General features: G+C 70.0%; 46 protein-coding genes and 1 pseudogene. 34 read left to right on the top strand and 13 right to left on the bottom strand.

What is annotated here, in order from left to right:
• The 7 genes from AC1D15_RS00895 to AC1D15_RS00865 all read left to right on the top strand — a co-directional run.
• On the top strand, positions 1–739 hold a 739-nt coding region (locus AC1D15_RS00895), incomplete at its 5' end, for a DUF2138 family protein (RefSeq protein WP_477824553.1).
• Positions 740–750: 11 nt separating this feature from the next.
• Positions 751–1,389 carry a DUF1175 family protein gene (locus AC1D15_RS00890; RefSeq protein WP_047503611.1) on the top strand — a complete coding sequence of 213 codons (639 nt, stop codon included), beginning with the start codon at positions 751–753 and terminating at the stop codon, positions 1,387–1,389.
• A complete protein-coding gene (locus AC1D15_RS00885; RefSeq protein WP_477824552.1) occupies positions 1,386–5,996 on the top strand; it encodes an MG2 domain-containing protein in 4,611 nt (1,536 codons plus the stop codon). The genes AC1D15_RS00890 and AC1D15_RS00885 overlap by 4 nt, the downstream gene beginning before the upstream one ends.
• Before the next feature lie 7 nt (positions 5,997–6,003).
• Positions 6,004–7,662: a DUF2300 domain-containing protein gene (locus AC1D15_RS00880; protein ID WP_477824551.1), complete on the top strand. Its 1,659-nt coding sequence runs from the start codon at positions 6,004–6,006 to the stop codon at positions 7,660–7,662.
• Between the two features lie 2 nt (positions 7,663–7,664).
• Entirely contained in the window at positions 7,665–8,429 is a 765-nt protein-coding gene (locus AC1D15_RS00875; RefSeq protein ID WP_477824550.1) for a YfaP family protein, read from the top strand.
• Positions 8,426–9,232, top strand: a complete 807-nt coding sequence (locus tag AC1D15_RS00870; protein ID WP_477824549.1) for a YfaP family protein — start codon at positions 8,426–8,428, stop codon at positions 9,230–9,232. The genes AC1D15_RS00875 and AC1D15_RS00870 overlap by 4 nt, the downstream gene beginning before the upstream one ends.
• A 31-nt stretch (positions 9,233–9,263) precedes the next feature.
• The gene (locus AC1D15_RS00865; protein ID WP_477824548.1) at positions 9,264–10,145 is read left to right on the top strand and encodes a LysR family transcriptional regulator; all 882 of its coding nucleotides are present in this window, start codon (positions 9,264–9,266) and stop codon (positions 10,143–10,145) included.
• Here AC1D15_RS00865 and AC1D15_RS00860 read toward each other — a convergent pair.
• From AC1D15_RS00860 to AC1D15_RS00845, 4 genes are all read right to left on the bottom strand, one after another.
• A complete protein-coding gene (locus tag AC1D15_RS00860) occupies positions 10,129–11,403 on the bottom strand; it encodes a D-amino acid dehydrogenase (RefSeq protein ID WP_477824547.1) in 1,275 nt (424 codons plus the stop codon). The two genes, AC1D15_RS00865 and AC1D15_RS00860, sit on opposite strands and share 17 nt — an antisense overlap.
• Positions 11,400–12,152 (bottom strand): cysteate racemase, encoded by a 753-nt coding sequence (gene cuyB, locus AC1D15_RS00855; protein WP_477824546.1) that lies wholly within the window; start codon positions 12,150–12,152, stop codon positions 11,400–11,402. The genes AC1D15_RS00860 and cuyB overlap by 4 nt, the downstream gene beginning before the upstream one ends.
• Positions 12,153–12,160: 8 nt before the next feature.
• Positions 12,161–13,060: a transporter substrate-binding domain-containing protein gene (locus AC1D15_RS00850; RefSeq protein ID WP_465110038.1), complete on the bottom strand. Its 900-nt coding sequence runs from the start codon at positions 13,058–13,060 to the stop codon at positions 12,161–12,163.
• Positions 13,061–13,163: 103 nt separating this feature from the next.
• Positions 13,164–13,445: a DUF427 domain-containing protein gene (locus AC1D15_RS00845; protein WP_047503591.1), complete on the bottom strand. Its 282-nt coding sequence runs from the start codon at positions 13,443–13,445 to the stop codon at positions 13,164–13,166.
• Between the two features lie 176 nt (positions 13,446–13,621).
• On the opposite strand from AC1D15_RS00845, the gene AC1D15_RS00840 reads away from it, so the two are divergent.
• The gene (locus AC1D15_RS00840; RefSeq protein WP_477824555.1) at positions 13,622–15,463 is read left to right on the top strand and encodes a sensor domain-containing diguanylate cyclase; all 1,842 of its coding nucleotides are present in this window, start codon (positions 13,622–13,624) and stop codon (positions 15,461–15,463) included.
• Here the strand turns inward: AC1D15_RS00840 and AC1D15_RS00835 are convergent.
• Positions 15,445–16,443, bottom strand: a complete 999-nt coding sequence (locus tag AC1D15_RS00835; protein ID WP_477824545.1) for a helix-turn-helix transcriptional regulator — start codon at positions 16,441–16,443, stop codon at positions 15,445–15,447. The two genes, AC1D15_RS00840 and AC1D15_RS00835, sit on opposite strands and share 19 nt — an antisense overlap.
• 171 nt (positions 16,444–16,614) lie before the next feature.
• On the opposite strand from AC1D15_RS00835, the gene AC1D15_RS00830 reads away from it, so the two are divergent.
• The 9 genes from AC1D15_RS00830 (at position 16,615) to AC1D15_RS00790 (ending at position 26,795) form a co-directional block, all read left to right on the top strand.
• Positions 16,615–17,796: a hypothetical protein gene (locus AC1D15_RS00830; protein ID WP_477824544.1), complete on the top strand. Its 1,182-nt coding sequence runs from the start codon at positions 16,615–16,617 to the stop codon at positions 17,794–17,796.
• 129 nt (positions 17,797–17,925) lie between these two features.
• On the top strand, positions 17,926–18,318 hold the full coding sequence (locus AC1D15_RS00825) for a hypothetical protein (protein WP_477824543.1): 393 nt from the start codon (positions 17,926–17,928) through the stop codon (positions 18,316–18,318).
• A gap of 45 nt (positions 18,319–18,363) precedes the next feature.
• Entirely contained in the window at positions 18,364–19,059 is a 696-nt protein-coding gene (locus AC1D15_RS00820) for a CerR family C-terminal domain-containing protein (protein WP_477824542.1), read from the top strand.
• The gene (locus tag AC1D15_RS00815; RefSeq protein ID WP_477824541.1) at positions 19,056–20,501 is read left to right on the top strand and encodes an efflux transporter outer membrane subunit; all 1,446 of its coding nucleotides are present in this window, start codon (positions 19,056–19,058) and stop codon (positions 20,499–20,501) included. The genes AC1D15_RS00820 and AC1D15_RS00815 overlap by 4 nt, the downstream gene beginning before the upstream one ends.
• A gap of 31 nt (positions 20,502–20,532) precedes the next feature.
• Positions 20,533–21,684 carry an efflux RND transporter periplasmic adaptor subunit gene (locus AC1D15_RS00810; RefSeq protein WP_477824540.1) on the top strand — a complete coding sequence of 384 codons (1,152 nt, stop codon included), beginning with the start codon at positions 20,533–20,535 and terminating at the stop codon, positions 21,682–21,684.
• 36 nt (positions 21,685–21,720) lie between these two features.
• Entirely contained in the window at positions 21,721–24,822 is a 3,102-nt protein-coding gene (locus tag AC1D15_RS00805; protein ID WP_477824539.1) for an efflux RND transporter permease subunit, read from the top strand.
• 47 nt (positions 24,823–24,869) lie between these two features.
• Positions 24,870–25,199, top strand: a complete 330-nt coding sequence (locus tag AC1D15_RS00800) for a hypothetical protein (protein WP_477824538.1) — start codon at positions 24,870–24,872, stop codon at positions 25,197–25,199.
• A gap of 115 nt (positions 25,200–25,314) precedes the next feature.
• A complete protein-coding gene (locus AC1D15_RS00795) occupies positions 25,315–26,085 on the top strand; it encodes a TerC family protein (protein ID WP_477824537.1) in 771 nt (256 codons plus the stop codon).
• A gap of 11 nt (positions 26,086–26,096) precedes the next feature.
• Positions 26,097–26,795: a Bax inhibitor-1/YccA family protein gene (locus AC1D15_RS00790; RefSeq protein ID WP_477824536.1), complete on the top strand. Its 699-nt coding sequence runs from the start codon at positions 26,097–26,099 to the stop codon at positions 26,793–26,795.
• Positions 26,796–26,810: 15 nt separating this feature from the next.
• On the opposite strand, the gene AC1D15_RS00785 is transcribed toward AC1D15_RS00790, so the two are convergent.
• A complete protein-coding gene (locus AC1D15_RS00785; protein ID WP_465110030.1) occupies positions 26,811–27,329 on the bottom strand; it encodes a LapA family protein in 519 nt (172 codons plus the stop codon).
• A gap of 85 nt (positions 27,330–27,414) precedes the next feature.
• A complete protein-coding gene (locus AC1D15_RS00780; RefSeq protein WP_477824535.1) occupies positions 27,415–28,407 on the bottom strand; it encodes a LysR family transcriptional regulator in 993 nt (330 codons plus the stop codon).
• A gap of 126 nt (positions 28,408–28,533) precedes the next feature.
• Between AC1D15_RS00780 and AC1D15_RS00775 the strand changes: the two genes are divergently transcribed.
• Genes AC1D15_RS00775 through malZ form a run of 3 tightly spaced genes read left to right on the top strand, consistent with a single transcriptional unit; the run spans position 28,534 to position 31,959 of the window.
• Positions 28,534–29,136 carry an FMN-dependent NADH-azoreductase gene (locus tag AC1D15_RS00775; RefSeq protein ID WP_477824534.1) on the top strand — a complete coding sequence of 201 codons (603 nt, stop codon included), beginning with the start codon at positions 28,534–28,536 and terminating at the stop codon, positions 29,134–29,136.
• A 52-nt stretch (positions 29,137–29,188) separates the two neighbouring features.
• Complete coding sequence (locus AC1D15_RS00770) at positions 29,189–30,088, top strand: pirin family protein (protein WP_465110027.1); 900 nt, start codon at positions 29,189–29,191, stop codon at positions 30,086–30,088.
• Between the two features lie 47 nt (positions 30,089–30,135).
• Complete coding sequence (gene malZ / locus AC1D15_RS00765) at positions 30,136–31,959, top strand: maltodextrin glucosidase (RefSeq protein WP_477824533.1); 1,824 nt, start codon at positions 30,136–30,138, stop codon at positions 31,957–31,959.
• Positions 31,960–31,962: 3 nt separating this feature from the next.
• Here malZ and AC1D15_RS00760 read toward each other — a convergent pair whose 3' ends face one another.
• Genes AC1D15_RS00760 through AC1D15_RS00750 form a run of 3 tightly spaced genes read right to left on the bottom strand, consistent with a single transcriptional unit; the run spans position 31,963 to position 33,709 of the window.
• The gene (locus AC1D15_RS00760; RefSeq protein WP_477824532.1) at positions 31,963–32,625 is read right to left on the bottom strand and encodes a DNA-3-methyladenine glycosylase I; all 663 of its coding nucleotides are present in this window, start codon (positions 32,623–32,625) and stop codon (positions 31,963–31,965) included.
• 30 nt (positions 32,626–32,655) lie between these two features.
• Positions 32,656–33,141, bottom strand: a complete 486-nt coding sequence (locus tag AC1D15_RS00755; RefSeq protein WP_465110024.1) for an SET domain-containing protein — start codon at positions 33,139–33,141, stop codon at positions 32,656–32,658.
• A 10-nt stretch (positions 33,142–33,151) separates the two neighbouring features.
• Complete coding sequence (locus tag AC1D15_RS00750) at positions 33,152–33,709, bottom strand: GNAT family N-acetyltransferase (RefSeq protein ID WP_477824531.1); 558 nt, start codon at positions 33,707–33,709, stop codon at positions 33,152–33,154.
• A 174-nt stretch (positions 33,710–33,883) separates the two neighbouring features.
• On the opposite strand from AC1D15_RS00750, the gene AC1D15_RS00745 reads away from it, so the two are divergent.
• Entirely contained in the window at positions 33,884–34,051 is a 168-nt protein-coding gene (locus AC1D15_RS00745; protein ID WP_156154777.1) for a hypothetical protein, read from the top strand.
• 15 nt (positions 34,052–34,066) lie between these two features.
• Entirely contained in the window at positions 34,067–34,333 is a 267-nt protein-coding gene (locus AC1D15_RS00740) for a hypothetical protein (protein WP_047503536.1), read from the top strand.
• An 11-nt stretch (positions 34,334–34,344) separates the two neighbouring features.
• On the opposite strand, the gene AC1D15_RS00735 is transcribed toward AC1D15_RS00740, so the two are convergent.
• Together AC1D15_RS00735 and araD are read right to left on the bottom strand one after the other, a co-directional pair.
• Positions 34,345–35,250, bottom strand: coding sequence for an SMP-30/gluconolactonase/LRE family protein (locus AC1D15_RS00735; protein WP_465110022.1), 906 nt, complete (start codon positions 35,248–35,250; stop codon positions 34,345–34,347).
• Positions 35,251–35,267: 17 nt separating this feature from the next.
• Positions 35,268–37,001, bottom strand: coding sequence for an L-arabinonate dehydratase (gene araD, locus AC1D15_RS00730; RefSeq protein WP_477824530.1), 1,734 nt, complete (start codon positions 36,999–37,001; stop codon positions 35,268–35,270).
• Positions 37,002–37,165: 164 nt separating this feature from the next.
• On the opposite strand from araD, the gene AC1D15_RS00725 reads away from it, so the two are divergent.
• Positions 37,166–37,948: an SDR family NAD(P)-dependent oxidoreductase gene (locus AC1D15_RS00725; RefSeq protein WP_477824529.1), complete on the top strand. Its 783-nt coding sequence runs from the start codon at positions 37,166–37,168 to the stop codon at positions 37,946–37,948.
• On the opposite strand, the gene AC1D15_RS00720 is transcribed toward AC1D15_RS00725, so the two are convergent.
• Positions 37,949–38,917 carry a LysR family transcriptional regulator gene (locus AC1D15_RS00720; protein ID WP_477824528.1) on the bottom strand — a complete coding sequence of 323 codons (969 nt, stop codon included), beginning with the start codon at positions 38,915–38,917 and terminating at the stop codon, positions 37,949–37,951. It lies immediately after the preceding gene.
• 159 nt (positions 38,918–39,076) lie between these two features.
• On the opposite strand from AC1D15_RS00720, the gene araD1 reads away from it, so the two are divergent.
• The 11 genes and pseudogenes from araD1 to AC1D15_RS00665 all read left to right on the top strand — a co-directional run.
• Positions 39,077–40,078, top strand: coding sequence for an AraD1 family protein (araD1, locus tag AC1D15_RS00715; protein WP_477824527.1), 1,002 nt, complete (start codon positions 39,077–39,079; stop codon positions 40,076–40,078).
• Between the two features lie 29 nt (positions 40,079–40,107).
• Complete coding sequence (locus AC1D15_RS00710) at positions 40,108–41,544, top strand: aldehyde dehydrogenase family protein (protein WP_047504046.1); 1,437 nt, start codon at positions 40,108–40,110, stop codon at positions 41,542–41,544.
• Between the two features lie 139 nt (positions 41,545–41,683).
• Positions 41,684–42,616 (top strand): annotated as a pseudogene (locus AC1D15_RS00705) (ABC transporter substrate-binding protein).
• Between the two features lie 165 nt (positions 42,617–42,781).
• The gene (gene chvE / locus AC1D15_RS00700; protein WP_465110789.1) at positions 42,782–43,804 is read left to right on the top strand and encodes a multiple monosaccharide ABC transporter substrate-binding protein; all 1,023 of its coding nucleotides are present in this window, start codon (positions 42,782–42,784) and stop codon (positions 43,802–43,804) included.
• Positions 43,805–43,883: 79 nt separating this feature from the next.
• Positions 43,884–45,485 carry a multiple monosaccharide ABC transporter ATP-binding protein gene (gene mmsA / locus AC1D15_RS00695; protein WP_477824526.1) on the top strand — a complete coding sequence of 534 codons (1,602 nt, stop codon included), beginning with the start codon at positions 43,884–43,886 and terminating at the stop codon, positions 45,483–45,485.
• Complete coding sequence (gene mmsB / locus AC1D15_RS00690) at positions 45,475–46,671, top strand: multiple monosaccharide ABC transporter permease (RefSeq protein WP_047503517.1); 1,197 nt, start codon at positions 45,475–45,477, stop codon at positions 46,669–46,671. The genes mmsA and mmsB overlap by 11 nt, the downstream gene beginning before the upstream one ends.
• Before the next feature lies 1 nt (position 46,672).
• Positions 46,673–48,184, top strand: coding sequence for a sugar ABC transporter ATP-binding protein (locus AC1D15_RS00685; protein WP_477824525.1), 1,512 nt, complete (start codon positions 46,673–46,675; stop codon positions 48,182–48,184).
• Positions 48,181–49,233 (top strand): ABC transporter permease, encoded by a 1,053-nt coding sequence (locus tag AC1D15_RS00680; RefSeq protein WP_477824524.1) that lies wholly within the window; start codon positions 48,181–48,183, stop codon positions 49,231–49,233. Before AC1D15_RS00685 ends, AC1D15_RS00680 begins: the two co-directional genes overlap by 4 nt.
• 17 nt (positions 49,234–49,250) lie before the next feature.
• On the top strand, positions 49,251–50,249 hold the full coding sequence (gene yjfF, locus AC1D15_RS00675) for a galactofuranose ABC transporter, permease protein YjfF (RefSeq protein ID WP_477824554.1): 999 nt from the start codon (positions 49,251–49,253) through the stop codon (positions 50,247–50,249).
• A 75-nt stretch (positions 50,250–50,324) separates the two neighbouring features.
• Complete coding sequence (locus AC1D15_RS00670; RefSeq protein WP_477824523.1) at positions 50,325–51,569, top strand: maltoporin; 1,245 nt, start codon at positions 50,325–50,327, stop codon at positions 51,567–51,569.
• 269 nt (positions 51,570–51,838) lie between these two features.
• A partial coding sequence (locus AC1D15_RS00665; protein WP_477824522.1) for an FG-GAP-like repeat-containing protein occupies positions 51,839–56,475 on the top strand: 4,637 nt, incomplete at its 3' end.

Below are 56,475 nucleotides of genomic sequence, written 5' to 3'. Positions count from 1 at the left end.
GCTGCCGGCCGCGCCGGCCGACCGCGCGCTGTGGTCGGCCGTGCCGGCCAACCCGGCCGCCTGCACGCTGCTGCCGGCCGACTGGGCGCGTGCCAAGGCGGTGGCTGGTTCGCCCGGCTGGACGGCGCTGGCCGACCAACTGGAGGGGCCGGCCGCGATCTGCTGGTACCCGCGGTCGCAGTTCCAGACGCCGCTGGTCGTCGCGCAGATGAAGGAAGGCGCCGCCGATCCGTCGGCCTCGCTCGACGCGCTGACCGACTGGCTGCTGCCCGCGAAGTCCACCAAGCTGACACCGGCCGCACGGGCCGGCAGCAACCGCTGGCAGCGCGAGGTCAAGGCGCCCTGGGGCCCGCATGGCGATGACGCGGCCACCACCTACCGTCCGACGCTCGCGCGCCAGGGCCGCTGGATCACGTTCTCGCCCGACGATGCGCTGGTCGACCAGGCGCTCGATGCCCAGGCCCGGCGCTTCCCGAGCGTCGCCGACAGCCTGCCGGCCGCCCGTGCGACGCTGGCCGTGATCGCGCCGCGCCAGGTGGCCGAACTGGCCCGGCGCGAGGCCTTCGAGGTGCTGCCGCCCGAGCAGGAGCTGTTCCGCCAGGCGGCCGAGCGCCAGCTGGTGCCGCGGCTCGATGCGCTCGCGAAGCTGCCGCTGTCGCGGGCGGTGGCCGATGGCCCGCCCGATGCGAACGGCTGGGTCGCGGTCGAGTGGCAGTCGCTGGCGTCGAAAGCCCGCTGATGGGCCACCCGATGGATCGCCCGATGCTGACCCGGCGCGCGCTGCTGCTCGCCGGCGCCCTGGCCGCGAGCGCCGGCCACGCCGCGCCGACGCGGCTCGACCGCGAGCAGTCGCAGCGTTTCCGCGACTGGATGACGCTGCTGATCCATGCGCAGATCGAACGCGGCCCGACGCCGCGCTGGACGCACCGCGACTGCGCCGGCCTGGTGCGCTTCGCGGTCGCCGAATCGCTGCGCGAGCACGACCTGGCGTGGAAGCGCGCCAACGGCCTGCTCGGCACGCGCCTGCCGCCCGACCTCGAGGCCGGCAGCAGCCAGGGCCTGCGCCATGCGTGGCGCCGCGCCGACGGCACGCGCGATGCCTTCGTCGGCGCGCTCGAGCTGGTGCAGGAGAACACMCGCCCGGTCGCGCGCCAGCTGACGCAGGCGGTGGCCGGCGACCTGCTGTTCTACGACTTCGGCGACGAGCAGCACCTGATGGTCTGGATGGGCCGCTACATCGCGTACCACACCGGCCGCATCGAAGCCAACGACAACGGCCTGCGCGCAGTGCGCGCGGACCAGCTCCTCGGATGGAAGGACACGCGCTGGCGGCCTTCCGACGACAACCCCAACTTCTCGGGCGTCCATCGACTGGCGTTCCTCGCATGAAGCACCTGCACAAGATCTCCTGGCCCGCACTCGCTCTGGTGGCGCTGCTCGCGCTGCCGCCCGTGGCGCCAGCGGCACCGTCGTCACCGATGCCGTTGCCGAATGCCTGGGCACCGTTCTCCGGCGAGCCCTTCTTCCTGCTGTCGGACGCGACCTTCGGCAGCACCGAGCTCGCGAAGGTGCGGCTCGAGGTGAACTCGCCGCAGATGCTGGAGCAGGCCGGCGGCGTCGACGTGCTGGTCTACCGCATCCCGCAGCCGCTCGACTTCCTGCAACGCCAGAAGCACCTGCACCGCGTGCAGGTCGATGCGCGGCCGGCCGAGCCGGGCCTGTCGAACACGCTGACGCACCTGTGGGACAACTGGTCCGTCAAGTCGCGCCTCGCGTGGCAGAAGCTGTTCTCCAGCGACGCGCGCCAGGCCGTCACCGCGCAGGCGCCGCAGCTGAAGACGCCGAAGGAACTGACGAAGCCGTCCACCTTCGAGGAGCCGCCGCAGTTCAAGCCGATCGCCGGCCTCACGGTGATCGAGCGCTTCCGCTACCCGGTGCAGGCCGCCAGGCCGATCGAGCCGCCGAAGGACCTGAAGCTGGCCGGCAGCAGCAGCGAGTTCATCAACCCGTCGCAGGGCAACGTCTGGGTGCCGATCGGCAAGCGCGCGCCCGGCCTGTACCTGGTCGAGGCGATCGCCGGCCGGCACCGCGCGACGACGCTGCTGTTCGTCAGCGACACCGTCGCGCTGACCAAGGTGTCGGGCGAGCAGATGCTGGTGTGGGCCGCACAGCGCGGCAACGGTGCCGCGGTGCCGAAGACGCGCGTGGTGTGGACCGACGGCATCGGCGTGCTGAAGAGCGGCGCGGCCGATGCGCAGGGCCTGGTGCGGCTGGACCGCAAGGCGCCCGAGCAGACCTACGTGTTCGGCGAAGACCCGGCTGGCGGCGTCTTCATCTCCGAAAACTTCTACTACGACAGCGAGATCTACGCGGCCAAGGTCTACGCCGTCACCGACCGCCCGCTGTACCGCCCCGGTGACTGGGTGCAGGTGAAGGTGAGCGGCCGCGAGTTCCGGAGTGCCCGCGAATCGGTGAGCCTGAAGGACGGGCCGCTCGCGCTGCAGGCGCTCGACCCGGCCGGCCAGATGATCGCGACGCAGTCGCTGCGCTTCAGCGGCACGCAGGGGGCCGACACCCGCTTCGCGCTGCCCGACAACGCGGCCGCCGGCGGCTACGAGCTGCGCCTCGCTATGGGCGAGGACGTCTACACCGCGGCCTTCCGCGTTGCCGACTACCAGAAGCCGCATTTCGAGATCACGCTGCTGGCCGACAAGCCCGACTTCGCGACCGGCGACCGCATCGGCGGCAAGCTGCAGCTGAACTACCCGGACGGCAAGCCGGTGGCCCATGCCCGCGTCAGCCTGACGGCGCGCGCGCAGAAGCTGACGATGGTCGAGGGCGAGCTGGACTACAGCGGCCAGTTCCCGCTCAAGCTGACGCAGGACGAGCTGCAGACCGACGGCAGCGGCGTCGCGAGCTTCTCGCTGCCGCCGGCCACCGAGCCGAGCCGCTACCTGCTGACGGCGCTCGCGACCGACGGCGCGGCCTGGCGCGTGCGCGCCTCGAAGGAGATCCTGATCGAGCGCGGCAGCGGCTCGTACAAGCTGACGCCGGAACGCCAGTTCTCGACGCCCGGCGAGGCGGTGGCCTTCAAGGTCAGCGCCGGCGCGCAGGCCGCGGCCGACGGTGCGCGCCCGGCGCGCTGGGAGTGGCTGCGGCTCGAGAACCGCGCGAAGGAATCGGGCGCGATGCCGGCCGCGGCCGGCGATGCGCTGAGCCTGCGCTTCCCGCAGCCCGGCGCCTACACCGTGACGCTGCGCGACGACAAGGGCCGCATCGTCGCGGCCACCTCCCACTGGGTCAGCGGCGACGGCCTGAAGGCACCGGCCGGCAGCGTCACGATGGTGTTCAACCGCGCCGCCTACCGCGCCGGCGACACCGCCGAGCTGCTGCTCGGCTTTCCGGAGCCGGTCGACAACGCGCTGCTGACGCTGGAGCGCGACCGCGTCGAGGCGACGGCCGTGCTCGGCCAGCCGGCCGACTGGGTCAGGAGCGAGCGGCTGGGGCCCACGCAATGGAAGCTGACGCTGCCGGTGCGCGAGGCCATGAGCCCCAACATGACCGTCTCGGTCGCCTACGTGAAGAACGGCGACTACGTGTTCCAGAACCAGGGGCTGATGGTCGAGCAGCCGCGCGTCGCGGTCGGCGTGCGCACCGACAAGCCGGTCTACGCGCCGGGCGACACCGTCACCGTCGACATCGACACGCGCCTGAACGGCCAGCCGGTGGCGGCCGAGGTGGCGGTGGGCGTGGTCGACGAGATGATCTACGTGCTGCAACCGGAGATCGCACCGGCCATCGAGGATTTCTTCTACCACCCGCGGCGCAACAACGTGCGCACCAGCGCCAGCCTGTCCTTCATCGGCTACGACCTCGCGACCAGCAAGCTCGGCGTGCTGCCGTCGTCACGCCAGGTGAACCAGCGCGCGGTCAAGGTGCTGGAGCGTCCGCGGCGCGACAACGTCGACACGGCGGCCTGGGAGCCGCGGCTCGCGACCGATGCGGACGGCCATGCACGGTTCACGTTCCGCATGCCCGATTCGCTGACGCGCTGGCGCATCACCGCGCGGGCGATGCAGGCCGGCGGCGCGGTCGGCCAGCAGGTCGGCTGGGTGCGCTCGGACAAGCCGTTCTACGCCAAGTGGACCAGCCCCGACTGGCAGCGCGAGGGCGACCGCGCGCAGGCCTCGATCGCGCTGTTCAACCAGACCGGCAAGCCGGCGCGCATCGAATGGGAGGCGCGCGGGCCGGGCGTCGAGCGCAAGGACACGCTGAGCGTGCAGCCGGGCATCAACTTCATCGCGCTGCCGATCGCGGCGGATCGCATCGGTGCGGCCGGCGTCAGCCTGCTGCTGCGCCAGGACGGCCGCGTCGTCGACCAGCTCGACACCACGCTGCAGCGGCTGCCGGTGGCCTGGCGCGCCGCGCGCGAGCAGGCGCTCGACATCAGCAGCGGCAGCGCCGCGCTGAAGCTGCCGCCGGACGCGACCCGCGTGCGGGTGGCCTTCGCGCAGGATGCGGCGGCCGGTGCCTTCAACCGCTGGATGGAGGACCTGATCGACTTCCCGTACGGCTGCGTCGAGCAGACGGCCAGCCGCATGCTGCCGCTGTCGATCGCGCTGCAGTCGCTGTCGCCAGCGCAGCAGCCGCTCGCGCCGCAGTTGACGCAGCGGCTGTCGACGGCGCGGCTGTCGCTCGCGCAGATGGCCGGCCCGCAGGCGCGCTTCGGCTGGTGGGGTCGCGGCATGAGCGACGACGCCTTCCTGACCGCGTATGCCTACTACGCCGACTGGCGTGCGACGCAGGCGCTGCGCACCAGCCTGCCCGACGAGCACTGGCAGCGGCTGCTGGACGTGTATGCGAAGGAGGGCAGCGCGCTGCCGCGGATCCAGCGGGCACTGGTGCTGTCGTGGATGCAGGAGATGGGGTTGTCGGTGGGCGCGATGAATGCGAGCCTGATCGAGGAACTGGGCGCTCAGGCGGCCGCGCCCGTGCCGGCCTCGATGCGGGATGGCAGCTGGGTGATGACGGAGGGGCCCGCCGCCGGTTCGCGCGACATCGCGCTGGTGCTGGCGCTCGACACCGCGCTGCGGGCGAAAGGCTCGGTCACGGTCGACGAGCGCGCGGCGGGCGATGCGGCCGCCGCGCGACTCGGCGACTCGCCGTCGCCGTTCGTGCAGTCGCTGCTGATGGCGACGCGCCGCAGCGGCACCGAGAAGGCCGGCGAGCTGCTGGGCCAGGTGGGCGCCGACATGCCGACCTTCGATCGCGCGCAGACCTTGCTGTGGCTGCAGCGCGCGCTCGGCCGCAAGCCGGAGGCAGCCGCCGATGGCGTGACACTGGCCGCACCGTGGCAGCGCAGCATCAGCAGCAGCGGCGACGTCACGTGGACGCTGCCGGCCGGGGCCGCCCTGCCGGCGACGCTCGCGCTGCCGGCCGGTGCCAAGGCGGCCTGGGCCTACGTCAGCTACGAGAGCCGCGAGGCGCAGGCCCCGGCGCTGCCGGTCAGCATCAAGCGCACGCTGTGGCGCGTGGTGACGGAAGCGAAGCCGGCGGCGGCGTCGCAGCCGGCCGGGCAGCAAGCCTCGCCCGACAACGCCCGCATGAACGTCACGCTGGAACGGGTCGAGCCCGGCACGCCGCTGGACACCAACGCGCTGTACCTGGACCAGGTCACGCTCGGTGCGCCGAAGGCGATGCGCTGGGCGCTGCTCGAGGTGGCGCTGCCGCCCGGCGCCGCGGTGGAGGCCAGCACCTGGGGCCTGGACCTGAGCGGCCAGCCGCTGGAACGTGCGCGGCACGAGCCAACGCCGCAGGGCTATGCCGTGCCGGTCGAGAAGCTCGAGGCCGGCGGCTCGGTGACGCTGCGCCACCTGGTGCGCTTCGCGCAGCGCGGCCAGTTCAAGCTGCCGCCGTCGCGTGTGCACCGCATGTACCAGCCGGAGGCCAAGGGCGTCGACGAGAGCGGCGCCTGGTCCACCGTCGAGGTGCGCTGAGGTCGGCATGTTCATCCGCTTCCCGATCGCCATTGCCCTGTTCGCTGCCTGCAGCGTGCAGGCGGCGCCTGCCACCCGGCTGGCGTGGCTGCAAGGCGACCAGACGAGTGCGTTGCAGCGCAGCGGGGAGGGTGCGCAGCCGCTCGCTTCGCTGCCGCGCATGCCGCTCGGCAGCACCTGGAAGCTGTTCGTGCACGGCTACCTGGTGGCGCGCGGCGAGCAGGAGCCGGCCTACCGCTGCACGGCGGCGCAGCGGCCGCCCGACGATGACTACTGCTGCGACCCTGGCGCCTCCGTCGGGCGCGACGAGGCGCTCGCGCGTTCCTGCGGTCCGTATTTCGAACCGAAGCGGCTGGCGCTGTCGCCCGACGACTGGGCGCGCTTCTGGCGCGAGCAGCAGGCGCCGGCCTGGCTGCAGCGGCTGGACGCGATGCAGCCCGGCACCGAGGTCGCGCTGCCCGAGCTGCTGCAGGCGCTGCGCCATGTGCCGGCGGCGTCGCGCCTGGCGGCGCGGCAGGCGCTGCTGCCGTCGGCCACGCGCGATACCGCGGTGCTGGCAGCGCTCGGCGGTGGCCCGCGCTACAAGACCTGGTCGTGGCGCATCGATGGCGAGCGTGCCGGTGGTGCCGTCGGCTGGCTGGCCGACGGCACGCCGTTCTGGTTCGGCGCCGCCGGCACCAGCCGCACCGCATTGCAGTCACAGGCGGCGTGGATCGCGCGGCAGTGGTCGGCCCACGGGCTCGCCGCGCCGCGCGCCGACGCCGCCGCGCTGGCGGCGCAACCGTGCATCGACGTGCGCTTCTTCCAGCGCTACCCGATCCGCGCGGTGCTGCGGGCCGATGGCAGCGAGGCACCCGCCGGCCCGCTGAATGGCCGCCACCGCATCGCATTCCGCAACGGCACGCAGCTGCCGGTCGATGCGGTGCCGGCGCTGCAACTTCGCCTGGAACGCGACGGCCCGGTGATCGATGCCCGGCTGCCGCTGGAGGACTACGTCGCCCGCGTCGTCGACCGGGAAGGCCGCGCGACCGAGCTCGAAGCCGCCCGGGCGCTGGCCATCGCCGCGCGCACCTACGTGCTGCAGAACGCGCCGCAGGCCGAGGCCTGCCGGCAGATCGCCGACGACAGCCGCACGCAGCGCGTCAGCCCGAACCCGCCGAGCGAGGCGGCGCGCGCGGCGGCGGCCTTCACCGACGGCCTGGTGGTGGCCGGTGCCGTGGTGCGCTACCACCGCGACCAGGCCTCGCCCGGCGTGCTGTCGTGGCAGGCCGCGGTGACGGCGAGCCGCCGCGGCGACGGCTTCGAAACCATCCTCCGCAAGGCCTGGCCCGGCATGACGCTGGCCGGCGCACAGGTCGCCGCCGATTGCGAGGCGGTGCCGCAGGCGCACGACTGGCTGCTGCAGCGCCAGCAGCGCTGGCGCGAGCTGCTGCGCCGCGAGGCCGGCTACCAGCCGCTCGGCCCCGAGCTGCGCGTGTGCCAGCTCGCGATGGGCACGCCGCACTCCGACCAGCGGCGGCTGGAGATCCGCGTGCGCGAGTGGCTGAGCCGCGAAGGGCGCGTGACGCTGATCCACGAATACCTGCACCTCGCCTTCCGCGACCATCCGCGCGGCCAGGACGAGGCCTACATCGAACAACTGGCTCAACGACTGGCCGATTCATGAAGATGCTCATTCCCCTCGTGCTGGCCGCTTCGGCCACCGGTGCCGCGGCACAGGCCGTGATCGACGCGCCGACCTCCGGCTGGCGCAGTGCGCCGCCGCGCCAGCGCGACTTCGTGCAGGAAGTCCACTACCCGGCGGCCAGCGTCAACGTCAACGGCCGCTCGGCCACCGCGCTGATCCGCGGGCACATCGGCGCGGCCGCGAAGGCCCGTGCCGACGGGGCGCGCCAGCCGGCGCGGCTGGTGGTCGACGGGGTCGCGATGCCGCTGTCGACGGATGAAGACGGCGGCTTCGCGCGGCCCTGGTCGTTCGGCAGCGGCAGCCACGGCGTCGAGGTGCGCGCACCCGGCGGCGGGCCGGTCAAGCGCACGCAGTTCTACGAGGCGCAGGCCGGCCGCGTGCCGACGCGCCTGCGCGTCGTGCTGAGCTGGGACAGCGACAACACCGATCTCGACCTGCACGTCGTCTCGCCCGACGGCGAGCATGTGTTCTACGGCGCGCGCGTGGCCGGCAACGGCGGCGCGCTCGATGTCGACGTGACGACCGGCTTCGGCCCCGAGATCTTCGCGACGCCCAGCCCGGTGCGCGGCGCGTACCACGTGTTCGTCAACTACTACGGCGCCGGCGAGCGGCGCGACGTGATCACCACCGCGCAGGTTGCGATCGTCGAGGACGAAGGCACGCCGCGCGAGAAGCAGCAGGTGTTTCGCGTGCCGATGCGCAAGCCGGGCGAGCTGACGCTGGTGCATTCGTTCCTGGTGCCATGAAACGCAGGCTGCTTGCGGGGCTGGCCGCCGCGGCACTCGGCACCGCGATGGGCCCGGCCCATGCCGACCCGGAGGTGACGATGACGCACCCGCCCGGCGGCTGGACCTACAGCGGCATCTCCGACGACCCCGGCCGCGTCAGCTACGCCTACCCGAACAACCTGATCGAGCGCGGCGGCCAGCGCGGGCGCACGCTGATCGAGGGCCGGCTGAAGCAGGTCGGTAACGCGCGCGGCACGCCGACGATGGTGGTCAACGGCAATGCGATGCCGCTGTACACCGGCGATGACGGCCGCTTCGCGCGGCCGTATGCCTTCGGCCCCGGCTCGAACGGCATCGAGATCCGCGACGCCGAGGGCCACAGTCGCAAGCGCGTGCAGTTCTACGAGGCGAACCGGCTGAAGAGCCTCGCGAAGATCCGCATCATCCTGGCCTGGGACGACCCGCAGGCCGAGCTCGACCTGCACGTGATCACGCCGGACGGCCAGCACGCGTTCTTCGCGGCGCCGGTGCTCACCAACGGCGGCGGGCTCGATGTCGACAGCGTCGACGGTGCCGGGCCGGAGATGTTCTCGATGACCGCGCCGATGCCGGGCGTGTACCACGTGTACGTCAACTACTGGGGCAACTTCGGGCCGGGCGGCTACCACTTCGACGAGTCGACGCGCCAGCAGCCGGTGATCACCGCCCGCGTGACGCTGGTGTTCGACGAGAACACCGGCGCCGAGCGGCGCGAGACCTTCACGGTGCCGATGCGCAAGATCGGYGACCTGATGCTGGTGCGTTCGGTGCGGCGCGGCTGAGAGGCATCGAGAAGGCGATACTCCCCGCGCCATGCGCATCAAGCACGTCGAAGTCTTCAACGCCATCATGCTGACCGGCACCGTGAGCGGGGCCGCGCGCCTGCTGCACGTCACGCAGCCGGCCGTCACGCAGACGCTGCAGCATGCCGAGTTGCAACTCGGCTACGCGCTCTTCACGCGCCAGCGCAACCGGCTGGTGCCGACGCGCGAGGCGCAGGCGCTGTACCCCGAGGTGCAGCGGCTGGTCTCGCAGCTCGAATCGGTGCGGCGCCTGGCCGGCGCGCTGCGCGGCGGCCAGCAGGCGGCGCTGCGCATCCTGGTGGTGCCGTCGCTCGCGGTGCATGCGCTGCCGCAGGCGCTGGCGCTGTTCCGCCAACGCCATCCGTCGCTGCCGGTGGCGATCCGCACGCTGCACTCGCCGGAGATCGCACAGGCCATCGCGCTGCAGGAGGGCGATGTCGGCATCGTGTTCGGCCCCGGCCAGCATCCCGCGGTACAGCAGGTGCCGGTCGCGCAGGGGCGCATGGTGTGCGTGTCTGCGGCGCGCAGCGGCGACCGGCGCAGCACCGTCGAGCTGGCCGAGGTGCTGCGCAGCAGCTTCATCCGCATCGACGAGCGCGACCCGATCGGCGCGATGCTCGCCGAGCAATGCGCCCGCGAAGGCCTCGCCCCCGAAGGGGGCATCACCGTGCAGACGCACCACATCGCGATGACGCTCGCGGCGCAGGGCTTCGGGCCGGCGCTGATCGATTCGTTCACCGCCGCGGCGGCCGACGACACGCTGCAGGTGCGCACGCTGGTGCCCGAGGTGCCGGTCGTCATCAGCGCGCTGCTGCCGCAGGGCGAGCGTTCGCCGCAGCCGGTCGACGACCTGATCGACGCGTTCCGCCGCGTCGTCAGCCCGGCAGCCTGAACGGCGTCGCGTCGATCGACGGTGTGCGGTCCTGCATCAGCTGCGACAGCAGCCAAGCGCTGCCGCACGCGAGCGTCAGGCCGAGCGCGCCATGGCCGGTGTTCAGCCACAGCCCGCCGATGCGCGTCGGGCCGATCAGCGGGCGCGAACTCGGCGTCGACGGGCGCAGGCCGGCCCAGGGCTCGGGGTCGCCGGTCTGGAAGGCGCCGGGGAAGGTGTCGGTGGCAGCCTGCAGCATCGCCTGGATGCGGCGCGGATCGATGCGCAGATCGGCACCGCGCAGCTCGGCGAAGCCCGCGATGCGCACCCGCTCGCCCAGCCGCGCGTAGACCAGCTTGCGCGCCGCATCGGTCACGCTGACCTGCGGTGCCCGCGCGGCGTTCGCGACCTGCAGGCTGACGCTGTAGCCCTTGATCGGCTCGATCGGCAGCTGCACGCCGAGCGGCCGCAGCAGCGCGGCGGCGCCGGGGCCGGCCGAGACGACGAAGGCATCGGCCTCGATCTCGCGCTCGCGATCGGGTCGGCCGGCATCGACGCAGCGCAGCGCGTGCACGCGGCCATCGCGCTGCACGAAGCCCGCGACGCGCGTGTCCATGCGCCAGCGCGCACCGCTGGCCGTGGCCAGCGCCTGGCTCAGCTGCTGCGCATCGGTGACGGCCTCGTCGGGCGTCCAGATGCCGAAGGCGATCGGCGCGCGGTCGTGCGCGAGCKCGGGCTCCTGCCGCCGGCACGCCTCGGCGTCCAGCACGCGCTGCCGGCAGCCGAACCGGGCCTGCCAGGCGACCTGTCGCTGCGCCGCGTCGCGCTTGCCGGCATCGCGGTGGATCACCAGCTTGCCGGCGTGGCGCACCTGCACGCCGAGCGGCTGCTCAGCCGGCGCTTCGCGTTGCCAGCGCGCCAGCACGTCGCGGCTCAGGAACGACAGCCGCAGCAGCGCCTCGGTGGTCTGCTGCACGCGCGCCTGCGTGCAGGCGCGGATGAAGGCGGCCAGCCAGCACCAGTGCGACAGCTGCCAGCGCGGCTGCCACGACAGCGGGCTGTCGCGCGACAGCAGCCAGCCGGGCAACTGCCGCAGCGCGGCGGGTGTGGCGAGCGGCTCCACATAGCTGTAGCTGAGCTGCGCGCCGTTGGCGCGGCTGGCGCCCTGGCCGGGGCGGTCGGCGGCGTCGACCAAGGTCACCTGGAAGCCCTCGCGCGCGAGCGCCATCGCGGTCGCACTGCCGACCACGCCGGCGCCGATCACGCAGACGTGCTTCATGCCGCCAGCGCGCCGGTGGCTTCAGCTTCTCGCTGCGTGAGCGACCACGCGACGACGGCGCGCGCCAGCGCATCGGTCGCATCGATCACCGGCAGGCCGAGGCCCGCTTCGTCGAGCACCAGCGGCAGCTCGGTGCAGCCGAGCACCAGCGCGTCGGCGCCGCGCCGCCGCAGCGCCTGCGCGGCCTGCATCAATGCGTCGCGGCCGCGCGCCAGCTCGCCGGCCTTCACCGCGGCGATGCCCGGCATCACCAGCTCGACCATCTCGACCGCGGTCGGCAGCACCCACTGCACCGCACGCGGCTGGGGCCGGTTCAGGTACAGGCCCGAGGCGAGCGTCGCGTCGGTGGCGAGCAGCCCGAGGCGGGCGCCGGGCGCGCGGCGGGCGGCCTCGGCCAGCGCCGCATCGGCGAGGTGCAGCATCGGCAGGCCGAGCGCCGCCTGCAAGTCGTCGAACCACAGGTGCGCGGTGTTGCAGGGCAGCACCAGCAGCCCGACGCCGGCCGCCGCCAGCCGCTCGCCGCAGGCCAGCAGCGCAGGCAGCGGCGATTCGCCGTCGCCGCGAAAGGCTGCTGTGCGGTCGGGCACCTGCGGAATGCTGCTGACCATCATCGGCACATGGTCCTGGTCGCGGCGGGCCGGCGTCGCGGCCAGCACCTTGTGCAGGAAGTCGAGCGTCGCGAGCGGCCCCATGCCGCCCAGCACGCCGACCAGCCCCGCGCTGCGCGGCGTGCGCGCTGCGTCGTTCATGGCCGTGTTCAGGTGGCCGGCTTGTCGCTCAGCGCCTTCAGGTTGTCGCGCAGCTCCTGGCTCATCGGCGCCTGCAGGTTGATGCCCTTCGGCGGAATCGGCGACTGGAACCACTTCTTGTAGAGCGCCTCGAACTCGCCGCTCTGGATCAGCGCGGCGATCGTGTCGTCGACCAGCTTCTTGAAGGCCGGATCCTCGCGCCGCACCATGATGGCGTACGGCTCGACCTGGATCGCCTCGCCCACCACCGCCAGCTCGGCCGGGTTGGCGGCGCTCGCCTTCAGGCCGTACAGCAGGATGTCGTCCATGCCGAACGCGACCGCGCGGCCGGTCTGCACCATCAGCGCCGACTCGGCATGGTCCTTCGCGCCGAGCAGCTCGATGCCGAGCTTCTTCTCCTCGTTGAGATTGCGCAGGATCTTGTAGTTGGTGGTGCCGGTGGTCGACACGACGGGCTTGCCGGCCAGGTCGGCGAGCGACTTCACCGGCGTGCCGGCCTTCACGAGGAAGCGGGTGCCGGTGTAGAAGTAGTTGGTCGCGAAGGCGACCTGCTTGCCGCGCTCGCTGTTGTTGGTGGTGGAACCGCACTCGATGTCGATCGTGCCGTTCTGCAGCAGCGGGATGCGGTTGGCCGAGGTGACGGCCTGCAGCTGCACCTTCAGGTCGGCGCGGCCGGTGGATTTCTTCACCGCCTCGACCACCTTGTTGCAGATGTCGGCGCCGAAGCCGACCGGCTGCGCCTTGTCGTCGAGGTACGAGAACGGGATCGACGATTCGCGGTACGCGACGCCGATCACGCCGCTCTGCTTGACCTTCTCGAGCGTGGTCTCGGCCTGTGCGAGCAGCGGCAGGCCACATGACATCGACAGGGCCAGCAGCGAAAGTGCACGAACGGATTTCAGCGACATGGGGTCATCCTCGGACTGCGGTTGCGGTGCCGGGATGCTAGCCAGCTTCGTGCCCGGCCGGGCATCGGTTCTTGCCCTCAGCCCATCAGCCTGGCTTATGGATTCAACGCTCGACCTGCACGCCTTTCCAGAACGCGACCCGGCCCTTGATCTGCGCGGCGGCCTCGCTCGGTTGCGGGTAATACCAGACCGCATCCGGGTTCGCCTCGCCGTTCACCAGCAGGCTGTAGTAGTGCGCCTGCCCCTTCCACGGGCAGCTGGTGCGGTGGTTGCTGAAGCTGACGTATTCGCGCTTCAGGCTGCTCTCGGGGAAGTAGTGGTTACCCTCGACGACCACCGTGTCGTCGCTCTCGGCGATGGTCACGCCCTTCCAGACTGCCTTCATTGCGTTCCTTTCATGTCGCTGGTGTCGATCGATGGTAGCGGGGCCCGCCCGCACCCCCGTGATTGAAGGAAAAGCCCGCTGTTGCGCCAAGGCCGTTTGGGCTTATCGTGGGCACGGCCGCTCGATCGGCTCGCCCGGGGAGAACGAGACAGCCCCACACGAGGTCGTTGAACAACATGCTCACGGCGCAGGCCCGTTTTCGACGCCGCAGCCTGGCCTGGATCGGCTGGGTCCTGCCGGCGTTGGGATTGCTGGTGATCGTTTTCATGTGGGCCTACGTGCTGCACAGCCTGGAGGCCGAGCGCGACCGGGTGGTTGCCGATTCGTATGCCAGGGCGCGCAGCCTGAACCGGGCCTTCGAGGCCTACACCGAGCGTGCGCTGACCCATGTCGATCAGGTCAGCGCCTTCGTGGCCTACAACGTCGAGCAGCGCGGGCGCGATGTCGACCTGCCCGGCCTGCTGAGCCAGGGGCTGGCCCGCCAGCCCGGCCTGCTCGCGCTGTACCTGACGGACGCGCGCGGCGAGGTGATCGCGTCGACCGGCGACGGCGTCGGGGCGAGCCTGGCCGGGCGCGAGGATTTCCAGGTGCATGCCGAGGGCCGCGAACCCGGGCTGCACATCGGCAAGCCGCAGGGCGGCGGGACCGGCTCGCCCTGGACGATCCAGCTGAGCCGGCGCCTGCAGACCCGGCAGGGCGACTTTGCCGGCGTCGTCGTGGTGTCGGCCGATCCGTCGTACTTCACGCGCTTCTACGACGAGCAGCAGCACGGCCGGCTCGGCCTCATCACCTTTCTCGGGCTCGACCGGACGGTGCGTGCGCGTCGCTCCGGCGACCGGCTGTGGTACGGCGACGCGGCCGGCAGCAGCACGCTGCTGGCCGCGCTGCAACAGTCCCCCGAGGGAACGTACAGCGGAGCGAGCCGGCTCGACGGCGTGCCTCGCCTGCTGGCGTACAAGCGGCTGGCCGACCGGCCGTTCGTCGTGGTCACCGGGCTGGCGGTGTCCGAGGTGATGGCCGGGCATGAAGCGCGCCGCCGCGCGGAACTCGGCACCCTGGCGGCGGTGACGCTCGTGCTGCTGCTCGCGTTCGGCGGGCTGAGCGTGCTGGTGCAGCGGCTGCGGCGCAGCGAGGTGCAGCGCCACATCGCCGACCGGCGGCTGCGCGAGGTGACCGACAACCTGCCGGCGCTGGTCGCCTACATCGACACCGCGCAACGCTTTCAGTTCTGCAACGCGACCTTCCAGGCCTGGCTGCACCTCGACCCGGCGGCCCAGGTCGGCCGGCCGATGGCCGAGGTGCTCGGCCCGGCGCTGTACGAGGCGCGGCGCGCGGCGGTGGAGCAGGCACTGGCCGGCGAGCGCGTCGAGTTCGACGTCGAGACGCCGGTGAACGGCGAGATGCGCTGCCTGCACAACGTCTACATCCCCGACCGGGCCCGCGACGGGCGCGTGCGCGGGCTGTATGCGCTCAGCAGCGACGTGTCGGCGCAGAAGGCGGTGGAGCGGCAGCTGGCGGCGCTGGCCCGCGTCGACGCGCTGACCGGCCTGCCGAACCGCCACGCGCTGAACGAGCGGCTGCACGAGGCGCTGGCGCGTGCCGAGCGCAGCGGCGACCTGCTGGCGCTGATGTTCCTCGACGTGGACCGCTTCAAGGACATCAACGACCGGTTCGGCCACGGCACCGGCGACCGCGTGCTGAAGGAGTTCGCCGAGCGGCTGCGCGGCAGCGTGCGGGCGACCGACACCGTCGCGCGGCTGGCCGGCGACGAGTTCGTCATCGTGCTCGAAGGCCTGGGCACCGATGTGGAGCCGACCGCGGTGGCGCAGAAGATCGTCGCGCAGATGAACCGGCCGTTCGAGGTCGACGGCCACACGCTGCTGGTGACGACGAGCATCGGCGTCGCGTTCCACCGGCACGGCAACCTCGATCCGGCCGCGCTGCTGGCGCGCGCGGACGGGGCGCTCTATGCGGCGAAGACCGCCGGGCGGAACACGTTTCAGCTTTCCCTGCTGTAGCGGGCCGCCGCCTTCGCCAGCCGCGACGCGATCACCGCCGCGAGCGCCTTGTCGCCGGTCACGACGACGCTGTCGCCGTGGCGCAGGATGTCCATCGTCAGCTCGGTCGGGTCGCTGTACGGCACCTGCAGCTCGTAGCGGCCGTCGTCCAGCCAGCGCGCCTTCTGCTGCGGATGCCATTCCTCGTTGGCCACCCATTGCGCCGCATCGGCCTGGAACACCAGCGTCGCCCACTTCAGCGCGCTGCCGGCGCCGCTGTAGATGCCGTAGCCGGCGTCGAGCGCGGCCTCGAGGTCCTTCACCGCGACGTGGCGGGCGCGGCTGTCGAGCGGCCGCGCCTCCTGCACCGCGTCGAGCGCGAAGCGGCGCAGGCCGTCGCTCGCATGGCACCACGCGTCGAGGTACCAGGTGTTGCGGTAGTTCACCAGCCGCTGCGGCGAGACCTCGCGCTCGCTGGTGCTGCGGTCGGTGCGCTTGAAGTAGCGCAGCCAGATGCGCTTGCGCTGCACCAGCGCGCTGCCCAGCAGCTCGAAATGGCGGCTCGGCGTGCGGCGGCGCGCGGTGGCGATCATCTTCACGCGCCGCATCAGCTCGCGCGCCTCGCTCTCGTCGGCGCCGAGCATGCCCTGCAGCTTGTCGACCATCGGCTGCAGGTGGCGCGACAGCACGCCGTCGTCGTCCAGCCCGGCCATCAGCTGGTGCATCGTCAGCAGCGCGTGGATCTCCTTCTCGCTGAACCAGACGCCCGGCAGCTCGTGGCGGGCGCCGGGCAGCGCATGGTCGTCGCCGTGCTCGAAGCGATAGCCGTTCTCGAAACGGTCGTAGACGATGGGCGCGCTGAGGCGGTCGCGCAGGTACTGCAGGTCGCGCTTCAGCGTGGCCGRGGAGATGTCCAGCTCGTCGCGCAGCGCGTCGAAGCTGACGCAGCCGCGGCTGCGCAGCAGCAGTTCGATCTTGTAGAAGCGTTCGGTCCGGTCCATGTCGGTCCAGGTTGCTATCAGGCGGGTAGCTCACCAGATGAGCCAGCCGCGCAAGCATACCTGGATGTCTTTTCGGTGCCACGTGCACCAGTGGCTCATCTGGTGAGCTACCCGGCCGAAATACTTCGCTCCATCGCTGCTTCATGCGGCGGACCACCACGGAGCCGAACGATGACCCCCACCTTGCCGATTCCTATGCCGACCCCCGATCAGCCGACCCCCGCGCAGCCGACCCAGGTCCTGCCGAACAGCCTGACCGCGCACGAACACATCGGCTTCGAGCTGGGCTGGGACTATGCCCACTACGCCGTCACGCCGCCGGCACCGTATGCCAACGAGCCGTCACCGCTGCGCCATGGCTGGCTGTCCGGCCAGGCCGCCTTCGGCCCGCGCACGCTGCCGGCGACGCCGCATGTGCGCAAGTGGCTGCAGCTGCGCCTGCATGCCTGGCTGCGCGGCCGCAGCGTCGAGCTGGTGCAGGTGACGCCGCACTACCTGCAGCAGATCGACGTGAGCCACTGCCCGGTCACGCGGCTGGCGCTGTCGTCCGACACCGCCGAGGGCACCGATTCGACGCTCGCGTCGATCGACCGCGTGCGCAGCGACGCCGGCTATGCCGCCGGCAACCTGGCGGTGATGAGCACCAAGGCCAACCACGCGAAGGCGGCGCACGGCTATCGCGATGCGCTGCAGTTCGTCAAGCTGATCGAAGGCGGCCCGCTCGGCGGGCTGAACGGGTTGACGGCCGAGCAGTGGTCGCGGGTCGCGGTGCTGTGCAGCTTCGTCGAGCCGCTGACGCATGAAGAGGCGAGCGCGTTGCCGCTGCTGGTGCTGCCGCCGAACCGGCTGCGCCTGTTCAACCCGGTGCAGGCGCTGCAGGCCTTCATCAGCCAGCAGCTCACCGTGCCGGGCTGGAGCCACCGCATGACGCGCCTCGAAGACATGCTGCCGGGCAAGCTGCTGCGGCGCGCGTTCCAGACCTTCTTCCATGCGCTGCTGCCGCGCGTGCTCGAAGCCGGCCGCAACAGCACGCCGCAGGCGCTGCGCTGGGCCATCGAAGACGCCTGGCGCCAGCCGCTGGTGCAGCAACGCTGGACGATCTTCGCGCGCCAGCTCACCGCCGCGCAGTGCGAGGCGCTGGTGCAGCGCGCCAGCGCCCGCCAGCTCGGCACGGTGCGCATCGAATGCGTCAGCGACGAGCAGGCCACCGACGGCTGGGACATCGATTCGCGCGGCTACGTGCCGCATGCGGTGCTGATGCGCCGCAGCGCCGGCGTGCCGCGCCGCCTGCGGCCCGATGCCTTCCCGCCGGCCGCCGCCGAACCGCGCCAAGCGAGCCTGCCGCTGCAATGAACCAGGCTGGGCCGCGCCACGATCACCGGGGAGGAAGAGGAGAGCCGCAGGGAGGGGCGGGAAGGGAGTGGCCGTGCCGTGGGCATGGCCTTACAGTGCCGGGCACGGCAATCCTGTGGCCATGCGCTGATGAAATCCCTTCCGCTCCTCCCACGCCGCCACCTGGTCGAGCTCGCTGCCGCGATGCTGGTCTACGCGCTGGTGCTGTGCGCCTCGATCTTCCTGCTGAAGACCGGTTACTTCGACGGCACGGCCGCCGTGCTGGTCGCGTTGCTGCCGGCGCTGCCGTGCCTGGCCGCCGGCTGGGCCGTGCTGCGGCAGTTGCGCCGGCTCGACGAGCCCGCGCTGCGCGTGCAGCTCGAGGCGCTCGGCTTCGCGTTCTTCGGCACCGCGTTGCTGAGCTTCGGCTACGGCTTCCTCGAAGGGCTGGGCTGGCCGCGGCTGTCGATGTTCGCGGTGTGGCCGGTGATGGCCGTGCTGTGGGGCGTCGGCGGGTGGCTGGCCAGGCGACGGTCTCCCTAGAAATTAAATCAATCGTTTGATTTATTTAGGATAGAGTGCCGGGCCATGTCGGCCCACCCCCGCGAAACCACCCGGGACACCGCGCGCGCGCCGCGCAGCGACGGCGAGCAGTCGCGCATGCGCCTGCTGCTGGCGGGGTTGCGGCTGTTCGCGGAGCACGGCTACAACAAGACCTCCACGCGCGAGATCGCCGAGGCGGCGCAGGTCAACATCGCCGCCATCAGCTACTACTTCGGCGACAAGGCCGGGCTGTACCGTGCGGTGTTCGCCGGCCCGCTGAGCACGCCGGCCGACGACATCGCCCGCTACGCCGACCCGGCGATGACGCTGCCCGAGGCGCTGCACGGCCTGTACGCCGGCTTCATCGAGCCGCTGAAGCACGGCGACATGACGCAGCAGTGCATGCGCCTGCACGTGCGCGAGATGCTGGAGCCCACCGGCGTGTGGCAGGACGAGATCGTCAACGGCATCAAGCCGCGCCACGAGGCGCTGGTCGCGCTGCTGGCGCGCCACCTCGGGCTGCGGCGTGTCGACGACGAGCTGCACCGGCTGGCGATGTGCATCGCGGCGCTGGGCGTGCACCTGCAGATCGCGCAGGACGTCACCGACGCGCTGGCGCCGCGCCTGAACAGCCAGCCCCGCGCGCTCGACCTGTGGTCCGAGCGCCTGGTCATGTATGCGCTGGCGATGGTCGATGCCGAAGCCCGTCGCCGCGCCCTGAAGAAAGAGGACAGGAAATGACGACACCGATCCGCACCGTGCTCGCCGCCGTGGCCGCCCTCGCGGGCCTGACCGCCTGCGCCAGCGCGTCGCCACCGCCTGCCGTCGAGCCGGCCCAGGTGCCGGCGCAGTGGCATGCACCGTTGCCGCACAACGGCAGCGTCGCCGACCTGGCGCGCTGGTGGCAGCAGTTCGACGACCCGGTGCTGGCGCAGCTGGTCGATGCCGCGCAGGCCGTCAGCCCGACGCTCGCATCGGCGCGCTCGCGCCTGCTGCAGTCGCAGGCCACGCGCACCGGCGCTGGCGCGGCCCTGCTGCCGACGCTCGACGCCACCGCCAGCGCGACGCGCGGCCGCACCGATTTCGTCACGCCGCTCGCCACCACCAGTTCGGCCGGTCTGCAGACCGCCTGGGAGATCGACGTGTTCGGCGCCGGCCGGGCGGGCCGCGATGCGGCGCAGTACCGCCTCGAAGGGGCCGAGGCCTCGTGGCACGACGCCCGCGTGTCGGTGGCCGCCGAGACGGCGAGCGCGTACCTGGCCCTGCGCGCCTGCGAGGCGCAGCTGGTGCAGACCGAGACCGATGCCACCTCGCGCGCCGAGACGGCCCGCCTCACCGGCCTCAGCGCGAAGGCCGGTTTCGAGCCGCCGGCCACCGCCGCGCTGTCGCGCGCCAGCGCCGCGCAAGGTGCCAGCCTGCTGACCGCGCAGCGCGCGCAGTGCGACATCGCCGTCAAGAGCCTGGTCGCGCTGACCGCGATCGACGAAACCGCGTTGCGTGCGCAGCTCGCCGCCGGCAGCGCCCGCATCCCGCAGCCGGCCGAACTGGCCATCGCCAGCGTGCCGGCCGAGGTGCTGAACCAGCGGCCCGACGTGTTCAACGCGGCCCGCGAGCTGAGCGCGGCCAGTGCCGACGTGTCGCAGGCGCGGGCCAAGCGGCTGCCGCGCATCACGCTGGCCGGTTCGATCTCGCGCGCCCGCGTCGACATGGGCGACACCACGCAGAGCGGCACGGTCTGGTCGGTCGGGCCGATCGCGGTGACGCTGCCGATCTTCGATGCCGGCCTGCGCCGCGCCAACGTCGATGCGGCGCGCGCCCGCTACGACGAGGCGGCGTCGCTGTACCGCGCGAAGCTGCGCACGGCGGTGCAGGAAGTCGAGCAGGCGCTGGTGCAGCTTGACAGCACCGCGGCGCGCAACGAGAACGCCCGCATCGCCGACGAAGGCTTCGAGCAGTCCTTCCGCGCCACCGAGGCGCGCTTCAAGGGCGGCCTCGCCAGCCTGTTCGAGCTGGAAGACGCGCGCCGCAGCGCGGTGCAGGCGCACGGCACGCTGATCGACCTGCAGCGCGAGCGCGTCGCCGCGTGGATCACGCTGTACCGCGCGCTCGGCGGCGGCTGGCGCACCGGCACGCCGGTGGCCGATGCTTCGCAAGACGCCGGCCCCACGAAGGCCACCCCCTGAACATCCCGACGACCCACAGCTCACGCCCACCATGACCCAACGACTGAAGCCCCTGCTGCTGTCCCTGGCCGCTGCCGGCCTGCTCGCCACGTTGGTCGTCTTCGCGACGAGCACGGTGAAGGCCGCCGACGAGAAAAAGCCTGCTGCCGCCAAGCCCGCGCTGACGGTCACCGTGACGCAGCTGCAGCCGGCCAGCCTGCCGGTGCTGCTGGCCGCCAACGGCAGCATCGCCGCCTGGCAGGAGGCGATCGTCGGCACCGAGGCGAACGGCCTGCGCCTGGCCGACGTGAGGGTGAACGTCGGCGACGTGGTCAAGCGCGGCCAGGTGCTCGCGACCTTCGCGCCCGACACCGTCAACGCCGACCTGGCGCAGACCCGCGCCGCGGTCGCCGAGGCCGAGGCCAACGCCGCCGAGGCGGCCGCCAACGCGCAGCGCGCCCGCGACCTGCAGCCCACCGGCGCCCTCAGCGCGCAGCAGACCAACCAGTACCTGACCGCAGAGCGCACCGCGCAGGCGCGGCTCGAGGCCCAGCGCGCCGCTGCCAAGGTGCAGCAGCTGCGCCTGCAGCAGACCCAGGTGCTGGCGCCCGACCACGGCGTGATCTCGGCGCGCAGCGCCACCGTCGGCGCGGTGCTGCCGGCCGGGCAGGAGCTGTTCCGCCTGATCCGCGGCGGCCGGCTCGAATGGCGCGCCGAGGTGCCGTCGTCCGAGATCGCCCCGCTGAAGCCGGGCATGGCGGTGCGCGTGCAGCCGGCCGGCGGCGAAGCCATCACCGGCAAGCTGCGCATCGTCGCGCCGACGGTGGATGCGCAGACCCGCAACGGCCTCGTCTACGTCGACCTGCCGGCCGGCAGCGGCGCCGCGAAGGCCGGCATGTTCGCGCGCGGCGAGTTCGAGATCGGCGCGCAGCAGGGCATGACGCTGCCGCAGAGCGCGGTGCTGCTGCGCGAGGGCTTCAGCTACGTGCTGCGCGTCGGTGCCGACAACAAGGTGACGCTCGTGAAGGTGAAGGTCGGCCAGCGCGTCGGCGAGCGCATCCAGATCCTCGGCGGCGTGCAGCCGGCCGATCGCGTGGTCGCCACAGGCGGTGGGTTCCTCGGCGACGGCGACATGGTGCGCGTGGTCGACGCACTGCCGGTGCCGGCCGCCGCCTCCGCGGCCGCTGCGGCGGCAGCGCGCTGAGCCTGAACACCGAGCGCCTCACAAGGACGACCCCCCATGAACATCAACGTCTCCGCCTGGTCGATCCGCAACCCGATCCCCGCGGTGCTGCTCTTCATCCTGTTGACCCTGCTCGGGCTCTACAGCTTCAAGAGCATGAAGATCCAGAACTTTCCGGACATCGAGCTGCCGACCGTCACGATCTCGGCTGCGCTGCCGGGCGCGTCGCCGTCGCAGCTCGAGACCGACGTCGCGCGCAAGATCGAGGACTCGGTCGCGACGCTGCAGGGCCTGAAGCACGTCTACACCTCGGTGACCGACGGCCTGGTCACGATCACCGGCGAGTTCCGCCTCGAGAAGCCGGTGCAGGAGGCGGTCGACGACATGCGGGCCGCCGTCTCGCGGGTGCGCGCCGACCTGCCGGCCGACCTGCGCGACCCGGTGGTCACGAAGATGGAGCTGTCGGGCTCGCCGATCCTGACCTACACCGTGGCGTCGGACCGGCTCGATGAAGAGTCGCTGTCGTGGTTCGTCGACAACACGGTCGGCAAGCAGATGCTCAGCGTGCGCGGCGTCGGCGCGGTGGCGCGGGTCGGCGGGGTGACGCGAGAGGTGCGCGTCGAGCTCGACGCGGCCCGGCTGCTGGCGCTGAACGCGACCGCGGCCGATGTCTCGCGCCAGCTGCGCATGATCCAGCAGGAGGCCTCGGGCGGGCGCACCGATGTCGGCGGCGCCGAGCAGTCGGTGCGCACCATCGCGACGGTGCGTTCGGCTGAAGAGCTGGCCAGGATGGAGATCTCGCTGGCCGACGGCCGGCGGCTGCGGCTGGAGCAGGTTGCGCGCGTCGCCGACACGGTGGCCGAGCAGCGCTCGACGGCGCTGCTGAACGGCAAGGCCGTGGTCGGTTTCGAGATCACCCGCACGCGCGGCGCCGGCGAGACCGAGGTGGCGGCCGGCGTGCGCGCCGAGATCGAGGCGATGAAGGCGGCGCACCCGGAGGTGAAGTTCGAGGAGGCCTTCAACTTCGTCGACAACGTGCAGGAGGACTTCGACAGCTCGATGGCGATGCTGTACGAAGGCGCGGCACTGGCGGTGCTGGTGGTGTGGCTGTTCCTGCGCAACTGGCGCGCGACGCTGGTGTCGGCGCTCGCGCTGCCGCTGTCGGTGATCCCGGCCTTCGCGTTCATGGCGCTGGGCGGCTTCACGCTGAACGGCGTGACGCTGCTGTCGCTGTCGCTGGTGGTCGGCATCCTGGTCGACGATGCGATCGTCGAGATCGAGAACATCATGCGCCACCTGCGCATGGGCAAGACGCCGCTGCAGGCGGCGATGGAGGCGGCCGACGAGATCGGCCTCGCGGTGATCGCGACCACCTTCACGCTGATCGCAGTGTTCCTGCCGACCGCCTTCATGAGCGGCGTGGTCGGCCGCTTCTTCGTGCAGTTCGGCTGGACGGCGGCGATCGCGGTGTTCATGTCGCTGGTGGTCGCGCGCATGCTGACGCCGATGATGGCCGCCTACCTGCTGAAGCCGCCGAAGGGCGAGCACAAGGAAGGCCGCTGGATCGAGATCTACATGCGCTGGGTGACGGCTGCGCTGCACCACCGCGTGATCACGACGATCGCGGTCGTCGTGTTCTTCGTCGGCTCGTTCTTCCTGGCCGGCATCCTCGAGAAGGGCTTCATCCCGCCGGACGACCTGTCGAAGACGCAGGTCTCGATCTCGCTGCCGCCGGGCGCCACCTTCGCGCAGACGCTGGCGGTGGCCGAGCAGGCGCGCGAGATCGTGCAGAAGAACGAGTACGTGAAGCTGGTCTACACCGCGGTCGGCGGCGGCAACACCGGCGCCGACCCGTTCGCCGGCGCCGGCGCGGCCGAGGTGCGCAAGGCCTCGCTCAGCATCAACCTGACCGAGCGCGGCCACCGGCCGAAGAAGCAGGTGATCGAGCAGCAACTGCGCGATGCGCTGGCGGCGCTGCCGGGTGCACGGGTCGCGGTCGGCTTCGGCGGTTCGGGCGAGAAGTACGTCGTGGTGCTGGCCGGCGAGGACGGCGACGTGCTGCTCGAGCATTCGAAGCAGGTCGAGCGCGAGCTGCGCGGCATCGGCGGCATCGGCGCGGTCACGTCCACATCCAGCCTGGTGCGCCCGGAGCTGATCGTGCGGCCCGATTTCGCGCGCGCGGCCGACCTCGGCGTCACGTCGGCGGCGATCGCCGACACGCTGCGCATCGCGACCGCCGGCGACTACGACCAGAGCCTGCCGAAGCTGAACCTGTCGCAGCGCCAGGTGCCGATCGTCGTCAAGCTGACGGCCGGTGCGCGCACCGACCTCGAGCTGCTGTCGCGGCTGGCGGTGCCGGGCGCGAAGGGGCCGGTGATGCTCGCGAACGTCGCGACGCTGTCGATCGACAGCGGGCCGGCGCAGATCGCGCGCTTCGACCGCAAGCGCAACATCAACTTCGAGATCGAGCTGAACGGCCAGTCGCTGGAGCATGTGCAGACCACCGCCGAGGCGCTGCCCAGCCTGCGCAACCTGCCGGCCGGCGTCACGCTGGCGGGGGTCGGCGATGCCGAGGCGATGCAGGAGCTGTTCGCCGGCTTCGGCCTCGCGATGCTGACCGGCGTGCTGTGCATCTACATCGTGCTGGTGCTACTGTTCCACGATTTCGTGCAGCCGGTGACGATCCTCGCGGCGCTGGTGCTGTCGGTGCCGGGCGCGTTCCTCGCGCTGTTCGTCACGCACACCGCGCTGTCGATGCCGTCGATGATCGGGCTGATCATGCTGATGGGCATCGCGACGAAGAACTCGATCCTGCTGGTCGAGTACGCGGTCATGGCGCGCCGCGAGCATGGGCTGTCGCGCTGGGATGCGGTGCTCGACGCGTGCCACAAGCGGGCCCGGCCGATCGTGATGACGACCATCGCGATGGGCGCCGGCATGCTGCCGATCGCGCTCGGCATCGGCGTCGATTCGAGCTTCCGCGCGCCGATGGCCATCGTCGTGATCGGCGGGCTGATCACGTCGACCTTCCTGAGCCTGCTGGTGATCCCGGTGCTGTTCACCTTCGTCGACGACGTGGTGCAGTGGGTGTCGCGCAAGGTGCGCCGGCACCATCCGACGGACGACGCGCCGGTCGGCGTGGCGAAGCAGCCGCAGTAGCCCTTCGGGGCCGGCCTGACACGCCGGCCCGGTACACTGCGCCTCCCATGGTCTCCCGCACCCTCGTCCTCGTCGTGACGCTCTTCCTGCTGGCAGCCGGCCTGATGGCCCGCCCGCAGGCGAGCGAGATGCCGTCGGTGCAGGCCGTGATGGCCATCGTCGACGACGGCGTCGCGCAGGAGCGTGAGCCCGACGACCGCATCCAGTCGGCCGGCGAAACCGTCGCCGACGTGCAGGACCTGCTGACCGGCGTCCTGCCGGTGCCGGACCCCGGCTTCTCGCTGGCCCGTCCGTCGCTGCACGCAGGACCCGACCGGCCCGCTCCGTGGCTGGACGGCCTGCGCCGCCCCCCGAAGGCCGCCGCACTGCGCGCCTGACTGCCCGGCCGCGGCCCGCCCGCGGCCCCCGGCTGCGTCCCGACCCTCGCTTTTTTTGCCCCGTGCGTTCGCGGCATGCCATCCTGGCGGCCCCGCGAACCACCACTGCCACGCCATGGAATTCCTTCTCGACCCCAATCTCTGGATCGCCTTCGCGATGCTGACCGCCCTGGAAATCGTCCTCGGCGTCGACAACATCATCTTCATCTCCATCCTGGTCGGCCGGCTGCCGGTGCACCTGCGCGACAAGGCGCGCCGGCTCGGCCTCGGCTTCGCGATGGTCTCGCGGCTGCTGCTGCTGTTCTCGCTGAGCTGGGTGATGGGCCTGACGGCCGACCTGTTCACCGTGCTCGGCCAGGGCATCAGCGGACGCGACCTGGTGCTGCTGTTCGGCGGCCTGTTCCTGCTGTGGAAGGCATCGCACGAGATCTTCGTCGAGGTCGAGGCGCAGGAGCAGCACGGCCCGGCACCGGTCACCGACGAGGCCGCGCTGAAGGCGGCCGGCCAGCGGATGTTCTGGGGCGTGATCGGCCAGATCGCGGTGATCGACATCGTGTTCTCGCTCGACTCGGTGATCACCGCGGTCGGGATGGTCGACCAGATTGGCGTGATGGTCGCGGCGGTGGTCGCGTCGGTCGGCGTGATGCTGGTGGCGGCCAAGCCGATCGGCGAGTTCGTCGACCGGCATCCGTCGGTCAAGGTGCTGGCGCTGGCCTTCCTCGTGATGGTCGGCATGGCGCTGACGGCCGAGGCCTTCGACGCGCACGTGCCCAAGGGCTACATCTATGCCGCGATGGCGTTCTCGCTCGCGGTCGAGGCGCTCAACATCCGCGCGCGCGCCAAGCGCCGCGCGAACGCTCCTGCCTCTACGACACCCACGAACTGAAGGAATCCGTCATGAATCCCCTGTCCCAAGTTTCAACCACCGGCTACGCCGGCGAATTCACCTCGGTCGAGCAGCGCAACAAGGTGCTGCGCAACACCTACTGGCTGCTCGCGCTGTCGATGGTGCCGACCGTGCTCGGCGCCTGGATCGGCGTGTCGACCGGCCTGGCGCGCGCGATGACGCCGGGCGTCAGCCTGGTGGTCTTCCTGGTCGGCTCGTTCGGCCTGATGTTCGCGATCGAGAAGACGAAGAATTCGGCGGCCGGCGTGCCGGTGCTGCTCGCGTTCACGTTCTTCATGGGGCTGATGCTGTCGCGCCTGGTCGGTGYGGTGCTGGGCCTGTCGAATGGCGCGAGCCTGATCATGACGGCCTTCGCCGGCACCGGCGTGGTCTTCCTCGGCATGGCGACGCTGTCGTCGGTGATCAAGCGCGACCTGTCGTCGATGGGCAAGTTCCTGTTCATCGGCATGATCCTGCTGCTGGTCGCCGGCATCGCGAACTTCTTCATCCAGTCGGGCGCGCTGATGATCACGCTGTCGGTGCTGGCGATCGGCATTTTCTCGGCCTTCATCCTGTACGACCTGAAGCGCGTGCAGGACGGGCATGAGACCAACTACATCACCGCGACGCTGGGCGTCTACCTGAGCGTCTACAACGTGTTCCAGTCGCTGCTCGCGCTGCTGGGGATCTTCGGCAGCCGCGACGAGTGACCCTCGGCTGAAGCCTCAGCGCAGGTGCTCGCGCACGGGTGGCCGGTCGAGTTCGGCCGCCAGCCCGTGCGAGCGCTCCAGCCGATCCTCCAGCTCCCCGAGGTGCGCCGAAATCCCGTTCGCCGCCTCCTCCAGCGCCACCTGCTGCTCGCGCCGCAGCTGGTCGAAACGCGAGTTCACCGCCGCCCGCGCATCCAGCCCCGACTGGTTGAGCCGCGCCAGTTCCGCGCTGAGAAAGCCCTGCAGCTCGGTGAAGCGCGAGGCCTCGGCCTTGTCGGCCAGCTCGCGCTGCGCCTGCAGGTCCTTCGAGAGCCGGCGTGCTTCCAGCATCGCCTTGCCCTGCAGCTGCAGCGCCCACACCACGAACCACACGCTGATGAACACGAAGGCGCCGAGCAGCAGCATCGGCAACGGGGCCTGCACCGTCGTGAAGCCCAGCGACAGCGGCGTCGGCGCGACGAAGGCCGGCCAGTTCAGCAGCGTGAAGACGGCCATCACCAGCAGGGCGACAAACAGCACGAGCACGCGGACCATGGCGGTCTCCTCGAAGTGATGATCAAGGGCCACAGCGTACGGCGTGCCACCCCGCCGGGCGTGTAGGACAAGCGCCCGGCGTTCGCTAAGCCGCCGCCGCGGGCTCGCTGCTGCGGCCAGCCAGGCTTCTTTGCTTGGCGGCTGCGTGGTCCTGCTCGATCTCCGCTTCCGCCCGGCGGCAGGACGGTCCGGAGAACTGCGCCGCCATCGCGTCCAGCAGCACCCGCGTGCGCGCCGGCATCAGCCGCCGGCCCGGGAACACCGCCCACGCGGTCACGTCGGGCAAGGACCAGTCGGGCAGCACCGGCACCAGCTCGMCGCTGCGCACGTCGTGCACCGCGAAGTGGCTCGAGACCACGGTGATGCCCGCACCGGCCCGCGCCATGCGGATCAGCATCTCGGGCGAGTTCGCGGTCGCGCGCGGCGGCGGCGAGCCCTGCCACTGCGCTTCGCCGCGCTGCAGCGTCCACAGTGCCGGCTCGCCGGTGCGCGTCAGGATGTGCAGCGCGTCGTGCTCCATCAGGGCCTCGGGCTCGCTCGGCTCGCCGCGCCGCGCGAGGTAGGCGGGCGACGCATACAGCCCCACCTGCATCACCGCGAGCCGCCGCGCCGCGAGGCTTGCATCGTCGGGCAGGTCGCCCATGCGGATCGCCACGTCGAAGTTCTCGCCGATCAGGTCCACGCGCCGCGGCGAGAGGTCGAGTTCCAGCGTGATCGCCGGGTAGCGCGCGAGGAAATCGTTCATGAACTCGCCGAGCACGACGTTGGCGAAGTCCGCCGGCATCGAGATGCGCAGCCGCCCGCTCGGCTCCGCCTGCCGGTGCTGCGCCAGCTGCGCGGCCGCCTCTACCTCGGCCAGCACCTGGTGCGCGTGCTCCAGCACGCTGTGGCCGAAATCGGTGACGGTCAGCTTGCGCGTGGTGCGCAGCAGCAGCCGCTCGCCGAGCTGCGCCTCGAGCGCGGCCAGCCGCCGCGACACGGTGGATTTCGGCAGGCCGACGCGCGCGGCAGCGCGGCTGAAACTGCCTTCGTCCGCCACGCGGGCGAACAGCATCAGGTCATTGGCTTCGAGGCTCATTCGGGGCTCCACTGTCTCACTGATGGAACAATGTAATCCAATCCGAGGGCTTCCGGTCGGATTGTGGGACGCCTAGAGTTCATCCATCGATTCCGCCACTGATTCCCAACCCTTTCGGAGCCCTCCATGAACATCCTCCAGATCAACTCCAGCGCCCGCACCCAAGGTTCGCAATCGACCGTGCTGGCCAACGAACTGACCGCCCGCCTGCTGGCCGTGAACCCCGGCGCCACCGTGACGCTGCGCGACCTGGCCGTCACGCCGCACCCGGTGCTCGACGAGGCCGCGCTGCACGCGCTGTTCACGCCGGCCGACGCTCGCACGCCGGCGCAGGCCGAGCGGGCGGCGCTGGACGACGCGCTGATCGCCGAGATCCAGGCCGCCGACGCCGTCGTGCTGGGCGTGCCGATGTACAACTTCGGCGTGCCGGCCCAGCTGAAGAACTGGATCGACGCGATCGCCCGTGTGAAGGTGACCTTCGCGTACACCGACAAGGGCCCGCAAGGCCTGCTGACCGGCAAGAAGGTCTACGTCGCGCTGACCCGCGGCGGCCAGTACCGCAACACGCCGGCCGACACGCAGGTGCCGTACCTGAAGACCGTGCTGGGCTTCCTGGGCATGACCGACGTCGAGTTCTTCTACGCCGAAGGCCTGAACATGGGCCCGGACGCGGCCGAGAAGGGCCTGGCCTTCGCCCGCGCGCAGATCGACGAGGCCGTGCACGCCTGATCCGTTTCGAGTTTTCCTGCTGTTCCTTCCACCATCCATCAAGGAGTTCGACATGTCTTCCGCCACCACCGTTTTCCACCCCGTGACCGAGGCCGTCGCGCGCCCGCGCGAGCTGGAGCGCCTGGTGACGGGCCAGGCCACGTCGGACGGCGCCGGCGTCAAGCTGACGCGGGTGCTGACGCAGCCGCTGCAGCGCCGGCTCGATCCGTTCCTGATGCTCGATGCGTTCGGCACCGACAACGCCGATGACTACGTCGGCGGTTTCCCGGACCACCCGCACCGCGGCTTCGAGACCGTCACGTACATGATCGCCGGGCGCATGCGCCACCGAGACAACGCCGGCCACGAAGGCCTGTTGCAGAACGGCGGCGTGCAGTGGATGACGGCCGGCCGCGGCATCGTGCATTCGGAACTGCCGGAGCAGCAGGCCGGACGCATGGAGGGCTTCCAGCTGTGGCTGAACCTGCCGGCCGATCGCAAGCTGGCCGACCCGTGGTACCGCGACATCCAGTCGGACGAGATCCCGGAGTTCACGACCGACGATGGCACGACGGTGCGCGTGATCGCGGGCGAGTCGCACGGCGTGGCCGGCGCGATGCAGCGCGAGGTGACGCAGCCGCTGTACCTCGACGTGCACCTGGCGCCGGGCGCGCGCTTCGACCAGCTCGTGCCGGCGACGCACAACGCGTTCGTCTATGTGTACCGCGGCGAGGTCGAGGTGGGCGGCGCGAAGGTCGGGGCGCAGCGCATGGCGATCCTGAAGAACGGCGCCGAGCGTGACGGCATCGTGCTGCAGGCCGGTGAGGCGCCTGCCAAGGCGCTGATCATCGCCGGGCAGCCGCTGAACGAGCCGATCGCGCAGTACGGGCCGTTCGTGATGAACACGCATGAGCAGATCTTCCAGGCGGTCGAGGACTACCGCTCCGGAAAATTTGGCCCGCTGACCGCGTGACACCGCATCGGGTTACGCTCCGCTGATCCCTCAGCGAGCGTTGCCCGATGTTCCTCCAGCACCTGCCCCTCGCCCCGTGGGCCGAGCGCACCGCCGCCGGCCTGCGGCTCACGCTGCTCAGCGACACGCCGGACCTGGGTGAGGTCCATGCGCGCTTCCTGCTCGACAACGAGGAAACCTGGCAGCCGCTGAAGCGCACGGGCGACCGCGGCCGCTTCGCGTGCTTCGAGGCGACGATCCCGTGGTGCCCGACCGGGCCGACGACGCGCTACTGCTTTCGCGCGCTGCGTGGCGGCGCGCCGCACTGGCTGGCCGCGACCGGTCCGCAGCGCCGCGTGCCGAACGAGGCCCATCACTTCCGCATCGCTCGCGAGCCGCTGGTGCCGGCCTGGGCGCAGCAGCAGCTGATCTACCAGATCTTCCCCGACCGTTTCGCGCGCGGCCCCGATGCGCCGCGCGAGCGTCCGCCGCATGCCTTCGGCTACGGCAAGGCACCGGTGCATGCGCTCGAGTGGGGCGCGCCGCTCGATGTGAAGCCGGCCTGGAGCGCGTTCTACGGCGGCGACCTGGCGGGCATCGGCGAGCGCCTCGGCCACCTGCAGGCGCTTGGCGTGACGACCGTCTACCTGACGCCGGTGTTCAGCTCCGGCAGCAACCACCGCTACGACACCGAGGACTACGACCACGTCGACGCGGGGCTCGGTGGCGACGAGGCGCTCGTCGCGCTGTCGCAGCAGCTGCACGCGGCCGGCCTGCGCCTGGTGCTCGATGCGGTGCTGAACCACACCGGCGCGAACCACCCGTGGTTCAACCGCTTCGCGCAGCACGACGAACCCGGCGCGTGGCAATCGCCCGATTCGCCCTGGCACGGCTGGTATGCGCGCGACGAGCACGGCCACCCGGTCTACTGGAAGGGCCATCAGTCGCTGCCGGTGCTCGACTACGCGCACCCCGAGGTGCTGGACGCCTTCATCCGCGGCCCGCGCTCGGTGCTGCGGCGCTGGCTGCAGCCGCCGGTGTCGGCCGACGGCTGGCGGCTCGATGCGGTGCACATGCTGGGCGAGGGCCCCGGCGCCGGCAACAACGCCGCGATGCTGCGCGCGATGCGCGAGGCGGTGCGCGACGAGAACCCCGAGGCCATCCTGGTCGGCGAGCACTTCAGCGAAGCGAGTTCCTGGCTGCAGGGCGACCAGGAAGACGCCGCGATGAACTACTGGGGCTTCACGCTCCCGCTGTGGCAGTGGCTGGCGGGGGTCGATTTCGGCGGGCGCGCGGCGCCGGTCGCGACAGCCGACCTCGCGGCCTGGCTCGGCGAATCGCGGGCGGTCGTGCCGCACGAGGTGGCGCTCGCGCAGTGGAACGCGCTCGACAGCCACGACACGCAGCGCCTGTTCACGCTGCTTGGCACCGACGAAGCACTGCACGGCGTCGCGCAGGCGCTGCAGTTCGGCTACCCCGGCGTGCCCTGCATCTACTACGGCGACGAGGTCGGGCTGCAGGGCGGCAACGACCCGGACAACCGGCGTTGCTTCGACTGGAGCGGTGCGAGCTGGCGGCCGGCGATCCTCGAGCGCGTGAAGCGCCTCGCCGCGTGGCGCCGTGATCGGGCCGAGTTGCGCGAAGGGGCGTGCCTCACGCTGGCGCATGGCGACGACTGGATCGCGTTCGCGCGGGTCAACGCGGCGGCCGTCACGCTGCTGGTGCTCAACCGTGGCGATGCCGCCGAGGCGGTCGTGCCGCTCGATGCGCTGCCGTTCGATGTCGCCCGCTGGGCGTCGCCGAGCGGCCACGGCTGGACGCGCGAAGGCCGCGCGATCCGCCTGCCGCTGCCGGCCCGCGACGCGGCCTGGCTGTGGAGCGTCGACGCCTGAGGTTCAGCGCGTCGGCGGCGTCATCGCCGCGCGCGCCTGCAGCGCCGCGTCGCGCGACGCGCAACCTTCGCGGTGGTCATTGACCAGCCCCATCGCCTGCATGAACGCGTAGACGGTGGTCGGCCCGACGAAGCTCCAGCCGCGTTTCTTCAGGTCCTTCGACATCGCGATCGCCTCCGGCGAAGTCGTCATCGCGACCAGCGCCTCGTGCGTCAGCTTCTTCGGCCGCGACCGCGCCGCCGGCTCGTAGCCCCAGGCATAGGCGGCGAACGAGCCGAACTCCTGGCGCAGCTCCAGCACGCGCTGCGCGTTGTTGATCGTCGATTCGATCTTGCCGCGGTGGCGCACGATGCCGGCGTCGGCCAGCAGCCGCTCGACATCCTTCTCGGTGAAGCGCACGACCTGGTCGGCCTCGAAGTTCGCAAAACCGGCGCGGAACGCCTCGCGCTTGTTCAGGATCGTCAGCCAGCTCAGCCCGGCCTGGAAGCCTTCGAGGCAGATCTTCTCGAACAGCCGTCGCTCGTCGGTGACCGGGAAGCCCCATTCATGGTCGTGGTAGTGCTGGTAGCCGGGCGTCGCGCGGCACCAGTGGCAGCGCGGGGTGCCGTCGTCGGCGATGAAGAGGCCGCGGCGTTCGGCCGCCTGGTGCTGGGCTGGGGTCGTCATGGCAGCGTATCGGACAAGAGGGCAGGGGCTTCAGAGGGTTCCGGCACAACCCGGCGCGCCGCAGCGGCACGCGAGCCGGCCCAGGTGGTGCGAGCGGCCGTAGCCGACGGTCAGTTCCTCGCCGGCATTGATGTCGCGCAGTGCATGGAAGGCGACGCGGCCCTGCTGCAGCTTCAACACCATGTTCGGCCGGCAGGAGTGGTTCGCGAAGCGCAGTGCGTCGGTCGACGCCGACGCATCGATCGCGCGCCGCTCGGACACCTCGACGATCATGATGCGGGCCACGCCGCGGGCGCGCCGGCGGGCCTCGGCGACGCTGATCGGCTCGCCGCGCAGCTCGCCGATCTTGCGGCGCGCCGGGATCGCCTCGGCCGCGAACACGCCCTGGCCGTCGATGGTGCTCGGGGCCACGGTCAACGCGAACTTCTGCGGATCGGCGGGGATGCCGCGCGGGCGCTGCGGCACGAGCGGCGCGGGGGCCGGCTCGGGCGGAGAGAGGGGCTGCAGGCGCGGCATGCGGCGATTGTCAGCGAGCGGGTTGCCACTCTGCTGACAGCAGCCCGTGCAGTTCGACGTCATAGGTCTTGCCCTTGCCGACCCAGCGCTGGCGCAGCAGCCCCTCGCGCGTGAAGCCGAGCGATTGCAGCAGCCGCACCGAGGGCTGGTTCAGCGGATTGACCTCGGCCTCGAGGCGGCGCACGCCCATGGCCCCGAACGCGGTGCCGACCAGCGCGCCAACCGCCTCGCGCGCCAGGCCGCGGCCCCACTGCGCCTGGCCGAGCACGTAGCCCAGCTCCGCGCGGGCGCTGCCTTCGTTGAAGTTGAACAGCAGGCAGGCGCCGACCACCGAGGCGTCGTCGCGCGAGAGGATCACGAACTGCACCGCGTTGCCGCTCGCCTGGATGCCGGTGATGCGCTGGTACCAGGCGGTGGCGTCATCGATCGATCGCCAGGTGGCGTAGGGCAGGAACTGCGTCACCGTGTCGTCGCCGTTCACCGCCATCAGCCCGGGCAGGTCGGCTTCGGTGATCTGCCGCACCACGAGGCGCGGCGTCTCGATCGGGGCGGGCGGCATCAAGGGCATGCGGGGACCTCGTTGTGGAGCGAGCGGCAGACGGCGTCGAAGGCGGCGCGCGGATCGCGCGATTCTGTCTCAGTCGGTCCGGGCGGAGGGTCGTCACAACCCGACACAGCCGGGCGCCGAACGCGCCCGTTTCGACCGATTGCCGCGGGCGCCGCCCGCTGAAGATGCGTCGCCATGCAGATCGATCTGGTCACCCGGCGCGCCCACAAGGGCCTGATCCTGTCGTTCGGGCTGCGGGCCTGGGCCGCGTGGCTGAAAAATGGCGGGCGTTGCAGCCGCTTATCGCCGGCACCTCGCCGCGGGCGGGCGGGTACGCTTCATTCCCATCAGCAGCCCGTCTGACACCACGCCGCCATCATGAACCGCTCGACCGCCCCGCAAAGCCCGACCATCCAGTTCCGTTCGCTGCCGTCCAACGACGCCATCGAATGGGAAGAGATGCCGAAGCTGGCGGTGCGTCGCACCGGCGAGGAGCATGAGGGCGGTGCCGCGTGGAAGAACACGATGCCGGCCAGCCTGATGGAAACCATCGCGCCGCCGAAACCGTTCCGCGAAGCGCTCGACGGCCTGTCGATGCGCGAGGTCGACGAGCCGGAAATCTTCCAGCACTTCTTCGGGAAGTAAGGACAGCGCCCTCAGCCGGCGAAAGCCGTCGCCGCCCGTCCCGGGCTGTCGACATCCACCGAGAACAAGGCGCCGGCCAGCGGCTGTGCCGCCAGCTGCGCCTCGGTCAATTCGAAGCGCGCGCTCGTGATGAACAGCGTGCGCAGGTCCGGCCCGCCGAACGCGACGTTCGTGACGTGGCTGGTCGGCAGCGCGACGCGTGCCAGCTCCTCGCCACTGACCGGGTCGTGGCAGCTGACGCAGGCGGCACCCCAGTGCGCGATCCACAGGCGGCCGGCCGCATCGGTCGTCATGCCGTCCGGGTGGCCGTCGCCCTTCGCGAAGCGCAGCCACAGCCGCTGGTTCGAGATCTCGCCGCTGTCGGCGTCGAAGTCGAACGCATGGATGCGCTGCTGCGCCGTCTCGTTGAAGTACAGCGTGCGCCCGTCGAGCGACCAGGTCGGCCCGTTGGTCACCGCGAAATGCGCATCGAACATCTTCTGGCACTGCCGCTTCGCATCGAAGCGGTACAGCGATCCGGTCGGCTCGGTGCAGCCGAAATCCATCGTGCCGCCCCAGAAGCGGCCCTGCGCATCGCACTTGCCGTCGTTGAAGCGGTTGCCCGGCAGGTGCGCCTCGGGGTCGTGCAGCTTCTCGAGCGCGCCGCTGTCGGTGTCGAAGAACGCGAAGCCGCTGCGCAAGGTGACCAGCAGCCCCGGCGCGCCGGCCCGCTCGGCCACCGCCGAGATCTCCTCGTCGAACGGCCAGCTCTCGCGGGCGTCGGTGGCCGGGTGGTAGCGGTACAGCGTGCGCCCGAGGATGTCGACCCAGTACAGCGACTGCCGCCGCACCGACCACAGCGTGCCCTCGCCCAGCGTGGCCCCCGCCGGCCACAGCACGCGGGGTTCGGACAACAGCTTCGGGGCGGTGGCGGTCATGCAGCTTTCAGCAGGGATCAGTGGGAGTCGCGCGGCACCTCGGCGCCGCTGCCGCCGACCAGGAAGTCGAGGTCGGCACCCAGGTGGGCCTGCTGCACATGGTCGACGTACAGCTTGTACCAACCGCGCTTCGGCGCCTCGGGCGGCTGCCATTGTGCGCGCCGCGCGGCCAGCTCTTCGTCCGACACCTCCAGGTGCAGCCGGCGCGCATGCACGTCGAGCTCGATCATGTCGCCGTCACGCACCAGCGCCAGCGGACCGCCGGCGGCCGCTTCCGGCGAGGTGTGCAGCACGACGGTGCCGTAGGCGGTGCCGCTCATGCGTGCATCCGAGATGCGCACCATGTCGGTGATGCCCTTCTGCAGCACCTTCGGCGGCAGTGGCATGTTGCCGACCTCGGCCATGCCGGGGTAGCCCTTCGGGCCGCAGTTCTTCAGCACCATCACGCAGTTCTCGTCGATGTCCAGGTCCGGATCGTCGATGCGGGCGTGGAAATCCTCGATGGTCTCGAACACCACCGCGCGGCCGCGGTGCTTCAGCAGGTGCGCCGACGCCGCCGACGGCTTGATCACCGCACCGTTCGGCGCCAGATTCCCCCTTACCACCGCGATGCCGGCCGAGGCCATGAACGGCTCCTCGGGCGTCTTGATGACCTCGCGGTTGTAGCAGGGGATGTTCGCGATGTTCTCGCCCAGCGTCTTGCCGTTGGCGGTCAGCGCGCCGGTGTGCAGCTTGTCGGTTATCTGCGTCAGCACCGCCGGCAGGCCGCCGGCGTAGTAGAAGTCCTCCATCAGGAACTTGCCCGAGGGCTGCAGGTTCACCAGGCAGGGCACGTCGGCACCGAGCTTGTCCCAGTCATCGAGGTCGAGCTTGACGCCCATGCGCCCGGCCACCGCGATCAGGTGGATCACCGCATTGGTCGAGCCGCCGATCGCGGCATTGGTGCGGATCGCGTTCTCGAAGGCCTCGCGCGTCAGGATCTTCGACATGCGCAGGTCTTCCTTGACCATCTCGACGATGCGCCGGCCGGTCAGCTGCGCGAGCCGGTTGCGCCGCGTGTCGGCTGCCGGGATCGCGGCGTTCTCGGGCAGCGACATGCCCAGCGCCTCGACCATGCTGGCCATGGTGGAGGCGGTGCCCATCGTCATGCAGCTGCCCTTGGAGCGGTGCATGCACGATTCGGCGGCGGTGAACTCGTCCATCGTCATCTCGCCGGCACGCACCATCTCGCTCATCTGCCACACGCCGGTGCCCGAGCCGATGTCCTTGCCGCGGAACTTGCCGTTCAGCATCGGCCCGCCCGACAGGCCGATGGTCGGCAGGTCGCAGCTGGCCGCGCCCATCAGCAGCGACGGCGTGGTCTTGTCGCAGCCCATCAGCAGCACGACGCCGTCGATCGGGTTGCCGCGGATCGATTCCTCGACGTCCATGCTCGCCAGGTTGCGGAACAGCATCGCGGTCGGCCGCAGCTGCGTCTCGCCGAGCGACATCACCGGGAACTCGAGCGGGAAGCCGCCGGCCTCGTAGACGCCGCGCTTGACGAACTCGGCGAGCTCGCGGAAGTGCCCGTTGCAGGGCGTCAGCTCGCTCCAGGTGTTGCAGATGCCGATGATCGGGCGGCCGTCCAGCAGGTCGTGCGGATAGCCCTGGTTCTTCAACCAGCTGCGGTGCACGAAGCCGTCACGGTCCTGCTTGCCGAACCAGGCGTGGCTGCGCCGCTTCGGCGGAGCGGGCGGTTTCTTCGAATCCATGGGGTCTGTTGTCTCCGGGGGGTGGGCGGCCGATCGGTGGTCGGACAGGTTGTCGTACGACGGCCCTTGACGCGGCGGATCGTATCAAGGCACATTGATAATAGAAAAATAAATAAATTCGCTCTTCACATATCCAAATTGCAATAGATCAAGGACAAACCCCCATGGCAATTGCCACGACAGCCACTCTGGCGATCTTTCCAAGCCTGCGCGGACGCCGCGTTTTCATCACCGGCGGCGGCACCGGCATCGGTGCGGCGCTGGTCAGCGCGTTCGCGGAGCAGGGCGCCCAGGTGGCGTTCGTCGACGTCGCCGAGGCCGYCAGCCGCGAGCTGGTGCAGCAGGTGGAGGCGGCCGGGCATCCGGCGCCGTGGTTCCGGCCCTGCGACGTGCGCGACGTGGCGGCGCTGCAGAAGGTGATCGCCGRCGCCGAGGCGGCGTTCGGCGACTTCGCGGTGCTGGTCAACAACGTCGCGAGCGACGACCGCCACACGCTGGAGTCGGTGACGCCGGAGTACTACGACCAGCGCATGTCGATCAACGAGCGGCCGGCGTTCTTCGCGATCCAGGCGCTGGTGCCGGGGATGAAGCGGCTGGGCTTCGGCTCGGTCATCAACTTCGGCTCGACCGGCTGGCAGGGCAAGGACGGGGCGTACCCCTGCTACGCGATCGCGAAGTCGTCGGTGAATGGGCTGACGCGCGGGCTGGCCAAGCCGCTCGGCGAGCACCGGATCCGCATCAACACGGTGTCGCCGGGCTGGGTGATGACCGAGCGGCAGGTCAAGCTGTGGTTCACCGCGGACAGCGAAGAGGTGCTGAAGCGCAACCAGTGCCTGCCGGACAAGCTGCAGCCGGGGGACGTGGCGCGCATGGTGCTGTTCCTGGCGGCCGATGACGGTGCGATGTGCACCGCGCAGGAGTTCAAGGTCGACGCGGGCTGGTCCTGATCAGGACTCGGCACTCATGTCGAACCTGGYGCCGTAGACCGTCACCGCCGCCGTCTTCAGCGCCTTCAGCATCACCTTCGCCGCCGGTGACAGCAGCCGGTCGGTGCGGGTGATGATGCCGAACGCATCCATCTGGCAGGGCAGCGCGATCGGCAGCATCGACACGATGCCGTGCGCCGCGTAGTAGCGCGCCACGTCGGTCGCCACCACCGCGATCATGTCGCTCTGTTGCAGCATCTTCGTCATGAACAGCAGGGCCGAGGTCTCGATCACGTTGATCGGCGCCTCCAGCCCGTCTTCCTGGAACATCAGCTCGAAGCGGTGCCGCAGCACGCTGCCGCTCGGCGAGACGATCCAGCCGGCGTTCACCACGTCGCGCAGCCCCAGGTGGGCCACCGACAGCAGCGGATGCCCCGGCCGCGTGATCGCGCACACCGGCTCCTCGGTCAGCGTCTCGTAGCGCAGGTCGGTCTTGTCGTGCTGCGCAAAGAGCCGCGCCACCAGCATGTCGAGCTTGCCCTGCGCGAGCCGCTCGAGCAGCACGTCGCTGGTCTCGATCTGCACGCCGATGCGCAGGCTCGGGTGCGACTGCTTCACCAGCGCCACCGCCGGCGGCAGCAGCACCAGCCCGGGCGCGGTGATCGCGCCGACGCTGACCTGCCCGAAGCGCCCGGCCTTGATCGCCTCCAGCTCGTCGTGCGCCTGGTTCAGGCTGCTGAGTGCGACGCGTGCGTGGCGGATCATCGTCTCGCCGTACCAGGTGGGCCGCATGCCGCGTGGCAGCCGCTCGAACAGCGGCACCTCCAGCACGTCTTCCAGGTCCTTCAGCAGCTTCGACGCCGCCGGCTGCGTCATGTTGAGCACCTGCGCCGCGCGGTGGATGTTGCCTTCTTCGTCGAGTGCCACCAGCAGCAGCAGTTGCCGTGTCTTCAGGCGGGCGCGGATGAACCAGTGCGTGTAGTTCGTCATGCGGGGCGCGTTGTCTCGGGACGCGACCAGGGGTTTTTATGGATGCCGGATCGTATATGTGTTTGCGGCAAATATCTATTAGAAAGTTATAGCTCCGCTCATTAGGATGCGGCACCTTCACCCGAGCCCCCGCTCGCCCGACCGAGACGCGACTGCCCCATGAGACTGATCCAGTTCCTCGCCGAGAACGGCACGCAGCATGTGGGCGGCGTCGCCGACGACGGCCGTTCGGTGCGCGCCGTGGGCGGTTTCGTCAGCACCTACGAACTGGCGCAGGCCGCGATCGCCCGCCGGGTGCCGGTCGACGTGCTGGCGCAACCGGCCCTCACCGGCGACGCGCTGCCGTACGAGGCCCTGCTGCGCGAGCAGCGCGTGCTGACGCCGCTCGCGCACCCCGATGTCGCGCACTGCTTCGTCACCGGAACCGGCCTCACGCACACCGGCAGCGCCTCGGCACGCGATGCGATGCACCAGAAGCTGTCGACCGGCGAGGAATCGCTGTCCGACTCGATGCGCATGTTCAAGTGGGGCATGGACGGCGGCCGCCCGGCCGACGGCCAGCCCGGCGTGCAGCCCGAGTGGTTCTACAAGGGCAACGGCAGCATCGTCGCCGCGCCCGGCGCGCCGCTGGCGATGCCCGATTTCGCGCTCGACGGCGGCGAGGAGCCCGAGCTGGTCGGCCTGTACGTGATCGGCCCGGACGGCCAGCCGTACCGCCTCGGTTACGCGATCGGCAACGAGTTCTCCGACCACGTGACCGAGCGCCAGAACTATCTGTACCTCGCCCACTCGAAGCTGCGCGTCTGCGCGGTCGGCCCCGAGTTGCGCAGCGGCGCGCTGCCGGCGCATCTCGAAGGCACGAGCCGCATCCGCCGCGGCAACGAGATCCGCTGGGAGAAGCCCTTCCTGACCGGCGAGGCCAACATGTGCCATTCGCTGGCCAACCTCGAATACCACCACTTCAAGTACGCGGCGCACCGCCAGCCGGGCGACGTGCACCTGCACTTCTTCGGCACCGCGACGCTGAGCTTCTCCGACAACATCCGCGTCGAGCCGGGCGACCGCTTCGAGATCGACCTGCCGGCGCTCGGTGCGCCGCTGGTCAACCCGCTGTCACTCGTCGACCGCGGCTTCGCGATCGGCGGCGTGCGCGCCCTGTGAACGAACGCCCGACCGAAAGCCCGACCGCCATGGCGCAAAGCTGCAAGAACTACATCAACGGGCGCTGGGAGACCGGCGTCACGACCGGCATCAGCAGCAACCCGTCCGACCTGGACGAGGTGGTGGCCGAGTACGCCCGCGCCGACGGCAACCAGGCCGAGATCGCGATCCGCGCCGCGGCCGACGCCGCGCCGGCCTGGGGCCTGAGCACGCCGCAGCGGCGCGCCGATGCGCTCGACCAGATCGGCAGCGAGATCCTCGCCCGCAAGGATGAGCTCGGCCAGCTGCTCGCCCGCGAGGAAGGCAAGACGCTGCCCGAGGCGATCGGCGAGGCGGCGCGCGCCGGCAACATCTTCAAGTTCTTCGCCGGCGAGGCGCTGCGCGCGGCCGGCGAGCACCTGCCGTCGGTGCGCCCGGGGGTCGAGGTCGACATCACGCGCGAGCCGGTCGGCGTGGTCGGCATCATCGCGCCGTGGAACTTCCCGCTCGCGATCCCCGCTTGGAAGATCGCGCCGGCGCTGGCCTACGGCAACAGCGTCGTCTTCAAGCCGGCCGAGCTGGTGCCGGCCTGTGCGGCGGCGCTGGCCGAGATCATCAGCCGCGCCGGCCTGCCGGCGGGCGTGTTCAACCTGGTGATGGGCAGCGGCCGCCAGGTCGGCCAGGCGATGGTCGACAGCCCGCTGGTCGATGCGATCAGCTTCACCGGCTCGGTGGGCACCGGCGAGCAGATCCTGAAAGCCACCGCTGCCCGGCGCGCCAAGGTGCAGCTCGAGATGGGCGGCAAGAACCCGCTGGTGGTGCTGGCCGATGCCGACCTCGACCAGGCCGTCGAATGCGCGGTGCAGGGCTCGTTCTTCTCGACCGGCCAGCGCTGCACGGCGTCGAGCCGGATCATCGTCGACGCGACGGTGCACGACCGCTTCGTCACGAAGCTGCGCCAGCGCACGCTCGCGCTGAAGGTCGGCCACGCGATGGAGCGCGGCATCGACATCGGCCCGGTGGTCGACCGCGCCCAGCTCGACACCAACCTCTCTTACCTCGAGATCGCCCGCAGCGAAGGCGCCGAGCATGTCGCCGGCGGCGAGCTGCTGGAGCGCGCGACGCGCGGGCACTTCATGGCACCGGCGCTGTTCCTCGCGCAGCCGCAGCACCGCATCGCCCGCGAGGAGGTCTTCGGGCCGGTCGCCTGCGTGCTGAAGGCCGATGGCTTCGACCACGCCGTCGCGCTCGCCAACGACACGCCGTTCGGCCTGTGCGCCGGCGTCGTCACGCAATCGCTGAAGCTGTCGACGCAATTCAAGCGGCAGGCCAAGGTCGGCATGGTGATGGTCAACCTGCCGACCGCCGGCGTCGACTACCACGTGCCGTTCGGCGGCCGCAAGGGATCGAGCCACGGCCCGCGCGAGCAGGGCCGCTACGCCGCAGAGTTCTACACCACGGTCAAGACGGCCTACACGCTGGCTTGAACCAAGGAAAGAGGAGTTCCACCCGCCTGAGCCTCACCGCCCTTGCGCTTTGATGCGGCAGCAAAAGCCGCGCGTGTTTCATGCCACCCACCAAGAGGAGACAACCGTGAAATTCCAAAGACGTTCCCTGTTCGCAGCGATGGCTGCGGCATCCCTGGCCGCGGCCCTGCCGTTCAAGGCCTTCGCGCAGAAGAAGATCGTGCTCGGCTTCAGCCAGATCGGCGCCGAGAGCGAATGGCGCACCGCCAACAGCGAGTCGATCAAGTCGTCGGCCAAGGAAGCCGGCATCGACCTGAAGTTCTCCGACGCGCAGCAGAAGCAGGAGAACCAGATCAAGGCCATCCGCAGCTTCATCGCGCAGAAGGTCGACGTGATCGCGTTCTCGCCGGTCGTCGAATCGGGCTGGGGCACGGTGCTGCGCGAGGCCAAGGCCGCCAAGATCCCGGTGATCCTGTCGGACCGCGCGGTCGACGAGAAGGACAGCAGCCTGTGGGTCGCCTTCATGGGCTCCGACTTCGTCGAGGAAGGSCGMCGCGCCGSCCGCTGGCTGSTCGASMASAYSAAGGACMMGAMGGGCGASGTSAACATCGTCGAGCTGCAGGGCACCGTCGGCTCSGMSCCKGCGAWCGACCGCAAGAAGGGYTTCGAGGAARTSATCAAGGCCGATCCGAAGTTCAAGATCATCCGCTCGCAGACSGGCGACTTCACSCGTGCCAAGGGCAAGGAAGTGATGGAAGCCTTCCTGAAGGCCGAGGGCAAGAAGATCAACGTGCTCTACGCGCACAACGACGACATGGCCATCGGCGCGATCCAGGCGATCGAGGAAGCGGGTCTCAAGCCCGCGAAGGACATCGTGATCATCTCGATCGACGCCGTGAAGGGCGCCTTCGAGGCCATGATCGCCGGCAAGCTGAACGTGTCGGTCGAATGCAGCCCGCTGCTCGGCCCGCAACTGATGCAGGCTGTCAAGGACCTGGTGGCCGGCAAGACCATCCCGAAGCGCATCGTGACGCAGGAAGGCGTCTTCCCGATGGAAGTCGCAGCCAAGGAATTCCCCAATCGCAAGTATTGAGCGATGGGGTAAGACTGGGCTTCGCAGTGAACCGCGAAGCCTGCCGGAGCAGGCCGCGCTCCGGCCGCCGCCCAGTGGAGCGGCGATGACGAACCCCCCATGAATGGAGACAGAGAAGTGAAAAACATCCGTACGATCCTGGCCTCGCTGGCCACTTTTGCCGTCGTGGCCATCGCGCCGCTGGCAGCCCACGCGCAGGACAAGGGCCCGATCGCGATCTCGATGCCGACGAAATCGTCCGCACGCTGGATTGCCGACGGCTCCAACATGGTCAAGTACCTGCAGGAGAAGGGTTACAAGACCGACCTGCAGTACGCCGAGGACGACATCCCGAACCAGCTGGCGCAGATCGAGAACATGATCACCAAGGGCGCCAAGGTGCTGGTGATCGCCGCGATCGACGGCACCACCCTGACCGACGTGCTGCAGAAGGCCGCCGACAAGGGCGTCAAGGTCATCGCCTACGACCGCCTGATCAAGGGTTCGAAGAACGTCGACTACTACGCCACCTTCGACAACTTCCAGGTCGGCGTGCTGCAAGCCAGCTACATCGAGCAGAAGCTCGGCCTGAAGAGCGGCAAGGGCCCGTTCAACATCGAGCTGTTCGGCGGCTCGGCCGACGACAACAACGCGTTCTTCTTCTACAACGGCGCGATGTCGGTGCTCGATCCGTACATCAAGAGCGGCAAGCTCGTCGTTCGCAGCAAGCAGGTCGGCATGGACAAGGTCGCCACGCTGCGCTGGGACGGCGCCGTCGCCCAGGCCCGCATGGACAACCTGCTGAGCGCCTACTACTCCGGCGCCCACGTCGACGCCGTGCTGTCGCCGTACGACGGCCTGTCGATCGGCATCATCTCGTCGCTGAAGGGCGTCGGCTACGGCACCCCGAAGTCGCCGATGCCGGTGATCACCGGCCAGGACGCCGAAGTGCCGTCGGTCAAGTCGATCCAGAAGGGCGAGCAGACCTCGACGATCTTCAAGGACACGCGTGAGCTGGCCAAGGTCACGGTCGGCATGGTCGACGCGGTGCTCGGCGGCAAGAAGCCCGAGATCAACGACACCAAGACCTACAACAACGGCGTGAAGGTGGTGCCGTCGTACCTGCTGAAGCCGGTCAGCGTCGACGCGAGCAACTGGAAGCAGGTGCTGGTCACCAGCGGCTACTACACCGAAGCGCAGCTCAAGTAATTTCAAGCGCAAGCGGCATTGGTTCTGCGCACGACGCGCAGAACCTTTTTTGCAGTCGGAGAGAGCAAGAGGACTACGGATGGATGCCATCCTGGAGATGCGCGGCATCACCAAGAAATTCCACGGCGTGACCGCCCTGAACGACGTCAACCTCGTCGTGCGCCGGGGCGAGATCCATGCCGTGGTCGGCGAGAACGGCGCCGGCAAGTCGACGCTGATGAAGGTGCTGAGCGGGGTCTACCCGCACGACTCCTACACCGGCGAGATCCACTACCGAGGCGAGCTGCGCAAGTTCGCCGGCATCTCCGACAGCGAGAAGCTCGGGATCATCATCATCCACCAGGAGCTTGCGCTGGTGCCGCTGCTGTCGATCGCCGAGAACATCTTCCTCGGTAACGAATGCGCGAAGCTGGGCGTGATCGACTGGTTCGAATCGCACCGGCGCACGAAGGAGCTGCTGGAGAAGGTCGGGCTGAAGGAATCGCCGTCGACGCTGGTCACCAACCTGGGCGTGGGCAAGCAGCAATTGATCGAGATCGCGAAGGCCTTGTCGAAGGAGGTCAAGCTGTTGATCCTCGACGAGCCGACCGCGAGCCTGAACGAGAGCGACAGCAATGCGTTGCTCGAGCTGCTGCTCGAGCTGAAGGCGCACGGCATCTCGGCGATCCTGATCTCGCACAAGCTGAACGAGGTCTCGAAGGTGGCCGATTCGATCACCGTGCTGCGCGACGGCGGCACCGTCGAGACGATGGACTGCCGGGCCGGCGCGATCAGCGAGGACCGGATCATCCGCAACATGGTCGGCCGCGAGATGGCCGACCGCTACCCGAAGCGCACGCCGCAGATCGGCGAGACCGTCTTCGAGGTGCGCGACTGGAAGGTGCACCATCAGGTGCACGCCGACCGGCTGGTCGTGAAGGGCGTGAACCTGAACGTCAGGCGCGGCGAGATCGTCGGCATCGCCGGCCTGATGGGCGCCGGGCGCACCGAGCTCGCGATGAGCGTGTTCGGCCGCTCGTACGGCCAGCGCATCAGCGGCGAGGTGCGCATGCACGGCGAGGTGATCGACACCTCGACGGTGCAGAAGGCGATTCGCCACGGCATCGCCTACGTCACCGAGGACCGCAAGGGTCTGGGCCTGGTGCTGGCCGACGACATCAAGAAGAACACCACGCTCGCGAACCTGCCGGCGGTGTCGCGCCACGGCGTGATCGACGACGGGCGCGAATTCACCGTGGCGAGCGATTTCCGCCGCCGGCTGAACACGCGCTCGTCGAGCGTGTACCAGCCGGTGGTGAACCTGTCGGGCGGCAACCAGCAGAAGGTGGTGCTGAGCAAGTGGCTGTTCTCGCAGCCCGAGCTGCTGATCCTCGACGAGCCGACGCGCGGCATCGACGTCGGCGCCAAGTACGAGATCTACACCATCATCGACGCGCTGGCCGCCGAGGGCAAATGCATCCTGATGATCTCGTCGGAGATGCCCGAGCTGCTGGGCATGTGCGACCGCATCTACGTGATGAACGAAGGCCGCTTCGTCGGCGAGTTCCCGGCCGCCGAGGCGTCGCAGGAGCGCATCATGCGCGCCATCATGAGGGCCGGATCGCACGACGGCATGGATGCGCCGCCGAAGCTGGACACTGAACACGGCCTGCTGGCCGGAGAAACGAATCATGGCAACTGACATCGCCGCGGCGGCCGCCGTGCCGCCCAAGGAGTACCGCGGCTTCCTGAAGAACAACATGCGCGAGTACGGCATGCTGCTGTCGCTCGTCGCGATCATGGGGCTGTTCCAGTACCTGACCGACGGCACGCTGCTGAAGCCGCTGAACCTGACGAACCTGGTGCTGCAGAACAGCTACATCGTCATCATGGCGCTGGGCATGCTGCTGGTCATCGTGGCCGGGCACATCGACCTGTCGGTCGGCTCGGTGGCCGGCTTCATCGGCGCGCTGGCCGCGGTGATGATGGTGAACTACGAGATCCACTGGATCTGGACCATCCTCGGCTGCATGGTGGTGGGCGGCGTGATCGGCGCCGCGCAGGGCTGGTTCGTCGCGTACTTCCGCATCCCGTCGTTCATCGTCACGCTGGCCGGCATGCTGGTGTTCAAGGGCCTGGCGCTTGCGCTGCTGCAGGGCCAGTCGGTCGGGCCGTTCCCGGTCGAGTTCCAGCGCCTGAGCTCGGGCTTCATCCCCGACCTGTTCGCCGGCGCCGAGCTGCGGCTGACCTCGCTGCTGCTGGGCGTGATCACGGTGCTGGTGATGGTGGTGCTGAAGGTGCGCGGGCGCATCGCGCAGACCCGCCACGGCATGGAAGAAGAGCCGTACCCGTTCTTCCTCGGCAAGACGGCGGCGTTCGCCGCGGTGATCCTATTCTTCAGCTACCTGCTGGCCTCGTACCGCGGCTTGCCGAACGTGCTGATCATCATGGTGCTGCTGATGGTGGGCTACGACTTCGTCACGCGGCGCAGCACGATCGGCCGGCGCATCTACGCGCTGGGCGGCAACGAGAAGGCGGCCAAGCTGTCGGGCATCAAGACCGAGCGGCTGTCGTTCTACACCTTCATCAACATGGGCGTGCTGGCGGCGCTGGCCGGGCTGGTGTTCGCCGCGCGGCTGAACACCGCGACGCCGAAGGCCGGCGTCGGCTTCGAGCTCGACGTGATCGCGGCCTGCTTCATCGGCGGCGCCTCGGCCTCGGGCGGCGTCGGCAAGGTGATGGGCGCGGTGATCGGCGCGTTCGTGATGGGCGTGATGAACAACGGCATGTCGATCATGGGCATCGGCATCGACTACCAGCAGGTCATCAAGGGCCTGGTGCTGCTGGCCGCGGTGTTCCTCGACGTCTACAACAAGAACAAGGCCTGACATGAGCACCACGTCGCCGATGCTGGAGCTGCGTGGCGTCAGCAAGCAGTTCCTCGGCGTGCGTGCGCTCAGCAACGTAGGCCTGCGCCTGTTCCCGGGCGAGGTGCATGCGTTGATGGGGCAGAACGGCGCCGGCAAGTCGACGCTGATCAAGGTGCTGACGGGCGTGCACCCGCCCGATGCCGGCGAGTTCACGCTGGCCGGCGCGGCGATCCGCCCGACCACGCCGCAACAGGCGCAGCAGCTGGGCATCAGCACCGTCTACCAGGAAGTGAACCTCTGCACCAACCTGTCGGTGGCGGAGAACATCTTCGCCGGGCGCTATCCGCGCAAGGGCGCGGCCGGCGGCTGGCGCATCGACTGGGCGCGCATGAATGCCCAGGCGCGCGAGCTGCTGACGCGGCTGAACCTCGACATCGACGTGACGCGCGGCCTGGCCACATACTCGGTCGCGGTGCAGCAGATGGTCTCGATCGCGCGCGCGCTGAGCGTCGAAGCCAAGGTGCTGATCCTCGACGAGCCGACCTCCAGCCTCGACGAGGACGAGGTCAAGCGCCTGTTCGCGGTGCTGCGCCAGCTGCGCGGCGAGGGCCTCGCGATCCTGTTCGTCACGCACTTCCTCGAGCAGGTGTACGCGATCTCCGACCGCATCACGGTGCTGCGCAACGGCGAATTCGTCTGCGAGAAGCCGGCCGCCGAGCTGAACGCGCCGGCACTGATCACCGCGATGATCGGGCGCGAGCTGGCGAGCCAGTCCAGCGCCGCGCCGAGCGCCCGCCCGCACGACAGCCAGCCCTTCCTGCGCGCCCAGGGCCTCGGCCAGCAGGGGCAACTGCAGCCGGTCGACCTCGACCTGTACCCGGGCGAGGTGCTGGGCCTGGGCGGCCTGCTCGGTTCCGGCCGCACCGAACTCGCCCGGCTGCTGTTCGGCCTGGCCGCCAACGACCAGGGCACGCTGCAGGTCGACGGCCAGCCCGCCAGCCTGCACAGCCCGGCCGACGCGGTGCGCCACGGCATCGGCCTGTGCCCCGAAGACCGCAAGACCGACGGCATCGTGGCCGAGTTGTCGGTGCGCGAGAACATTGCGCTCGCGCTGCAGGCCCGCCACGGCCTCGCGAAGACGCTGTCGCGCGAGCAGCAGGCCGAGATGGCCGAGCGCTTCGTGAAGGCGCTGGGCATCAAGACCGCGAGCATCGAGACGCCGATCGGCCTGCTGTCCGGCGGCAACCAGCAGAAGGCGATGCTCGCGCGCTGGCTCGCGACCGAGCCGCGGCTGCTGATCCTCGACGAGCCGACGCGCGGCATCGACGTCGCGGCCAAGCAGGAGATCATGGACGAGATCCTGCGCCTCGCGCAGCAGGGCATGTCGGTCCTGTTCATCTCGTCGGAGATGAGCGAGGTCGTGCGCGTCTCGCACCGCATCGCGGTGCTGCGCGATCGCCGCAAGGTCGCCGAGCTGCCGGCAGGCAGCAGCGAGCAGGCGGTCTACCACGTGATTGCGGCACAGGCATGAGCGCACTCTTCAAACATCGCCTGGCGTGGCCGCTGGTCACGCTGCTGCTGTTGCTGCTGCTGAACGCCGTGTTCAACAGCAGCTTCCTGCACCTCGAATGGCGCGACGGCCACCTGTACGGCAGCCTGATCGACATCCTGAACCGCGCGGCACCGCTGATGCTGGTGTCGCTCGGCATGACGCTGGTGATCGCGACGCGCGGCATCGACATCTCGGTCGGCGCGGTGGTGGCCATCGCGGCGGCGATCGCGGCCTGGATGATCGGCGGCTCGCTGGTGATCGTCGACGGCGTGGCCACGCATGCGAGCCGCTTCCCGATGTGGGCCGCGCTGCTCGGCGCGCTCGGCGTCGCGCTGCTGTGCGGGCTGTGGAACGGCGTGCTGGTCGCGCGCGTGGGCATGCAGCCGATCATCGCGACGCTGATCCTGATGGTGGCCGGCCGCGGCATCGCGCAGCTGATCACCGGCGGGCAGATCATCACCATCTACTACGGGCCGTACTTCTTCCTCGGCAGCGGCTACCTGCTTGGGCTGCCGTTCTCGCTGTTCATCGCGGCGGCGGTGTTCGTGCTGCTGTGGTGGGTGACGACGCGCACCGCGCTCGGGCTGTTCATCCAGGCGGTCGGCGTGAACCCGTCGGCAGCGCGCGTGGCCGGCGTGCGGGCGCGCCGCATCACGGTGTGGGTGTACGCCTTCTGCGGGCTGTGCGCCGGCGCGGCCGGGCTGATCGTCAGCTCGAACGTGAAGAGCGCCGACGGCAACAACGCCGGGCAACTGATGGAGCTGGACGCGATCCTCGCGGTGACGCTGGGCGGCACGGCGCTGACCGGCGGCCGCTTCAGCCTGGCCGGCAGCGTGATCGGCGCGCTGATCATCCAGACGCTTACCTATGCGATCTACTCGCTGGGCGTGCCGCCCGAGGTCAACCTGGTCGTCAAGGCCGGCGTGGTGTTCGCGGTGATGCTGCTGCAATCGCCGGAATTCCGGCAGAGCCTGCGCTCGCTGGTGCAGCGGCCCGCGATGGCAGAACGGCCGGGAGCGAAGGCATGAATACGCACGCCCAATCGATGAGCGCCGCGCCAGCGGCTGCGTCCGCAAAGCGCCTGCGCCTCGACCCGAAGTTCATCCCGCTGGCGGCGACCGTCTCGCTGTTCCTCGTGATGGCGCTCCTCGGCTCGGTGCTCTACACCGGCTTCTTCTCGGCCCAGGTGTTCCTGAACCTGCTGATCGACAACGCCTTCCTGTGCATCGTCGCGGTCGGCATGACCTTCGTGATCCTGTCGGGCGGCATCGACCTGTCGGTGGGGTCGGTGATCGCGCTGACGACGATGGTGTCGGCCTCGCTGGTCGAGAAGCACGGCTGGAGCCCGGGCGCGGTGCTCCCGCTGGTGCTGCTGATGGGCACCGGCTTCGGCGCGCTGCAGGGCGTGCTGATCCAGCGCTTCCGGCTGCAGCCGTTCATCGTGACGCTGGCCGGCATGTTCCTCGCGCGCGGCCTGTGCTACCTGATCAGCATCGATTCGGTCAGCATCACGAACCCGTTCTACACCGAGGTCTCGCAGCTGCGCGTGCCGCTGTGGGAGGGCGCCGAGCTGTCGGTCAGCGCGATCATCGCGCTCGCCGTGGTGGTGCTGGCGGTGTTCGTCGCGCACTACACGCAGTTCGGCCGCACGGTGTATGCGATCGGCGGCAACGAGCATTCGGCGGTGCTGATGGGCCTGCCAGTGCGCAGCACGCTGATCGGCGTCTACACCGTCAGCGGCTTCTGCTCGGCGCTGGCCGGCGTGGTGTTCACCTTCTACATGCTGTCGGGTTACGGCCTGCACGCGGTCGGGCTGGAGCTGGACGCGATCGCCGCCGTGGTGATCGGCGGCACGCTGCTCACCGGCGGCGTCGGCTATGTGCTGGGCACGCTGTTCGGCGTGCTGATGCTCGGGATCATCCAGACGCTGATCATGTTCGACGGCAGCCTGAGTTCATGGTGGACCCGCATCGTGATCGGCGGGCTGCTGTTCATCTTCTGCCTGCTGCAACGCATCTTCGAAACCAGCCGCAAGCGCGGCTGACGCACCCGTTCCCCCTGCAGGGCTCCCCCAGGCCCTGTGTTCTACCTGTGCTTCCAAAAACCAAGGAGACGATCCGTGAAGACATTCCCCCACCGCCAGACCGTGCTCGCCCTGGCTGCCGCCGCAGCCAGCCTGCTGAGTGCCACCTCTGCACAAGCCGTCGATTGGGGCGGCTACTTCCGCACCGGCCCGGGCGCGGCGAAGAAGGACGATGCGCGTGCGTGCTACGGCCTGAGCGGCGCGGGCATGAAGTACCGGCTCGGCAACGAGTGCGACTTCTACGGTGAGTTCCTGCTGAGCCAGGGCTTCAAGTCGGACGGCGTGGAATACAAGGCCGCGCTGATGACGAACTTTTACAACGGCGACTCGAGCGACACCGGCGCGGCGTCGGTGGGCATCAACCAGATGTACGTCGAAGGCAAGGGCTACGACATTGCCCCGGACGTGAACTTCTGGATCGGCAAGCGCTTCTACGGCCGTGCGGACGTGCACATCACCGACACGTTCTTCATCAACCTGTCGGGCGTGGGCGCGGGTGCGGACAGCATCGCCGTGGGCGGTGGCAAGCTGGGCCTGGCGTTCTTCCGCAACGACAGCGGTGGCGTGATCCAGGGGACGCCTGCGGCGACGGGCACGGACCAGCGTCCGGCCTCGCGCCTGAACGCGGACCTGTCGGAGCTGGTGGTGAACCCGGGCGGCAAGCTGCGCGTGGTGGGCACCTACGTGAAGGGTGACTTCACSGGCGGCAAGAACGGCTTCGGCCTGAGCGTGCAGCACAACCAGGACAACGCGTTCGGGCTGGGCGGCACCAACATCCTGTGGGTGCAGTTCGCRCARGGCTCGGCGGGCGTGGACGGCGGCTTCGGCACGCTGAACGCGACGTCTGCGACCAAGAGCTTCCGCATCGTGGAGAGCCCGGGCTGGCAGGTGGGCGCGTTCGGCGGCCAGGGCCAGATCATGTTCCAGCAGGACAAGGTCGAGAACTTCGCGGGCCAGACCACSAAGGTGAACTCGGTGTCRGTGGGCGGCCGCGGCTCGTACGCGCTGACGAAGAACTTCAAGCTGGTGAGCGAAGCCGCGTACGTGCAGAAGAAGCCGGACGGCAGCGACACGCAGAAGCTGGCGAAGTTCACGTTCGCGCCGACGCTGTCGACGGGCCCGGGCTTCTGGAACCGTCCGGAACTGCGCCTGTACGTGACGACGGCCAAGTGGAACTCGGCGGCCAACGCGGCCGAGAACGGCGGCGCCGGCGTCACCAACCGCGCCAACGGCGACACCAAGGGCACGTCCTATGGTGCCCAGGCGGAAATCTGGTTCTGATTCGCGACTGACGACGACTCCTTTCGAAGGGCCCTGCGGGGCCCTTTTTTGTTGCTCGGTGGGCGGTCGGTATGAATGGACCTCCTCAAGCTTGATGAAATCCGGCGTGACGTGACGAAAGAAAAGCGCGCGCCTCGCTAGACTGCGCGCACCGCAGCGGCAGACCACTGCCGCGCGGGTTGCCAGCGCCCCACTGGGCCGAAGGCAACAACACCTCTCCCTCGTTGTCATTGGATGCATGGTCGACGACCGTGCGCTGGAGGACTCTCTTGGAACTGATCTGTTCGTCGCGGCGTGTCCGCGGCCTGGTGGTGTCGTGCGTCGGTGCGCTGGTGCTGTCGACGCTTTCGCTTGCAGCGTGGGCTCAACTCGCGGTGGGCCCGGATGGCCAGCCGGGGTATCAACATCCGATCGCTGTGCCGCCCGGCATTGCCGGCATGGTGCCGGCGCTCGGCTTGTCGTATGGCGGGGACGGCAGCGGGCCGGTGGGCCACGGCTGGTCGCTGACAGGCGTCTCGTCGATTGCGCGCTGCGGCGCGAACCTCGCGACCGACGGCCGCATCCGCGGCGTTGATAACACCGCGGCCGACAAGCTGTGCCTGGATGGCCAGCGGCTGATCCAGACGGGTGCGACGGGGGTGGCAGCGAACTTCCCGCAGACCAATGACAGCGCAGGAGGCAGCGGCCTGCTGCGCGAGTTCCGCACCGAGCGCGATTCGTTCGCACGCATCCGGGCATATGGATCAGGCGGGGGTTCGCCGTCGTACTTCAAGGTGTGGACCAAGGACGGTCGGGTCTACGAGTACGGCAACAACAGCAATTCCACGGCCGATGCGGCCGTGACGGCGCAAGGCACCGGCGCCATCACGACCTGGCTCGTCAGCCGTGTCAGCGACCTGCGCGGCAACTACATCGACTACCAGTACCAGCAGCGCGACGGACTGGCCTGGGGCAGCGGTACGGTGGCCGGCACGCCGATCGCGGGGCACGACTGGAGCCTGCGCGAGATCCGCTACACCGGCACGCCGACGCAGGCGCCGGGCAACAAGGTGGTGTTCAGCTACGAGGACCTGCCCGCGCTCGCCCCCACCGGCAAGCCGCACGCACGGCGCGAGGCCTACGTGGCGGGCAGCAAGCTATTGAACCTGCAGCGCCTCACCCAGGTGCAGAGCTTCGTGAACGCAGACGGCACGCCGTTCAAGGTGAACACGCTGCGACTCGCCTACGACAGCGGCCCGGTCACCAGCCGCAGCCGGCTGCGCACGATCACCGAATGCGCTGGTGCGGCCGAGTCGCCATGCCTGCCGCCGGTGAAGTTCGACTACGCAGCCGATGCCAGTGAGGCCTACCAGCGCAGTGCTACCTTCTCGTCCGGCGAACTTGCCACGCTGACGATGCAGAGCACGGTGGCCGGCATCAACCTGGCGCGCTTCTCGAACTACGGCGTGATCACCGCCGATTTCGACGGCGACGGCAAGACCGACATCATCCGCTGGTCGGACAACCCGGCCGAGAATCGGCTGTACCTCAGCAACGGCGACGGCAGCTTCCGGCGCGTGACGGGCTTCAACCTGACCGGCACGGACAACACGCTGTTCCACAGCAACGGTTGCTTCAACACGCGTGTGGCCGACTTCAACGGCGACGGGCTGCCCGACCTGCTGCGCTACCGCGACTCTCATGAGACCAACACGGTCAACATCACCACCGCCTGCCCGGCGTACGCCACCGAGCTGTACCTGAACAAGGGCGACGGCACGTTCGAGCGCAGGCCGATCAACGGCGTGACGCTGCTGGAGCATGCCAGCCAGGACCGCTACCTCGTCAGCCATGGCGAGATCCAGGACGGCTTCGGCTGGACCCCAGGCAACACCTTCTACCTGCTGGACATCGACGGCGACGGCTTCATCGACCTCGTCACCGCGTCCGTGCCGAGCCAGGGGGTCCAGCTCGATCCGCCCCCCGAGCCCTGCGCGACGGTGGTCTGCACCCATGTCTACAAGGGCGACGGCCAGGGCGGCTTTGTCGAGCAGCCGACCAACGCGACCTACAAGAACCTGTACTCGAGACCGGAGGGGCCGTATGCGCTGGGGCAGCCGTCGCATCTGGTCGACATCGACAACGACGGCAATCTGGATCTCTCCRCGGCCGGCATGCTGGGCACCGGCGCGAACCTGTACCCGCCCATTCGGGCGTGGCGCTCGTTGGGGGATTTCAACTTCGAGCCGATCTCCGGGGCCGGCCAGGACTGCGACCGACCCCTCGACTTCAACGGCGACGGGCGCACCGACTGCGTGATGTGGGGCCTGTCGGTGTCGACCGGCGCCACCGGCCTGCTCAAGGTGGCCAACTACAACCTCGGCAACATCTCGGTGGGTTCTCCGCCGCTCGGCCAGCACGGCGAGAAGAGCGCCGACATGCTGGTCGCCGACGTGAACCGCGACGGCCGCGACGACATCCTGTGGTGGAGCAGYGACCCSKCGCAGAACAAGCTGTACCTGAGCAACGGCGACGGTACCTTCACGCCATCAAGCAGCTTCAACCTGACCACCGCGAGCGACGTGCTGCAGCACAGCGACAGCTCGGCCGCCTTCGTGACGGGGGATTTCACCGGCCGRGGCGATGTGGAGATCCTGCGGCTGCGGGCCTCGCCGACGCCGGGGGATGCGACGGCGAACCAGCTGTACGTGAAGGCGGGCACCTCGYTGCCGCCGGRCCTGYTGACCAGCGTGACCTCGCCGGAMGGGCTCAAGACGRCGCTCAGCTGGGTATCGCTGGGCAGTYCGGCCCGCGGYGGGMTCGGCGACCGGTATGCGAGCGATCGCGGGGATGCGGCCAATGCGGCGGTGTAYCCGCTGTTCGATGCGGTGCAGCCCGGCTACGTGGTYGCGACCGTCGAYCGCGACAGYGGYGTSGGCAGCGGCAAGGTGTCCGAAGAGTTCGGCTACCGYGGCTTCAAGGCRGCGCACGACGGGCGTGGMCCGCGCGGCTTCCGCGAGGTGCGCAGCCAGCGGCCGGCAGCGGACGGCAGCGTCCTGTCGCAGTCGACGCAGATCGTGCTGTCACACCCCTACATCGGGCAGCCCGCGCGYGCGCAGAGCTGGCGCGGCTCGCTGAACGAGGCATCGCCGGTGCTGCTGGCGAGCGAGACCAACATCTATTGCGACGCCTCGGCGTCGACCACGGCCGAAGCGGCTGCGACCGTCATGGCGCCGTGCCCGGTGCCGTCCACGGTGCGGCTGCAGCGGCCGTACCTGTTCCAGAGCAGCAAGACTGCRCGCGAGCTGAACGGCGATGCGCTGCCCGGCACGACCGTGACRASCCGCTACAACGAGAACGGTGACCCGAAGGAGATCGTGGCGGTCACCACCGGSRCGGCMGCRGGGAACGTGGCRCAGASCATCACMGCRACSACSAAGCACGACTACGCCSCCAAYAACATCGCGGRCGACAACTGGGTGCTGGGTGGCGTGCTGCGCTCGACACAGGATCGGGTCGTGCCGAACAGTCTGGCCGCGATMGGAGCGAGCGCCGGCACGGCGCCGAACGCGGCGGCGACGCGCGGCACGCTGCCGGCGGTCACGCTGAGCGCACCGGCCTTTGCGGCCACGCAGATCGGGCAGAGCAGCAGCGCCACGGCGACGCTGAGCAACACCGGCGGCGTGGCGATCAACATCACGATGCCGACCGCTGCGGCGGTGTCGTCGGCGTCGGGCAGCGAGTTCGGCTTTGCAGGCACGACCTGCGGTGCGAGCCTGGCGGCGGGTGCCTCGTGCACGGTCAGCGTCACCTTCACGCCTTCTGCGGCTGGTGCGCGCAGCGGCGGGCTGAACATCAACACCGAGCTGGGCGTGAAGTCGGCGGTGCTGTCGGGCACGGGCCAGGCGCCGTCGGGCAGCCTGAGTGCCGTCGACTTCGGCAGCGTGGCCGTCGGCAGCGCGCCGACGCTGACCTCAACGCTCGCCAACACCGGCGTCGGCCCGCTGAGCGTGACGGTGCCGGCTGCTGCGTCAGTCAGTGGCACGGACTTCGGCTTCGTCTCGACGACCTGCGGCAGCTCGCTGCCGGTGGGCGGCAACTGTGCAATCACCGTGCGCTTCCAGCCGACGGCCAACGCGGCACGCAGCGGCAGCGTGAGCACCGGCACGGGTGCGGGGACGCTGTCTGCCGCACTGAACGGCACGGGCCTGCAATCGGTGATCGCGGTGACTGGTAGTGGCGCCGCTGGCCTGACGGCGCAGAAGGGTGGTGCGGCGGGTAGCGGGACGGTCACCTTCACGAACAGCGGCAACCAGGCGGCGACGCTCACGATGTCGGGCCTGAGCGCACCTTACTCGGTGAGCCCGGCAAGCTGCACGGCGCCTGCGAGCGGCAACTGCGCCGTGACAGTGTCGATGACGACGGCGGGAGCTATCGGCGCGCAAGGCGGCCAGACCATGACGGCCACCGGCGGCACGACTGGTGCGGTGCAGGCCTCGGTGGCGGGCACGCTGTACGGATCGGCGATCTCGGTCACCGGCAACGGCGCAGCAGCATTGAGCGCCACGAAGGGTGGCAGCGCCGCCTCCGGCACGGTGAGCTTCACGAACAGCGGCAACCAGGCCGCAACGCTGACGATGTCGGGTCTCAGCGGCGTGTACAGCGTGGCACCGGGCAGTTGCACGGTCGACGCGGGCGGCACGTGCACGGTCACGGTGTCGATGAGCACCGGCAACGGCATCGGTGCGCAAGGCGCGCAGACGCTGGTGGCGACCGGCGGCACGCTGGGTGCCGCATCGGCCACGGTATCGGGCACGTTGACTGGCTCGGCGGCGACGCTTGTCGGCGGCAACCTGAGCTATGGCACGGTGAACCAGAACTCGGCGGCGCCGCAGAACGTGATCGCGTGGCGCAACGACGGCAACGT

This window comes from Rhizobacter sp. P2_H2 (assembly GCF_056403375.1).
Note: the sequence above shows the minus strand (reverse complement) of the source record. Positions and strands in the feature narration are given on the sequence as shown.

Excerpts from the sequence above, each read along its gene's own strand:
- AC1D15_RS00885 (WP_477824552.1), top strand. The coding sequence starts at position 1,386 with ATGAAGCACCTGCACAAGATCTCCTGGCCCGCACTCGCTCTGGTGGCG.
- AC1D15_RS00880 (WP_477824551.1), top strand. The coding sequence starts at position 6,004 with ATGTTCATCCGCTTCCCGATCGCCATTGCCCTGTTCGCTGCCTGCAGC.
- AC1D15_RS00875 (WP_477824550.1), top strand. The coding sequence starts at position 7,665 with ATGCTCATTCCCCTCGTGCTGGCCGCTTCGGCCACCGGTGCCGCGGCA.
- AC1D15_RS00865 (WP_477824548.1), top strand. The coding sequence starts at position 9,264 with ATGCGCATCAAGCACGTCGAAGTCTTCAACGCCATCATGCTGACCGGC.
- cuyB (WP_477824546.1), bottom strand. The coding sequence starts at position 12,152 with ATGAACGACGCAGCGCGCACGCCGCGCAGCGCGGGGCTGGTCGGCGTG.
- AC1D15_RS00850 (WP_465110038.1), bottom strand. The coding sequence starts at position 13,060 with ATGTCGCTGAAATCCGTTCGTGCACTTTCGCTGCTGGCCCTGTCGATG.
- AC1D15_RS00845 (WP_047503591.1), bottom strand. The coding sequence starts at position 13,445 with ATGAAGGCAGTCTGGAAGGGCGTGACCATCGCCGAGAGCGACGACACG.
- AC1D15_RS00840 (WP_477824555.1), top strand. The coding sequence starts at position 13,622 with ATGCTCACGGCGCAGGCCCGTTTTCGACGCCGCAGCCTGGCCTGGATC.
- AC1D15_RS00830 (WP_477824544.1), top strand. The coding sequence starts at position 16,615 with ATGACCCCCACCTTGCCGATTCCTATGCCGACCCCCGATCAGCCGACC.
- AC1D15_RS00825 (WP_477824543.1), top strand. The coding sequence starts at position 17,926 with ATGAAATCCCTTCCGCTCCTCCCACGCCGCCACCTGGTCGAGCTCGCT.
- AC1D15_RS00820 (WP_477824542.1), top strand. The coding sequence starts at position 18,364 with ATGTCGGCCCACCCCCGCGAAACCACCCGGGACACCGCGCGCGCGCCG.
- AC1D15_RS00815 (WP_477824541.1), top strand. The coding sequence starts at position 19,056 with ATGACGACACCGATCCGCACCGTGCTCGCCGCCGTGGCCGCCCTCGCG.
- AC1D15_RS00810 (WP_477824540.1), top strand. The coding sequence starts at position 20,533 with ATGACCCAACGACTGAAGCCCCTGCTGCTGTCCCTGGCCGCTGCCGGC.
- AC1D15_RS00805 (WP_477824539.1), top strand. The coding sequence starts at position 21,721 with ATGAACATCAACGTCTCCGCCTGGTCGATCCGCAACCCGATCCCCGCG.
- AC1D15_RS00800 (WP_477824538.1), top strand. The coding sequence starts at position 24,870 with ATGGTCTCCCGCACCCTCGTCCTCGTCGTGACGCTCTTCCTGCTGGCA.
- AC1D15_RS00795 (WP_477824537.1), top strand. The coding sequence starts at position 25,315 with ATGGAATTCCTTCTCGACCCCAATCTCTGGATCGCCTTCGCGATGCTG.
- AC1D15_RS00785 (WP_465110030.1), bottom strand. The coding sequence starts at position 27,329 with ATGGTCCGCGTGCTCGTGCTGTTTGTCGCCCTGCTGGTGATGGCCGTC.
- AC1D15_RS00775 (WP_477824534.1), top strand. The coding sequence starts at position 28,534 with ATGAACATCCTCCAGATCAACTCCAGCGCCCGCACCCAAGGTTCGCAA.
- AC1D15_RS00770 (WP_465110027.1), top strand. The coding sequence starts at position 29,189 with ATGTCTTCCGCCACCACCGTTTTCCACCCCGTGACCGAGGCCGTCGCG.
- malZ (WP_477824533.1), top strand. The coding sequence starts at position 30,136 with ATGTTCCTCCAGCACCTGCCCCTCGCCCCGTGGGCCGAGCGCACCGCC.
- AC1D15_RS00760 (WP_477824532.1), bottom strand. The coding sequence starts at position 32,625 with ATGACGACCCCAGCCCAGCACCAGGCGGCCGAACGCCGCGGCCTCTTC.
- AC1D15_RS00755 (WP_465110024.1), bottom strand. The coding sequence starts at position 33,141 with ATGCCGCGCCTGCAGCCCCTCTCTCCGCCCGAGCCGGCCCCCGCGCCG.
- AC1D15_RS00750 (WP_477824531.1), bottom strand. The coding sequence starts at position 33,709 with ATGCCCTTGATGCCGCCCGCCCCGATCGAGACGCCGCGCCTCGTGGTG.
- AC1D15_RS00745 (WP_156154777.1), top strand. The coding sequence starts at position 33,884 with ATGCAGATCGATCTGGTCACCCGGCGCGCCCACAAGGGCCTGATCCTG.
- AC1D15_RS00740 (WP_047503536.1), top strand. The coding sequence starts at position 34,067 with ATGAACCGCTCGACCGCCCCGCAAAGCCCGACCATCCAGTTCCGTTCG.
- AC1D15_RS00735 (WP_465110022.1), bottom strand. The coding sequence starts at position 35,250 with ATGACCGCCACCGCCCCGAAGCTGTTGTCCGAACCCCGCGTGCTGTGG.
- araD (WP_477824530.1), bottom strand. The coding sequence starts at position 37,001 with ATGGATTCGAAGAAACCGCCCGCTCCGCCGAAGCGGCGCAGCCACGCC.
- araD1 (WP_477824527.1), top strand. The coding sequence starts at position 39,077 with ATGAGACTGATCCAGTTCCTCGCCGAGAACGGCACGCAGCATGTGGGC.
- AC1D15_RS00710 (WP_047504046.1), top strand. The coding sequence starts at position 40,108 with ATGGCGCAAAGCTGCAAGAACTACATCAACGGGCGCTGGGAGACCGGC.
- mmsA (WP_477824526.1), top strand. The coding sequence starts at position 43,884 with ATGGATGCCATCCTGGAGATGCGCGGCATCACCAAGAAATTCCACGGC.
- mmsB (WP_047503517.1), top strand. The coding sequence starts at position 45,475 with ATGGCAACTGACATCGCCGCGGCGGCCGCCGTGCCGCCCAAGGAGTAC.
- AC1D15_RS00685 (WP_477824525.1), top strand. The coding sequence starts at position 46,673 with ATGAGCACCACGTCGCCGATGCTGGAGCTGCGTGGCGTCAGCAAGCAG.
- AC1D15_RS00680 (WP_477824524.1), top strand. The coding sequence starts at position 48,181 with ATGAGCGCACTCTTCAAACATCGCCTGGCGTGGCCGCTGGTCACGCTG.
- yjfF (WP_477824554.1), top strand. The coding sequence starts at position 49,251 with ATGAGCGCCGCGCCAGCGGCTGCGTCCGCAAAGCGCCTGCGCCTCGAC.